50 protein-coding genes and 2 tRNA genes are annotated in these 55,193 nt (G+C 59.2%); 33 read left to right on the forward strand and 19 right to left on the reverse strand.

Annotated features, from left to right (window positions below):
- Nucleotides 1-1,801 (reverse strand): acetolactate synthase 3 large subunit (locus tag ACQKPC_RS24250; protein ID WP_427626819.1); only part of this gene is annotated, 1,801 nt, incomplete at its 3' end.
- A gap of 400 nt (nt 1,802-2,201) precedes the next feature.
- Between ACQKPC_RS24250 and ACQKPC_RS24255 the strand changes: the two genes are divergently transcribed.
- Entirely contained in the window at nt 2,202-2,624 is a 423-nt protein-coding gene (locus ACQKPC_RS24255) for a DUF4124 domain-containing protein (RefSeq protein ID WP_427626820.1), read from the forward strand.
- A gap of 121 nt (nt 2,625-2,745) precedes the next feature.
- Here the strand turns inward: ACQKPC_RS24255 and ACQKPC_RS24260 are convergent, their stop codons facing one another.
- From ACQKPC_RS24260 to mrcB, 3 genes are read right to left on the reverse strand one after another with little or no spacing between them, the layout of a single operon-like run.
- Nucleotides 2,746-3,081 carry a YqcC family protein gene (locus tag ACQKPC_RS24260; protein ID WP_123361256.1) on the reverse strand — a complete coding sequence of 112 codons (336 nt, stop codon included), beginning with the start codon at nt 3,079-3,081 and terminating at the stop codon, nt 2,746-2,748.
- Nucleotides 3,081-3,815 (reverse strand): tetratricopeptide repeat protein, encoded by a 735-nt coding sequence (locus ACQKPC_RS24265; protein WP_008068536.1) that lies wholly within the window; start codon nt 3,813-3,815, stop codon nt 3,081-3,083. Before ACQKPC_RS24265 ends, ACQKPC_RS24260 begins: the two co-directional genes overlap by 1 nt.
- A 16-nt stretch (nt 3,816-3,831) precedes the next feature.
- The gene (gene mrcB / locus ACQKPC_RS24270; RefSeq protein ID WP_427626821.1) at nt 3,832-6,150 is read right to left on the reverse strand and encodes a penicillin-binding protein 1B; all 2,319 of its coding nucleotides are present in this window, start codon (nt 6,148-6,150) and stop codon (nt 3,832-3,834) included.
- A 118-nt stretch (nt 6,151-6,268) separates the two neighbouring features.
- Here mrcB and ACQKPC_RS24275 point away from each other — a divergent pair, with 118 nt between their 5' ends.
- The 3 genes from ACQKPC_RS24275 (at nt 6,269) to ACQKPC_RS24285 (ending at nt 8,767) form a co-directional block, all read left to right on the forward strand.
- A complete protein-coding gene (locus tag ACQKPC_RS24275; RefSeq protein WP_427626823.1) occupies nt 6,269-7,825 on the forward strand; it encodes an AAA family ATPase in 1,557 nt (518 codons plus the stop codon).
- 91 nt (nt 7,826-7,916) lie between these two features.
- A complete protein-coding gene (locus ACQKPC_RS24280; protein WP_008015079.1) occupies nt 7,917-8,261 on the forward strand; it encodes a pentapeptide repeat-containing protein in 345 nt (114 codons plus the stop codon).
- 233 nt (nt 8,262-8,494) lie between these two features.
- On the forward strand, nt 8,495-8,767 hold the full coding sequence (locus ACQKPC_RS24285) for a TfoX/Sxy family protein (RefSeq protein WP_007902045.1): 273 nt from the start codon (nt 8,495-8,497) through the stop codon (nt 8,765-8,767).
- Between the two features lie 268 nt (nt 8,768-9,035).
- Here ACQKPC_RS24285 and ACQKPC_RS24290 read toward each other — a convergent pair whose 3' ends face one another.
- The 4 genes from ACQKPC_RS24290 to ACQKPC_RS24305 are packed head-to-tail and all read right to left on the reverse strand — an operon-like array spanning nt 9,036 to nt 12,597.
- A complete protein-coding gene (locus ACQKPC_RS24290) occupies nt 9,036-9,902 on the reverse strand; it encodes a ChaN family lipoprotein (RefSeq protein ID WP_427626824.1) in 867 nt (288 codons plus the stop codon).
- A gap of 21 nt (nt 9,903-9,923) precedes the next feature.
- On the reverse strand, nt 9,924-10,691 hold the full coding sequence (locus ACQKPC_RS24295) for a heme ABC transporter ATP-binding protein (protein ID WP_427626826.1): 768 nt from the start codon (nt 10,689-10,691) through the stop codon (nt 9,924-9,926).
- Nucleotides 10,691-11,674: a FecCD family ABC transporter permease gene (locus tag ACQKPC_RS24300; RefSeq protein ID WP_427626878.1), complete on the reverse strand. Its 984-nt coding sequence runs from the start codon at nt 11,672-11,674 to the stop codon at nt 10,691-10,693. Before ACQKPC_RS24300 ends, ACQKPC_RS24295 begins: the two co-directional genes overlap by 1 nt.
- 50 nt (nt 11,675-11,724) lie before the next feature.
- A complete protein-coding gene (locus ACQKPC_RS24305) occupies nt 11,725-12,597 on the reverse strand; it encodes a heme/hemin ABC transporter substrate-binding protein (RefSeq protein WP_427626828.1) in 873 nt (290 codons plus the stop codon).
- 166 nt (nt 12,598-12,763) lie between these two features.
- Here ACQKPC_RS24305 and ACQKPC_RS24310 point away from each other — a divergent pair, with 166 nt between their 5' ends.
- Nucleotides 12,764-13,081, forward strand: a complete 318-nt coding sequence (locus ACQKPC_RS24310; RefSeq protein ID WP_427626830.1) for a Rieske (2Fe-2S) protein — start codon at nt 12,764-12,766, stop codon at nt 13,079-13,081.
- On the opposite strand, the gene sfsA is transcribed toward ACQKPC_RS24310, so the two are convergent.
- Nucleotides 13,070-13,783, reverse strand: coding sequence for a DNA/RNA nuclease SfsA (sfsA, locus tag ACQKPC_RS24315; RefSeq protein WP_008068517.1), 714 nt, complete (start codon nt 13,781-13,783; stop codon nt 13,070-13,072). The two genes, ACQKPC_RS24310 and sfsA, sit on opposite strands and share 12 nt — an antisense overlap.
- Complete coding sequence (locus ACQKPC_RS24320) at nt 13,783-14,955, reverse strand: pyridoxal phosphate-dependent aminotransferase (RefSeq protein WP_008015090.1); 1,173 nt, start codon at nt 14,953-14,955, stop codon at nt 13,783-13,785. The genes sfsA and ACQKPC_RS24320 overlap by 1 nt, the downstream gene beginning before the upstream one ends.
- Nucleotides 14,956-15,289: 334 nt before the next feature.
- On the opposite strand from ACQKPC_RS24320, the gene dksA reads away from it, so the two are divergent.
- From dksA to ACQKPC_RS24395, 15 genes are all read left to right on the forward strand, one after another.
- On the forward strand, nt 15,290-15,730 hold the full coding sequence (gene dksA / locus ACQKPC_RS24325; protein WP_007902025.1) for an RNA polymerase-binding protein DksA: 441 nt from the start codon (nt 15,290-15,292) through the stop codon (nt 15,728-15,730).
- Nucleotides 15,731-15,937: 207 nt separating this feature from the next.
- Nucleotides 15,938-16,834: a tRNA glutamyl-Q(34) synthetase GluQRS gene (gene gluQRS / locus ACQKPC_RS24330; RefSeq protein WP_427626833.1), complete on the forward strand. Its 897-nt coding sequence runs from the start codon at nt 15,938-15,940 to the stop codon at nt 16,832-16,834.
- 77 nt (nt 16,835-16,911) lie between these two features.
- Nucleotides 16,912-17,088, forward strand: a complete 177-nt coding sequence (locus ACQKPC_RS24335; RefSeq protein ID WP_003176118.1) for a hypothetical protein — start codon at nt 16,912-16,914, stop codon at nt 17,086-17,088.
- Nucleotides 17,072-20,026 carry a sensor histidine kinase gene (locus ACQKPC_RS24340; RefSeq protein WP_427626835.1) on the forward strand — a complete coding sequence of 985 codons (2,955 nt, stop codon included), beginning with the start codon at nt 17,072-17,074 and terminating at the stop codon, nt 20,024-20,026. Before ACQKPC_RS24335 ends, ACQKPC_RS24340 begins: the two co-directional genes overlap by 17 nt.
- A 22-nt stretch (nt 20,027-20,048) precedes the next feature.
- Complete coding sequence (locus tag ACQKPC_RS24345) at nt 20,049-21,485, forward strand: sigma-54-dependent transcriptional regulator (protein ID WP_427626837.1); 1,437 nt, start codon at nt 20,049-20,051, stop codon at nt 21,483-21,485.
- Nucleotides 21,486-22,194: 709 nt separating this feature from the next.
- Nucleotides 22,195-23,595 (forward strand): polynucleotide adenylyltransferase PcnB, encoded by a 1,401-nt coding sequence (locus tag ACQKPC_RS24350; RefSeq protein ID WP_008068509.1) that lies wholly within the window; start codon nt 22,195-22,197, stop codon nt 23,593-23,595.
- A 3-nt stretch (nt 23,596-23,598) separates the two neighbouring features.
- The gene (gene folK, locus ACQKPC_RS24355) at nt 23,599-24,084 is read left to right on the forward strand and encodes a 2-amino-4-hydroxy-6-hydroxymethyldihydropteridine diphosphokinase (RefSeq protein WP_427626839.1); all 486 of its coding nucleotides are present in this window, start codon (nt 23,599-23,601) and stop codon (nt 24,082-24,084) included.
- A 377-nt stretch (nt 24,085-24,461) separates the two neighbouring features.
- Nucleotides 24,462-25,262, forward strand: a complete 801-nt coding sequence (gene panB, locus ACQKPC_RS24360; RefSeq protein ID WP_008068507.1) for a 3-methyl-2-oxobutanoate hydroxymethyltransferase — start codon at nt 24,462-24,464, stop codon at nt 25,260-25,262.
- Nucleotides 25,259-26,119, forward strand: coding sequence for a pantoate--beta-alanine ligase (gene panC / locus ACQKPC_RS24365; RefSeq protein WP_427626842.1), 861 nt, complete (start codon nt 25,259-25,261; stop codon nt 26,117-26,119). The genes panB and panC overlap by 4 nt, the downstream gene beginning before the upstream one ends.
- A gap of 245 nt (nt 26,120-26,364) precedes the next feature.
- Nucleotides 26,365-26,745 (forward strand): aspartate 1-decarboxylase, encoded by a 381-nt coding sequence (gene panD / locus ACQKPC_RS24370; RefSeq protein ID WP_427626843.1) that lies wholly within the window; start codon nt 26,365-26,367, stop codon nt 26,743-26,745.
- 231 nt (nt 26,746-26,976) lie between these two features.
- Nucleotides 26,977-28,641 carry a glucose-6-phosphate isomerase gene (gene pgi, locus ACQKPC_RS24375; protein ID WP_427626845.1) on the forward strand — a complete coding sequence of 555 codons (1,665 nt, stop codon included), beginning with the start codon at nt 26,977-26,979 and terminating at the stop codon, nt 28,639-28,641.
- A gap of 202 nt (nt 28,642-28,843) precedes the next feature.
- A complete protein-coding gene (gene acs / locus ACQKPC_RS24380) occupies nt 28,844-30,781 on the forward strand; it encodes an acetate--CoA ligase (protein ID WP_427626847.1) in 1,938 nt (645 codons plus the stop codon).
- Nucleotides 30,782-31,019: 238 nt separating this feature from the next.
- Complete coding sequence (locus ACQKPC_RS24385; RefSeq protein ID WP_427626849.1) at nt 31,020-32,036, forward strand: class I SAM-dependent rRNA methyltransferase; 1,017 nt, start codon at nt 31,020-31,022, stop codon at nt 32,034-32,036.
- Nucleotides 32,037-32,097: 61 nt separating this feature from the next.
- Nucleotides 32,098-35,088, forward strand: coding sequence for a DUF748 domain-containing protein (locus ACQKPC_RS24390; protein WP_427626851.1), 2,991 nt, complete (start codon nt 32,098-32,100; stop codon nt 35,086-35,088).
- A complete protein-coding gene (locus tag ACQKPC_RS24395) occupies nt 35,088-35,384 on the forward strand; it encodes a DUF2845 domain-containing protein (protein ID WP_427626880.1) in 297 nt (98 codons plus the stop codon). Before ACQKPC_RS24390 ends, ACQKPC_RS24395 begins: the two co-directional genes overlap by 1 nt.
- Before the next feature lie 339 nt (nt 35,385-35,723).
- On the opposite strand, the gene ACQKPC_RS24400 is transcribed toward ACQKPC_RS24395, so the two are convergent.
- The gene (locus ACQKPC_RS24400; RefSeq protein ID WP_007901973.1) at nt 35,724-36,080 is read right to left on the reverse strand and encodes a BON domain-containing protein; all 357 of its coding nucleotides are present in this window, start codon (nt 36,078-36,080) and stop codon (nt 35,724-35,726) included.
- A 316-nt stretch (nt 36,081-36,396) separates the two neighbouring features.
- Nucleotides 36,397-36,819 (reverse strand): pilin, encoded by a 423-nt coding sequence (locus ACQKPC_RS24405; protein WP_008068485.1) that lies wholly within the window; start codon nt 36,817-36,819, stop codon nt 36,397-36,399.
- 226 nt (nt 36,820-37,045) lie between these two features.
- Here ACQKPC_RS24405 and pilB point away from each other — a divergent pair, with 226 nt between their 5' ends.
- Genes pilB through yacG form a run of 5 tightly spaced genes read left to right on the forward strand, consistent with a single transcriptional unit; the run spans nt 37,046 to nt 41,657 of the window.
- Nucleotides 37,046-38,746: a type IV-A pilus assembly ATPase PilB gene (pilB, locus tag ACQKPC_RS24410; RefSeq protein WP_427626854.1), complete on the forward strand. Its 1,701-nt coding sequence runs from the start codon at nt 37,046-37,048 to the stop codon at nt 38,744-38,746.
- Between the two features lie 2 nt (nt 38,747-38,748).
- A complete protein-coding gene (locus ACQKPC_RS24415) occupies nt 38,749-39,966 on the forward strand; it encodes a type II secretion system F family protein (RefSeq protein WP_427626856.1) in 1,218 nt (405 codons plus the stop codon).
- Between the two features lies 1 nt (nt 39,967).
- Complete coding sequence (locus ACQKPC_RS24420) at nt 39,968-40,840, forward strand: prepilin peptidase (RefSeq protein WP_427626858.1); 873 nt, start codon at nt 39,968-39,970, stop codon at nt 40,838-40,840.
- Nucleotides 40,837-41,460 carry a dephospho-CoA kinase gene (gene coaE, locus ACQKPC_RS24425; RefSeq protein WP_123497164.1) on the forward strand — a complete coding sequence of 208 codons (624 nt, stop codon included), beginning with the start codon at nt 40,837-40,839 and terminating at the stop codon, nt 41,458-41,460. The genes ACQKPC_RS24420 and coaE overlap by 4 nt, the downstream gene beginning before the upstream one ends.
- Nucleotides 41,457-41,657: a DNA gyrase inhibitor YacG gene (gene yacG, locus ACQKPC_RS24430; protein ID WP_008015124.1), complete on the forward strand. Its 201-nt coding sequence runs from the start codon at nt 41,457-41,459 to the stop codon at nt 41,655-41,657. Before coaE ends, yacG begins: the two co-directional genes overlap by 4 nt.
- A 9-nt stretch (nt 41,658-41,666) precedes the next feature.
- Here yacG and ACQKPC_RS24435 read toward each other — a convergent pair whose 3' ends face one another.
- On the reverse strand, nt 41,667-41,882 hold the full coding sequence (locus tag ACQKPC_RS24435; protein ID WP_237886718.1) for a hypothetical protein: 216 nt from the start codon (nt 41,880-41,882) through the stop codon (nt 41,667-41,669).
- Between the two features lie 63 nt (nt 41,883-41,945).
- Nucleotides 41,946-42,635 carry an energy-coupling factor ABC transporter permease gene (locus ACQKPC_RS24440; RefSeq protein WP_427626861.1) on the reverse strand — a complete coding sequence of 230 codons (690 nt, stop codon included), beginning with the start codon at nt 42,633-42,635 and terminating at the stop codon, nt 41,946-41,948.
- Between the two features lie 323 nt (nt 42,636-42,958).
- Here ACQKPC_RS24440 and ACQKPC_RS24445 point away from each other — a divergent pair, with 323 nt between their 5' ends.
- Nucleotides 42,959-43,201: a DUF2790 domain-containing protein gene (locus ACQKPC_RS24445; RefSeq protein ID WP_427626863.1), complete on the forward strand. Its 243-nt coding sequence runs from the start codon at nt 42,959-42,961 to the stop codon at nt 43,199-43,201.
- Between the two features lie 8 nt (nt 43,202-43,209).
- Here ACQKPC_RS24445 and ACQKPC_RS24450 read toward each other — a convergent pair whose 3' ends face one another.
- The 3 genes from ACQKPC_RS24450 to ACQKPC_RS24460 all read right to left on the reverse strand — a co-directional run bounded on the left by ACQKPC_RS24450 (nt 43,210) and on the right by ACQKPC_RS24460 (nt 47,267).
- Complete coding sequence (locus tag ACQKPC_RS24450; protein WP_427626865.1) at nt 43,210-44,478, reverse strand: OprD family porin; 1,269 nt, start codon at nt 44,476-44,478, stop codon at nt 43,210-43,212.
- A 111-nt stretch (nt 44,479-44,589) separates the two neighbouring features.
- Entirely contained in the window at nt 44,590-45,801 is a 1,212-nt protein-coding gene (locus ACQKPC_RS24455) for a benzoate/H(+) symporter BenE family transporter (RefSeq protein WP_427626867.1), read from the reverse strand.
- Between the two features lie 122 nt (nt 45,802-45,923).
- Nucleotides 45,924-47,267, reverse strand: coding sequence for an aromatic acid/H+ symport family MFS transporter (locus ACQKPC_RS24460; protein WP_063342493.1), 1,344 nt, complete (start codon nt 47,265-47,267; stop codon nt 45,924-45,926).
- 431 nt (nt 47,268-47,698) lie between these two features.
- Between ACQKPC_RS24460 and ppk2 the strand changes: the two genes are divergently transcribed.
- From ppk2 to ACQKPC_RS24495, 7 genes are all read left to right on the forward strand, one after another.
- Nucleotides 47,699-48,523, forward strand: coding sequence for a polyphosphate kinase 2 (gene ppk2 / locus ACQKPC_RS24465; RefSeq protein ID WP_427626869.1), 825 nt, complete (start codon nt 47,699-47,701; stop codon nt 48,521-48,523).
- Nucleotides 48,524-48,572: 49 nt separating this feature from the next.
- Nucleotides 48,573-50,360 carry a SulP family inorganic anion transporter gene (locus ACQKPC_RS24470; protein ID WP_427626871.1) on the forward strand — a complete coding sequence of 596 codons (1,788 nt, stop codon included), beginning with the start codon at nt 48,573-48,575 and terminating at the stop codon, nt 50,358-50,360.
- 82 nt (nt 50,361-50,442) lie between these two features.
- A complete protein-coding gene (locus ACQKPC_RS24475) occupies nt 50,443-51,543 on the forward strand; it encodes an AI-2E family transporter (protein ID WP_427626873.1) in 1,101 nt (366 codons plus the stop codon).
- A gap of 135 nt (nt 51,544-51,678) precedes the next feature.
- Complete coding sequence (locus ACQKPC_RS24480; protein ID WP_008008717.1) at nt 51,679-52,305, forward strand: DUF1780 domain-containing protein; 627 nt, start codon at nt 51,679-51,681, stop codon at nt 52,303-52,305.
- Nucleotides 52,306-52,458: 153 nt separating this feature from the next.
- Nucleotides 52,459-52,632 (forward strand): DUF3094 domain-containing protein, encoded by a 174-nt coding sequence (locus ACQKPC_RS24485; RefSeq protein ID WP_007901951.1) that lies wholly within the window; start codon nt 52,459-52,461, stop codon nt 52,630-52,632.
- Nucleotides 52,633-52,692: 60 nt separating this feature from the next.
- Nucleotides 52,693-53,991 (forward strand): NAD(P)/FAD-dependent oxidoreductase, encoded by a 1,299-nt coding sequence (locus tag ACQKPC_RS24490; protein ID WP_427626876.1) that lies wholly within the window; start codon nt 52,693-52,695, stop codon nt 53,989-53,991.
- Nucleotides 53,992-54,328: 337 nt separating this feature from the next.
- Nucleotides 54,329-54,730 (forward strand): HvfA family oxazolone/thioamide-modified RiPP metallophore, encoded by a 402-nt coding sequence (locus ACQKPC_RS24495; RefSeq protein WP_008068435.1) that lies wholly within the window; start codon nt 54,329-54,331, stop codon nt 54,728-54,730.
- A gap of 106 nt (nt 54,731-54,836) precedes the next feature.
- Here the strand turns inward: ACQKPC_RS24495 and ACQKPC_RS24500 are convergent.
- Together ACQKPC_RS24500 and ACQKPC_RS24505 are read right to left on the reverse strand one after the other, a co-directional pair.
- A tRNA-Pro gene (locus ACQKPC_RS24500) sits at nt 54,837-54,913 on the reverse strand.
- Nucleotides 54,914-55,008: 95 nt separating this feature from the next.
- Nucleotides 55,009-55,084, reverse strand: a tRNA-Lys gene (locus ACQKPC_RS24505).
- Nucleotides 55,085-55,193: the final 109 nt, after the last annotated feature.

The raw sequence follows: 55,193 nt of genomic DNA on the forward strand, positions 1-55,193 counted from the left end.
GAAACTGCGCAAGCAACTGGAAGCGCTGCTGGCGGCCCCCGGCTTCAGCCGCGACAAGGTCATGGCCACGGTGATTACCTTGCTCGATGCGACGCCTCAGCCACATATCGCGCATGGAGCCGTCTTTGATCTGCATCGGGTAGACGTGCTCGCTGGTGTCGACCGAAATATCGATAACCACCAGGCGATCTTTCATGGCGAACGCCTCTTCCATCTTCGACTTCAAATCTTTCGATTCGGTAATGCGCACGCCAACATGGCCATAGGCCTCGGCCAGCTTGACGAAGTCAGGCAACGATTCCATGTAGGAGTGCGAGTGGCGGCTGCCATAACTCATGTCCTGCCACTGGCGAACCATACCCAGTACACCGTTATTCAGAATGACGATCTTCACCGGCAAACCGTATTGCAGGCAGGTCGACAGTTCCTGAATGTTCATCTGGATGCTGCCCTCGCCCGTTACGCAGGCGACGTCATCATCCGGGAAGCTCAGCTTGATGCCCATGGCCGCCGGAAAACCGAAGCCCATGGTGCCCAGGCCACCGGAGTTGATCCAGCGGTTTGGTTTGTTGAACGTGTAGTACTGCGCAGCGAACATTTGGTGCTGACCCACGTCGGAGGTCACAAAGGCGTCGCCCTTGGTCACTTCGCACAGGGTTTCGATCACGGTCTGCGGCTTGATCACGCTGCCGTCGCCCTTGTCATAAGGGAACAGGCCGCGATCACCGCGCCACTCATCGACTTGCTTCCACCAGCTGGCAACGGACTCTTTGTTCGGGGTCTCGCCGATTTCCTTGAGGATCGCGACCATTTCGGTCAGGACACTTTCGACCGGACCGACGATAGGCACGTCTGCCTTGATGGTCTTGGAGATCGAAGCCGGGTCGATGTCGATGTGAATGATCTTGGCATTCGGACAGAACTTGGCCGGGCCGTTGATCACGCGATCGTCGAAACGCGCGCCGACTGCAAGGATGACATCGGCATGGTGCATCGCCAGGTTGGCGGTGTAGCTGCCGTGCATGCCGAGCATGCCAATGAACTGACGGTCGGTGCCAGGGTAGGCCCCCAAACCCATCAGGGTATTGGTCACTGGCAGGTTGAGCATCTTCGCCAGTTCGGTCAGCGGCGCGGAGCCACCACCGAGAATCACCCCGCCGCCTGAATAAAGCACAGGACGCTTGGCCGCCAGGAGCATTTCGGCTGCCTTGCGGATTTGCCCGGAGTGACCGCGAACGGCCGGGCTATAGGAACGCAGCTTGGCTTTTTTCGGGAAGATGTATTCGAACTTCTCGGCCGGGTTGGTCATGTCTTTCGGGATATCGACAACGACCGGACCAGGACGACCGGATTGCGCCAGGTAGAACGCTTTCTTCATGACTTCCGGGATTTCCGACGCATGCTTGATCATGAAGCTGTGCTTAACGATCGGCCGGGAGATACCGATCATGTCGGTTTCCTGGAATGCATCAGTGCCTACCATGGTGCTAGGCACCTGGCCGGAAATGATCACCATCGGAATGGAGTCCATGTAGGCCGTGGCAATACCGGTGATGGCGTTGGTTGCGCCCGGGCCGGAGGTTACCAGTACCACACCGGCTTTACCGGTGGCACGGGCATAGCCGTCAGCCATATGGGTCGCAGCCTGCTCGTGACGAACCAGGATGTGGGTCACTTCCGGTTCTTTGAACAGGGCATCATAGACATGAAGAAGAGCACCGCCCGGGTACCCGTAGATATATTTGACGCCTTCGTCACGCAAAAAGCGGACGAGCATCTCACCGCCAGATAAAAGCTCCACGTTGTTCACCTCTAAAACGCCAGAATACCGCCCACATACAAGAGGACGGGTCTTAATAGGTTTACTTCTCGGCAGAGCATGAGCGACGGTGGTCGCCGACTACGTCAGCACTGACTGAGCAAGTATTGGGATCGTCCCAAGTGTTGCGGGCCTTTCCCACCCAGCGCGAGGTAACGCGTTGCGGGTGTAACAGGTCGGCGCGGATGTGCGCCTCATGATCTACCGAGTGGGTCTGCTTCTGGCAGTCCCTCTACAGCGGACTTTGGATTCTTCTGTTTCGCCCATCGCAAGTCAAGCCGTCAATGTGCTTTATTCGAACTAAGCGCATGAGAACGCAAGAAAAAACCTTTAAACCGCAACTGTGTTAGCTTCGATTGCGCACCCATGACAAGGAAATGGCATGCGAACGTTCTTCTTCACCGCCGGCTTGCTGATCAGCCTGAGCCCTTTGTGCATGGCGGGTCAGATCTATAAATGGGTCGATGCCCAGGGCGTTACCCATTTCGATGCGCAACCGCCCCCAGGCCAGGAGCCCACCCTCGTGGTGACGCCCGCCCCGCCCGTCGGCAAACCGAGCGTGCCGCCGCGCAGCAACGTCATAGGCGATCAACGGGCCATCGACAACAAAGTGAAAAAGCAGGTCGCAGAGCAGCAAGACCAGCTAAAAGTATTCTGCGAACAGGCCCGAACGAACCTGGCTCAACTGCAGAATAATCCGCGACTACGGGAGGATGTCGACGGTGAGATGCGCCGCCTGACCGACCAACAACGTCAGGAGCGCATCACCGAAGCACAGAAACAGATCGCGAAAAACTGCATGTAGGAGCTGTCGAGTGAAACGAGGCTGCGATCTTTTGATCTTGGCATTTTAAAAGATCAAAAGATCGCAGCCTCGTTTCACTCGACAGCTCCTACGACTCCCACGGCGCCTACAACGGCTGGAGTTAGCGAGAGGCGGTGATCAACAGGTCGAACTCTTTGAGCAAGACCTGAAGCTGTCGATCCTTGCCCTGGACGTTGCGGGCGGCGAAGACCATTTCGGCCATCTCCTGAATACCCGACGCGTTCGGCAAGGGCAGGTCCTGCTCCAAAATCGTTTTCATGCGCGGCAGGAAGATCCATTGCAGCCATTGCTCGAAATCCAGCGTATCCACCGAAAATGGTTCGACACTGGATAGCGCTTCAGCAGACGGCGCGACTTCGTCCCACCAGCCCTGGACACGCAGTTCGCGCTCGATCAACAGCAACTGCTCGGCAATCTTCGGGAAGCGTGCATCCATCACAGCGAGACCTTGGCCTTCTGACGAGCCAACGCTGCACCGGCGGAGTCACCCTGCTTCTCACGAGCCTGGGCGATCAATTCCCACAGGCTGGCCTGAAGGGCCGGACGACCACTGGCGAACGTCAAACCACGACGAGCGAATTGTTCGGCCTGTGCCGCATCGCCTTGAGCCATACGTACCTGGGCCAGACGATAAAGCACTTGTGGCTCACGCGGCGCGACACGCTGGGCGCGCTCGAGACTGGAAGACGCACCATTAAGGTCGCCGCTGGCCTGTTGCTGCTGGGCAGTGGTCAACAACGCCAGGACCGGACCGTCCAGTTGCTCATCGGCAGACAGGCCGCCGGAGCTCGCCGAAGGAATCCCGCTCGGCGTCGATGGCATGCTGTAGCTGCCCTGATTGATCGGTGCCGACTGAACCGGCGAGGTATCGATCGGCCCCGGAGTGATCGGGCCTGGGGTAATCGGCGAAGTGCTGATCGGGGCCGAGGAAACAGCGCCACCACCCGGCACCATCACAACAACGCCAGTGTCACCTTGCGGGATCGCCTGAGTCTGGGCTTGCGCAGGACGTTTTACCGTCGACTGCCGGAAACCGCCATTCGCCGAAATCCGTTCGCTGTTGGAGACGGCGGTGCCGGAATCCACAACCGGGATCGAACCACGCTGTACGGTGGAGCAGCCGCTGAGCAAAGCCACGGCGGTCACTGCTGGAATCAACCACTTGTTCACTTGAAACCCTCTTTGCTTAATTCATCCAGCCCTTGACCCAATCCATCACCGATTCAGCAGGGCTTTCACCACCGCAAGCGGGACCGGGAGGCGGTTCGCTGCCGCGAATATACGGCATCTGCACTGCGCCTGGGCAGCTGCCTTCAGAACCTTGTCCGGTGCGCGAATCGACCCAGGCCTGAACAATGTTGTCCGGCTGCGGCATGTCCAGCGGCAGCGGATCGGCTTTGCGCATGAAACTGGTCCAGACCTGCAGCGCACCGGTGGCACCGGTGAACGGCGTCTTGCCGTTATCATCGCGCCCCAGCCAGACCACCGCCAGCAGATCCTGACTGAAACCGGCGAACCAGCTGTCCCGCGAATCGTTACTGGTACCGGTTTTGCCGGCCAGGGTCAGGGTTTTCGGCAACACGTTATAAACCGAACTACCGGTGCCTTCACGCATGACTCGTTGCATGGCGCTCTGAACCAGGTAAATGGACGCCGGATCGAACTGCTGCTGAATCTGGAATGGATAACGCTTGAGCGGCTCGCCCTCGGCAGTCAGCACGCTGCGAATCCCGCGCATCGGCGTATTGAATCCGCCGTTGGCCAGTGTCTGGTACATGGTCGCCACTTCGATCGGGGTCAAGCCACCGGCCCCCAGCAACATCGACGGGAACGCCGGGAACTCGCGACTCACCCCCAGACGTGCCAGGGTCTTCAAGACATTCGGTACGCCCACCGCCAAGCCGAGACGTGCGGTCGACAGGTTGTAGGAATGCGCCAGCCCTTGATAAAGGAACACCGTACCGTGGGAACGGCGATCATAGTTCTGCGGTTTCCAGACCTGACCGTCCGCACCTTTGACCGAAAAGGATTCGTCCGACAGCCAACTGGTCAGCGTGTACTGGCTCGGCTTCTCGAGGGCTGTGAGATAAACCGCCGGTTTGATCAACGAGCCGATCGGTCGTACTGCGTCCAGCGCCCGGTTGAAACCGGCAAAACCCGCCTGACGGCTGCCGATCATCGCCTGGACTTCTCCGGTTTCCGGGTTGGTCACGACCATGGCCGCCTCAACCTCATCGGAACCCTTGCGCCCGGCCAGACGCTTGAACGTGTCGTTGACCGAGGCTTCGGCTTTCATCTGCAGGATCGGGTCGAAACTGGTGAAAATCCGCAACCCTTCTTCGGTCAAGTCTTCGTCGCGGTAGTCTTCGCGCAACTGACGTTTAACCAGGTCGAGGAAGCCCGGGAACGAGCTGTCAGCCAACTTGCCGCGAGTGGTCACACCCAGTGGCATTTTCTTCGCCGCCTCAACCTGTTCGGCGGTGGCAACGCCTTGTTCCCCCAGAACATCGAGCACCAGATTGCGCCGCTCCAGCGCCCGCTCAGGGTTGCGACGCGGGTTGTAATAGGACGGCCCCTTGACCATGCCCACCAACAAAGCAACTTGATGCAGTTTCAGCTCAGACAATGGCTGCCCGAAGAAGAACTGACTGGCCAGGCCGAAACCGTGCACCGCGCGCTGACCATCCTGGCCGACGAACACTTCATTGAGGTAAGCCTCAAGAATTTCGCGCTTGTCGTAATGCAGCTCAAGCAACAACGCCATCATGGCTTCGGTGAGCTTACGGGTCAGGCTGCGTTCGCTGGTGAGGTAAAAGTTCTTGACCAACTGTTGCGTCAGCGTACTGCCGCCCTGGGTCATTTTGCCGCCCGAGGTGTTGACGTAGATGGCTCGGACAATCGACTTCGGCGACACGCCCCAGTGACTGTAGAAATCCCGGTCTTCTACGGCAATCAGGGTTTCGAGCAGATACGGCGGAACCTGATCGATTTTGATCAGGATGCGGTCTTCAAGGTTTTTCGGGTAAATCCCGCCAATCAGCAGCGGCTCCAGGCGAACCACAGAAAGCTTCGAACCGTTGGTCGCCGAGAGCTCGGCCACGTAATCGCCGGAGAAGCGCACGCGCACAGGCTGAGCCGTCTCCATGCCTTCATAGAACTGGAAGCCTCGGGTATTCAAGTCGATGGTATTGCCATTGACCGCCGCCGCGCCAGGGCCGTTGCTGACGGCTTCGCGTCGGTAGCCCAAGGCATCGAGCTCGGTGAGGAAGTCTTCCTTGCTCAGCTTTTGGCCAGTGAACAGCTCAAGCGGGCGCGCGTACACCTTGGCCGGGATGGTCCAGCGCTTGCCGGAGAACTTCTCCTGGACCACTGCGTCGAGGTAAACCGCGAACCCGGCAAGCACCACAAGGCCGACCAGGCTGAGTTTAAGGGCCCAGCCCAGCCAGGGGCGCATGCCCTTGGAAGGTGGTTTTTTGGGGGTGCGGGGGGATCGAGTACGAGTCATGGCGGCGGATTATACGCACTTTATTCATCCTCAACAGAAGCCCGCTGAGGTTTGCGTCGGGCAGACTTGCGGCCATAATGGCGGCCTTGAATTTTTCCCAGACTCTGAAGGATCGCCTGTGAGCCAGTCCCTGATCGCTGCCCTGCAAAACCCGGCCCTCTACCCGCATCCCGTAGAAGGGTTTCAGGTCATCGAAACCCATATTTCGTGGGTGCTGCTCACCGGCCCCTACGCTTATAAAGTGAAGAAGCCAGTGAACTTTGGCTTCCTCGACTTCACCAGCCTCGAGGCTCGCGAGCATTTCTGTGCTGAAGAGCTGCGCCTGAACCAGCGCCTGACCCAAGATTTGTATCTTGAAGTGTTGCCTATCACTGGCAGCGCCGAGGCGCCACAACTGGGTGGCGATGGCCCGATTGTCGATTACGCCCTGAAAATGCGTCAGTTCCCACAAAGCCAATTGCTCAGCACCTTGCAAGCCAACGGCGAATTGACCACCACGCACATCGACGAGATGGCGGCGCAGATCGCTCAATTCCACCTCAGCGCGCCAAAAGTGCCTGCCGAACACGAAGCCGGCACGCCGGACAGCGTGATGGCGCCGGTGCGGCAGAACTTCGAACAGATCCGCCCGTTCCTCAGCGACAAGGCCGATCTGCTGCAACTCGAGGCGCTGCAAGCCTGGGCCGAAAGCAGCTTCGAACGCCTCAAGCCACTATTCGCCCAGCGTAAGGCCGACGGTTTCATTCGTGAATGCCACGGTGACATTCATTTGGGCAACGCCACCGTGATCGACGGCAAAGTGGTGATCTTCGACTGCATCGAATTCAACGAACCGTTCCGCTTCACCGACGTTTACGCCGACACCGGCTTCCTGGCCATGGACCTGGAAGACCGCGGCCTGAAAAGCCTGGCGCGCCGTTTCATCAGCCAATACCTGGAACTGACTGGCGACTATCAGGGCCTGGAGCTGCTGAACTTCTATAAAGCCTACCGCGCACTGGTTCGCGCCAAGGTCAGCCTGTTCAGCATGCCGGCCGAGGCCGATCCGGTGCAGCGCGCTACCACGCTGCGTCAGTACCGCAACTACGCCAACCTGGCGGAAAGCTACAGCACCATTCCTTCGCGCTTCCTGGCGATCACCCACGGCGTTTCCGCCGTCGGCAAGAGTCACGTGGCCATGCGCCTGGTGGAAGCGCTGGGCGCCATCCGCTTGCGTTCCGATGTCGAGCGCAAGCGTATGTTCGGCGAGCAAGCCGTACCGAACGACCTGCAGGCCGGTATTTATAGCGCCGACGCCAGCGCCGCTACTTACAGCCGTCTGCATGAAATTGCCGGTGTAATTTTGCATGCCGGTTTCCCGGTGGTGGTCGATGCCACGTACCTCAAGCGCGACCAACGCGACGGCGCGGCAAAAATCGCCGAAGCCACGGGTGCGCCGTTCCTGATCCTCGATTGCGACGCACCGCAAGCGGTGATCGAAAGCTGGCTGAAGCAACGTCAGGCAGACAGTAAGGATCCGTCTGACGCCAACCTGGCCGTTATCGCCGCCCAGCAAGCCAGCCGCGAGGCCCTGACGCCAGCAGAAATTCTCTGCAGCAAACGCGTCCAGACCAATGAAAGTGGCACGCTCGATACCGTCGTTGCGCAGATTCGCCAACGTCTGCCAGGCCTGTAAGAAACTATTTCAACCGTGAAGCCTTCACCGGCTTCACGGCTGCCAAATAGTGGCACTATACTGGCGCCATAAAACCATCAGGTGATGTGACATGAGCCAGCCGAAACTTCTCGACACCCCGCTTTATGCCTTGCTGCACAAAGACGACATCACAGGCTTTAACAACGAACGCCCGAAAGATGGACCTATCGACATGGTCGGCGGCGACTTCCGTGGTCTCGATCTGCGTGAACTGAACGCCGACGGCGTCGACTTCACAGATGCCTATTTCCGCTCTGCCGACTTGCGCGGCATCGACTTTCGCAACGCTTCCCTGGAAGGCGCGAGCCTGGCCCACGCACAGATCTCCGGCGCCTACTTCCCGCCAGAGCTGAGCGCCGATGAGATTCTGATGTCGATGAATTTCGGTACGCGACTGCGTTATCGCACTCGCTAAAAGCGAGGCTCTACCAAGTCCGGCGCCCCTGCCTAGCGCTGGACTTGTACTTTTTTACCCCTCCCGAAACTCACATCTTCCGACCGCACTCGCAGCCTTTTCCCGCCACTTCTAGAGCCCGCGTCTTAGAAGCTTTTGCGTCGAAACCGACCAAACAATCACGCTTTTCCTACTGATGGCTACACTGCTGAGAGGCTCGCCCACGCACCGTTCGGCTGTCGCAAGGAGGCTTGATGAATGATGAACTGCAACACCTGAAGAATCTTGGCAAGACGTCGGCACAATGGCTGCATGCCGTGGGCATCCACAGTGCATCGGACTTGCGTCGGCTGGGAGCTGTGGATGCTTATCGGGCCGTGCGCACGCGCGGTTTTCGGGCCTCCAAGGTGTTGTTGTATGCGATCGAAGGCGCACTGATGGATGTTCACTGGAACGACATTCCCGCCGAACGCAAGGAAGCCCTGAACAAACAGCTGGACGCTATCTCGTCACGCCACAAGATTTGAACGGGTAATTACGCTTACGCACACAGCCTGAAGAGCAATGATTGCAAGGCCTTCACCAAGGGAACTGGTGAGATCCACAGAAATTGAAAATCAGCGGTTGACTTGGTAATGAGAATCGCTATGATTATCACAACTGGTCGCGAGACTGGTCGATATTCTGAAAAGCCCTTGGTTCGGACTCTCAGATTATCTCCTCATCAGGCTAATCACGGTTATTTGACCCGGCTCTTGCCGGGTCTTTTTTTGCCTGTGGAAAACTCGCCAGGTTTTACTGCCCTGACTGCTTGCCGAACTGTTTACGCATTTGCGCGCAGTAATCCTGCGGTGGCGTGGCGGGCGTATACCAAACGTAATCGGCCATGGCCGGCGTGACCTCTGCACCCCGCTCCGCCAGCATCAATACCATCGGCGCTTCAGACTCACCCAAGTCCTGAACATGGATCGGCACCCCGACATCCTTGCGTGCGTGGTACGCGCCAGCAAACAACAGAGAAGGCGTCGGTGCGGCCAGTAATCGCCCGGCCATCCGCCGGTCACGTTGCTGCTGGACGGCAAGCATCGCGGGCATTTGCGATGTGGGCAGCAAGCCGCAGTGGGAATCGCTGATTTGTGCCAGCAACTCATCCTTGACCACCGGCGCGTTAGAGAGCGAACCGCTCAATGCCGGGGGTTTGGCGTAGACATTACGGACTTCAAGCGTATCCAGATTGGCCGCCAGCAACGGGTACGGCTGAGTCAGGGCAAAACCAACGATCGGCCCATACAGATTCCAGTCCCAACCCGGTTGCCAGGCCAATGCATTGGGCAAGTCAGCGGGTAGCGGTGAAGAGCGCTTAACATGATCGACGCGCCCTTGTTGATCCGGCGTGAGCATTTCCAGCAGTAGACTGCCTTGGGGTCGCTGCTCATTCAGCGTCTGTAACAACCACAATTGCAGTTGATGGTGATCACGATTGTCATGCTGCTCGCCGACGATCAACCGCGAAGGCTTGGCCAACCGTGCAAGCAGTTCCTGCGCGGTCAGTGTTTGCCCGCTACGCAGGTCCCGGATCTCGCCGCTGACGGGTGGCGATACCGCCGGCACATGCTGACAGGCACTCAGTAACAGCACAGCCAGGATCACCATCACACGCATGTTCTCACCTCGATGAAATGCTTAGCGGGCGATGATCAGCGGATGCCCACGCTCCGGGTGCAGCTGCACCAGTACTTCCAGCCCGAACACGGCCTTGAGCGGTTCCGGGCGCAGCACCTGCTCCGGTGTATCCAGCGCCACGGGACGCCCACCTTCGAGCAGTAATAGTCGATCACAATAGCGTGCCGCCAGGTTCAGATCATGCAGGATCACCAGCACCGCGGCACCGCGATTGGCGAACTCGCGCACCGCTTGCAGAGTGGTGTGTTGGTGCAGCGGGTCGAGCATCGACGTCGGTTCGTCGAGCAACAACGTTTGCCCCGCCTCCCCCGGCCACAGCTGCGCCAGCACCCGCGCCAGGTGCACCCGCTGACGTTCACCGCCAGACAGCGCCAGATAACTGCGTCCACTCAGGTGCCGCGCATCGGCCGCGTGCAGCGCGGCGGCGACGATTTCGTCATCCCTGACCCGGCCGCTTTGATAAGGCAAACGCCCCATGCCGACCACTTCTTCGACGAGAAAGGCAAAGTCCAGGGTCGACACCTGCGGCAACACTGCCAAACGCTGGGCTCGCTGCGCCCCGGCCCAATGATTCAGCTCGCGCTCATCGAGCCAGACACTGCCGTGGTCCGCCTGCAATTCGCCGCAGAGGGCGCCGAGCAATGTGCTTTTACCGGCACCGTTGGGGCCCAGCACGCCGAGGACTTCGCCCGGCTTGAGTTCAAGGGTGATGTCGGTGAGAACAATCTTTCGACCGCGCCGGATTTGCAGGTTCTGCGCTCGCAACATCAGGCACGCCCTCTGAGCAGTAGATACAGAAAGAACGGTGCGCCGATGAAGGCCGTGACGATCCCGATCGGCAATTCGGCCGGTGCCAGGGCCAGCCGCGCCACCAGATCGGCAAACAACAACAGACTGGCACCCGCCAGCACTGAAGCCGGCAGCAGCACTCGATGATCGGGACCGGCCAACAGACGCACCAGATGCGGCACCACCAGACCGACGAACCCGATCATCCCCGCTGCCGCGACCGCCGCACCGACACCCAGCGCCGTGCAGAACACCAACTCGCGCTTGAGCCCTTCGACATCGATGCCCAGGTGACCGGCCTCCGACTCCCCCAAAAGCAACGCATTCAAGGCTTTGGCCCGGCGCGGCAGCCACAACGCCACGCCGGCAGTGACCAGCAACAACGGCCAGAGTCGCGAATAGCTGGCGCCATTAAGGCTGCCCAGATTCCAGAACGTCAGGGTGCGCAGCGTTGCGTCGTCCGCCAGATAGGTGAACAGACCCACGGCGGATCCGGCCAGTGCGGTCAACGCAATACCGGCCAACAGCATGGTCGCGACATGGGTCTGCCCGTTGCGCCGGCCCAGCCGATACACCAGCGCCGTCACGCCGAGCCCACCAAGAAACGCGCACAGCGATAATAGGTAAGGCCCGAAGGATTCAGGTAGACCGCCGAACGCAGAACCACCGACAATCGCGATCGCCGCACCCAACGCCGCGCCGCTCGAGACGCCCACCAGCCCCGGATCGGCCAGAGGATTACGAAACAACCCCTGCATCGCCACGCCAGACAACGCCAACACCCCCCCCACCGCCAACCCCAACAAGGTTCGCGGCAGACGAATCTGCCCGAGGATCAGCTCGGCCTGCTCCAGCCCGTCGGGCGCGATCGGTACACCCACCAACCGCAGGGCTGCACGCAAGGTGTCGAACAACGGCAAGCTCACCGGTCCAAGCGCCAATGACAACCAGATGGCCAACACACACAGCAGGATCAGACCAATGAACAAAGCACGGGGTTTAACCAGGATGGTCATTGGCCGGCCGAATCGGGGTAAAAGGCGTCAGACAGTTTTTTCAACGCAGGGGGTAGCCGCGGTCCCAATCCCCCGACCAACAAAGTCGGATCAAGCTCCATGACTCGCCCGTCCTTGGCCGCGCGGGTCGAGGACAGGATCGGGTTCTCCTTGAACAATGCCGCACGGGCCGCATCGCCGATCAGTGCGCGATCGGCAAACACCAGCACCTCAGGATCCAGACTGACCAGGGATTCGACAGAAAAGGGTTTGTAGCCGGTATGCGTGGCCAGATTGTGCCCTCCGGCCTGTTGCAGCAACCAATCAGCGGCGGTGTCCTTGCCGGCGATGAGCGGTTTGCCGCCCGCGTGACCAAGCAACAACAGCACGCCCGGCGATTTTTGCGTCAGTTGTGACTGAGTGACCCGCCCCCTTTCATGATCGAGCATCTGTTGATAACTCTTGAACAACTGCGTCGCCCAGTCTTCAGCGCCGAGCAACGAGCCCAAATGCTTCAAGTTGTTCTGCAAAGTCATCAGATCCGGCTTAGCGGAAAACAGTTCGATTTGCACACCGGCACTGCGAATCTGCGACAGCACCGGCGGCGGCCCCATTTCTTCGGTGCCGATCAAAATCTGCGGGCGTAAGCTCAAGATGCCCTCCGCCGACAGTTGCCGCTGATACCCGATTCTTGGCAGCGTCTTGAGGGAGTCAGGATACTGACTGGTGGTATCGACACCGACCAGTTTTGACGCTCCGCCCAGCGCGATGACCCACTCCGTCAGCGCTCCACCGGCACTGACCCAACGTTGTGGCAACTCGGCCGTTGCGCCGTGGTGGCTGACGAGGAGTCCGACACAGAGCGCAACAACACGGGTACTCAGGCGCATAAACAGCTTCCTTTAAGGGTTTTCCCGGGCATCGAAATGACAGGCCACGTATCCTTGGCGTCTGGCACCCATGCCTGAAGGGCAAGACGGCCATTTGATAATTGCTTGCATTTGAACGTCAAGCTCGGACATATCTGGTCACGAGCCGCGGAACTTGAGGATAGACATGAAGTTTCTTTGCGCAGGCGCCGAATTGGTTGACGCCAGCAGTCGCGGTTTCGACATCGACGGCCAGAAACTCCTGGCCGTGCGCCGGGGCGGCCGGGTGTATGTGTATGAAAATCGCTGCCCGCACCGGGGCGTCGGACTGGAATGGAAGCCCGACCAGTTTCTCGACCCCAGCAACAGCATGATCCAGTGCGCCACCCATGGCGCACTGTTCCTGATTGAAGACGGCGAATGCGTCGCCGGCCCATGCGCCGGGCAATCCCTGACTACCATCCCCAGCCGCGAAGACGAGCAAGGAATCTGGCTAACCGTTTAACAGCACCTCCAGGCGCCGATCGACCACCATCTCTTCGTGGGTCAAGTGCACGCCATACGCCAGCACTTCGACCCCGCACGCCACCGCTTCGCGTAACGCCGCGGCGTAGGCCGAATCGATTTCTTCAGCAGGACGCACGGAGTCGATGCCGGTCAGGTTCACGCAATACAACTGCACGGCACGAATCCCGTCCCGGGCCAAATGCGCCAACTCTCGCAAATGCTTGGCTCCGCGCTGGGTCACTGCGTCTGGAAATGCCGCCACCAACGAGCCATCGAAGCCCAGGGTCACGCTTTTGACTTCCACATAAGCCGGCCCGCTCGGGTAGTCGAGACGGAAATCGATGCGGCTGCTCTCCTGACCATAGGCCACTTCGCGCTTCAGTTCGGTAAAGCCGTTCAGCTCGGTGATGACATTGGCCCGCAACGCCTCCTCGATCAAACCGTTGGCGCGCCCGGTGTTTACGCAAAACAACCGCCCCTGTGGGGTTTCCCCGACTTCCCAGGTGCCGGGCAATTTGCGCTTGGGGTCGTTGGAACGGCTGAACCAGACCTGCCCGCCTTCAACCTGGCAATTAAGCATCGAACCGGTGTTTGGGCAGTGAATGGTCAGCAACTCGCCGCTAACGGTTTCGATATCGGCGAGAAAACGTTTGTAGCGACGAATCAAGCGACCTTCTTCGAGGGGAGGATGAAAGCGCATCAGCCTTGCCAGCTCTTCAAACCGCGAGCGATCCGTTCGACCGCTTCTTGCAAGCGTGGAAGACTCTGGGTATAGGCAAACCGCACATGATGCCCGGCCTGATAACGACCGAAGTCCAGGCCCGGCGTAATCGCGACGTGCTCGGTTTCGAGGAAATGTCGGCAAAACGCGAAGGCATCGCCGCCGAACTTGCTGATATCGGCGTACAAATAGAACGCACCTTCCGGCTCTACGGCAATACCGAAGCCCAATTCACGCAGGGCTGGCAACAGGAAATCACGACGTCGTCCGAACTCGGCGCGGCGCTCCTCGAAAATTTGAATAGTGGCGGGTTCGAAGCAAGCCAATGCGGCGTGCTGGGCCATGCTCGGCGCACTGATGTAGAGGTTTTGGGCGAGCTTCTCCAGCTCACCAACCGCCGCTTCTGGTGCTACCAGCCAACCGAGACGCCAGCCGGTCATGCCGAAATACTTGGAAAAACTATTGAGGACGAAGGCGCTGTCATCGACTTCCAGCACGCTGGCCGCATCCGTGCCGTAAGTCAGGCCATGGTAGATCTCGTCGACCACCAAATGGCCGTGGCGGGCCTTGATCGCTGCAGACAGCCCGGCCAACTCGTCGCGGGTCAGGATGGTCCCGGTCGGGTTGGCCGGCGACGCTACCAGCGCGCCGACGCTGTCGTGATCCCAGTGACGCGCAACCAAGTCCGGGGTCAGCTGATAACGCACGTCCGGGCCGACCGGCACCAGTTGCGCCGCGCCTTCCACCAACCGCAGGAAATGCCGGTTGCACGGGTAACCCGGGTCTGCCAGCAGCCAGTGTTTACCTGGGTCCACCAGCAAGGCGCTGGCCAACAGCAATGCGCCTGAACCGCCGGGCGTGATGAGAATTCGTTGCGGATCGATGTTCAGCCCGTAACGTTGCTGATAAAAGCCCGAAATGGCTTCACGCAGCTCAGGAATGCCGCGAGCGGCGGTGTAACGAGTCTTTCCCGCCGTCAGCGCGGCCTGGCCGGCCTGGATGATCGGCTCGGCGGTGGTGAAGTCCGGCTCGCCGATTTCCAGGTGAATCACGTCGTGGCCGGCTGCTTGCAGCTCGTTGGCCCGCGCCAGCAGGGCCATAACGTGAAACGGTTCGATAGCGCGACTGCGCGCACTGTAGGACAGAGCCATTAGCCTTCCTTACAACGGGGAAAAGAATCGATTCTACCCAAGCGCAGGAACGAGCGAGAACCTAAAGCGGTCAGAGCCCATATAACGCTGGTCTCAAACGGTTCAAGCGTATGCTCCAGGTTTGACTAAAATCAATAATTGATCAGGTCTCCAGAGCCACCAGGCAAGGCTTTGCAATCTTTTGCAAGCGCCACGGGCCGCGGGCTCGACATCCGGGAGTAGCGCGGTCCGATTTGATCTGGTAAGTTCGCCCGCTTGCAGCCGCAGGGCCGGCAGGTGTCGGTGATGGAGCAATCCTGCGCAATGGATTACAAGAGTAGAGGCGGTCCATTTCATGCCCACCCAAGCAAAGCAGCAAAATCAGTCGATCAGCGGCTTCGAACCCTACAAAGAAGTGAAGGGCGAAGAGTACATGGGCAAGCCCATGCGCGCTCACTTCACCAAGATCCTGAACAAGTGGAAACAGGACTTGATGCAGGAAGTCGACCGTACTGTTGATCACATGAAAGACGAAGCGGCCAACTTTCCTGACCCGGCAGACCGTGCCAGCCAGGAAGAGGAATTCAGCCTCGAATTGCGCGCCCGCGATCGCGAGCGCAAGTTGATCAAGAAAATCGACAAAACACTGCAATTGATCGAAGACGAAGAATACGGCTGGTGCGAATCCTGTGGCGTCGAAATCGGCGTCAAGCGACTGGAAGCCCGCCCTACCGCCGACATGTGCGTTGACTGCAAGACCCTGGCGGAAATCAAGGAAAAGCAAGTCGGCAAGTAATCTTTGCGACTTGAACGAAGAACGGAGCGTGCGAACGCTCCGTTTTTTTGTTTCTGACATTTTCCCTGGCAGCAAACCTGTGGGAGCGGGCTTGCTCGCGAAAGCAGTGTGTCAGGCAACATTAATGTTGAAGCTGATGACCCCTTCGCGAGCAAGCCCGCTCCCACAGGTGGCTGGTGCACGCCCGGACAACGTAATATCGACCTTATGACCGCCATCGCCTCCCCCGCCTACATTGGGCGTTTCGCCCCTACACCCAGTGGCCACTTACATTTCGGTTCGCTGGTCGCAGCGCTGGCCTCGTACCTCGACGCCCGTTCGGTCGGCGGCCGCTGGTTGGTGCGCATGGAAGATCTCGATCCGCCGCGCGAAGAACCCGGCGCTCAGGCGGCGATTCTCAAGGCCCTGGAAAGCTACGGGTTCGAGTGGGATGGCGACATGGTCCGACAGAGCGAGCGACACGCTGCCTATGACGAAGTCATCAATCGCCTGTTCAATCAGGGCCTGGCCTACGCTTGCACCTGTTCGCGCAAGCAATTGGAGCCGTATCACGGCATCTATCCCGGGTTCTGCCGCAACGCGGGGCACGGCACCGAGAACGCCGCGATCCGCCTGCGTGTACCGGAACTGGAATACCACTTCATCGACCGGGTGCAGGGCGAATTCCGTCAACACCTGGGCCAGGAAGTCGGTGATTTCGTGATCCGCCGTCGCGACGGGCTCTACGCCTATCAATTGGCGGTGGTGCTGGACGACGCCTGGCAAGGCATCACCGATATCGTGCGCGGTGCCGATCTGCTGGATTCCACGCCGCGCCAGCTCTATCTGCAAGAACTGCTGGGCCTGCCGCAACCGCGCTACCTGCACATCCCGCTGATTACCCAGCCGGACGGCCACAAACTCGGCAAATCCTATCGCTCGCCGCCGTTGACCGAAGATCAGGCCACGCCGCTGTTGCTGCGCGCATTAAGGGCGCTGGGGCACAAGCCTGTCACCGAACTGAATGACGCCACGCCACGGCAAGTGCTGAACTGGGGGATTACCCACTGGGATGCATCGCTGATCCCGCGCACACTGACGTTGCCTGAAGCGCAACTGCAGTGATGCCACTTGCAGTGGCGCGCCCATCCGTTACCATCGCCGCACGTTTTCGGGCACGCGCATAAAAAAGAGAGGCCGGGATGTACATCTATCGCTTGGTCCTGCTCCTGGTAGTGGGGATTTATCTGTTCTCCCCGGCCATCATGGATTGGTGGATCGACGCCACGGGCGCCTGGTATCGCCCTTATTTGCTCTGGCTGATTCTGATTGTCGTGACCTTCATCCTGCAGAGCCAAAAAGATGCCGATGAGCTTTAGCCTGACCCAGATGATCCTGATCAGCGCCGCGTACCTGGCGGTGCTGTTCGGCGTGGCCTGGATCAGCGAACGGGGCATGATCCCCCGGGCGATCATTCGCCACCCGCTGACGTACACCTTGTCGCTGGGCGTCTACGCCAGTGCCTGGGCGTTTTACGGCACGGTGGGCCTGGCCTATCAGTACGGCTACGGTTTTCTGTCCAGCTACCTCGGGGTTTCCGGGGCCTTTCTGCTGGCACCGGTGCTTTTGTACCCGATCTTGAAAATCACCCGCACTTATCAGCTCTCGTCCCTGGCCGACTTGTTCGCGTTTCGTTTCCGCAGCACCTGGGCCGGCGCACTGACGACAATTTTCATGCTGATCGGCGTGCTGCCGTTGCTGGCGTTGCAGATTCAGGCAGTGGCCGACTCCATCAGCATCCTCACCCGCGAGCCGGTGCAGCATCGCGTGGCCCTGAGCTTCTGCGCACTGATTACGCTGTTCACGATTTTCTTCGGCTCCCGCCACATCGCCACTCGCGAGAAACACGAAGGCCTGGTGTTTGCGATTGCTTTCGAGTCGGTGATCAAGCTGATCGCCATCGGCGGCGTTGGCCTGTATGCGCTGTACGGCGTATTCGACGGCCCGCAGCAGCTGGAACTGTGGCTGCTGCAAAACCAGACCGCCCTCGCCGCCCTGCACACGCCATTGCAGGAAGGCCCGTGGCGCACGCTGCTGCTGGTGTTCTTCGCCTCGGCGATCGTGATGCCGCACATGTACCACATGACCTTTACCGAAAACCTCAACCCGCGCTCACTGGTCAGTGCGAGCTGGGGTTTACCGCTGTTTCTGCTGTTGATGAGCCTCGCGGTGCCGCTGATTCTATGGGCCGGGCTGAAACTCGGTGCCACGACCAATCCGGAATACTTCACCCTGGGCATCGGCATCGCCGCCAACAGCAAAGCCCTGGCGCTATTGGCCTATGTCGGCGGATTGTCAGCGGCCAGCGGTTTGATCATCGTCACCACGCTGGCGCTCTCCGGGATGGCGCTGAACCATCTGGTGTTGCCGCTCTATCAGCCGCCGGCCGAAGGCAATATTTACCGTTGGCTGAAATGGACCCGCCGGGCGCTGATCGTCGCGATCATCATGGCCGGTTACGGTTTCTACCTGATGCTGGGTGCCGAGCAGGACCTGGCCAACCTCGGCATCGTCGCCTTCGTCGCCACGTTGCAGTTCCTGCCGGGGGTGTTGTCGGTGCTGTACTGGCCGACCGCCAACCGTCGCGGCTTCATCGCCGGCCTGCTGGCGGGGATTCTGGTGTGGCTGGTGACCATGCTGCTGCCGCTGGTCGGCAATCTGCAAGGCTTCTACATTCCGCTGTTGAACATGATTTACGTGCTGGACGACACCAGTTGGCACATGGCGGCAATCGCCTCGCTGGCTGCCAACGTGCTGATGTTCACGCTGATCTCGTTGTTCACCAACGCCAGCCCTGAAGAAGCCAGCGCCGCCGAAGCCTGTGCGGTGGACAACGTTCGCCGCCCGCAACGCCGCGAACTGCATGCCGCCTCGCCTCAGGAATTTGCCACGCAGCTTGCAAAACCATTGGGCGCCAAGGCAGCGCAGAAAGAAGTCGAACAGGCGCTGCGTGACCTCTATCTGCCGTTCGATGAGCGCCGGCCATACGCCTTGCGCCGTTTGCGTGACCGTATCGAAGCCAACCTTTCCGGCCTGATGGGGCCAAGCGTGGCGCAGGACATGGTCGAAACCTTCCTGCCCTACAAGGCTGGCGGCGAAAACTACGTCACCGAAGACATCCACTTCATCGAAAGCCGTCTTGAGGACTACCACTCGCGCCTCACCGGTCTTGCCGCCGAACTCGATGCCCTGCGCCGCTACCACCGCCAGACCTTGCAGGAATTGCCGATGGGCGTGTGCTCGCTGGCCAAGGATCAGGAAATCCTCATGTGGAACAAAGCCATGGAGGAACTGACCGGGATTGCCGCGCAGCGTGTGGTCGGTTCGCGCCTGAGCACCATTGGCGATCCGTGGAGAGAACTGCTGCAAGGCTTCATCAATCTGCCGGACGAGCATTTGCACAAACAGCACCTGGCCCTCGACGGTCAGACGCGCTGGCTGAACCTGCACAAAGCGGCGATCGATGAACCGCTGGCGCCGGGCAACAGTGGCCTGGTGCTACTAGTGGAAGATTTGACCGAAACCCAGATGCTCGAAGACAAACTGGTGCACTCCGAGCGCCTGGCCAGCATCGGTCGACTGGCGGCCGGCGTGGCCCATGAAATCGGCAACCCGATCACCGGCATTGCCTGTCTCGCGCAGAACTTGCGCGAAGAGCGTGAAGAAGACGCCGAACTCACGGAAATCAGCGGGCAGATCCTCGAGCAGACCAAACGCGTGTCACGCATCGTTCAGTCGCTGATGAGCTTCGCCCATGCAGGCAGTTATCAGCACAGTGACGAGCCCGTCTGTCTGGCGGAAGTGGCCCAGGATGCCATCGGCCTGCTGGCCTTGAACCGGCGCAATTTCGAAGTACAGTTCTACAACCTGTGCGACCCCGACCACTGGGTCGAAGGCGACCCGCAGCGGCTCGCCCAGGTATTGATCAACCTGCTCTCAAATGCCCGCGACGCCTCGCCTCCGGGCAGTGCGGTGCGAGTCAAAAGCGAAGCCGGCGAACACACGGTCGATCTGATCGTCGAAGACGAAGGCAGTGGTATTCCCTCGAGCATCATGGACCGACTGTTCGAACCTTTCTTCACCACCAAGGACCCTGGCGAAGGCACCGGTCTGGGCCTTGCACTGGTCTATTCCATCGTTGAAGAGCATTATGGACAAATCACCATCGACAGCCCGGCTGATGTTCAAAGCCAACGCGGCACCCGTATCCGGGTAACTTTGCCGCGTCATGTCGAAGCGACGTCCGCTGTGAACTGAGACCGTCGAGAGTATCGAATCAATGCCGCACATTTTGATCGTCGAAGACGAAACAATTATCCGCTCCGCCTTGCGCCGTCTGCTGGAACGTAACCAGTACCAGGTCAGCGAAGCCGGATCCGTGCAGGAAGCACAAGAGCGTTTCAGCATCCCCACATTTGACCTGATCGTCAGCGACCTGCGCCTGCCGGGCGCCCCCGGTACCGAGTTGATCAAACTTGGCCAGGGCACTCCGGTGCTGATCATGACCAGTTACGCCAGCCTGCGTTCGGCCGTCGACTCCATGAAGATGGGCGCGGTGGATTACATCGCCAAGCCTTTCGATCACGACGAAATGCTCCAGGCCGTCGCGCGAATCCTGCGTGACCGGCAATCGGCGCAAGCCAGCGGTGAACCGGTCGTCGGCAAGACGACCAATGGCGCCGCGAAAAACGGTGTCGACAACAGCAACGGCGAAATCGGCATTATCGGCTCCTGCCCGCCGATGCAGGACCTGTACAGCAAGATCCGCAAAGTCGCACCGACCGATTCCAATGTCCTGATCCAGGGCGAGTCCGGTACCGGTAAAGAACTGGTAGCACGCGCCCTGCACAACCTGTCCAAACGTGCCAAGGCGCCGATGATTTCGGTGAACTGTGCGGCCATTCCGGAAAGCCTGATCGAGTCCGAACTGTTCGGCCACGAAAAAGGCGCCTTTACCGGCGCCAGTGCCGGGCGTGCCGGGTTGGTGGAAGCGGCGGACGGCGGCACCTTGTTCCTCGATGAAATCGGCGAACTGCCACTGGAAGCCCAGGCCCGCCTGCTGCGTGTGTTGCAGGAAGGAGAAATCCGCCGGGTAGGCTCGGTGCAGTCGCAGAAGGTCGACGTACGCCTGATTGCCGCGACGCACCGGGACCTCAAGAGCCTGGCGAAGATCGGGCAGTTCCGTGAAGACTTGTATTACCGCCTTCACGTAATCGCCCTGAAACTGCCGGCCTTGCGCGAACGCGGCGCAGACGTCAATGAAATTGCCACTGCATTCCTCGCGCGGCAGAGCGCACGGGTCGGCCGTACCGATCTGAAGTTCGCCCTGGATGCCGAACAGGCCATTCGGCATTACTCCTGGCCGGGTAACGTTCGCGAGCTGGAAAATGCGGTCGAGCGCGCGGTGATCCTGTGCGAAAGCCCGGAAATTTCCGCCGAGCTGCTGGGCATCGACATCGAACTGAGCGATCTGGATGACGACGACTTCATCGGCCTGGCGCCGCAGCAGGGCAACGGCGCCGGTAACACCAGCCACGAACCGACCGAAGATTTGTCCCTGGAAGACTACTTCCAGCATTTCGTTCTCGAGCATCAGGACCACATGACCGAAACCGAACTGGCCCGCAAACTCGGGGTCAGCCGCAAATGCCTGTGGGAACGCCGTCAGCGCCTGGGCATTCCGCGGCGCAAGACCGGGGTGGCCAGCGAGAGCTGAACCGCACCTGTCGTATGTGCGGGTAACACATGACATTGTGAAAAAACTGTTACCTCAGCTTTTTCGCGTAACAGAAGCCGGGGCTTACGGTAACGAAGCCCCGGTTTTTTTTGGCCTCGAACAACACCATCAGCCCGCCTAACCCCTTGTTTTACTAGGCTTCACAAAAGTTGGCACGCACCCTGCTATATGTTCAGTACAAGAACAATAACAAGCACTGTACAAGACAATAAAAATAAGACGAATCGACTCACGCACAATAAAAACAAGACGGCGAGAGGCGTAGCTAACTGATTCTTTTGGAGAGGCGTTGCATTTGGGGCTTGCCCCACGACCAGGCCGAGAATAATAAAAAACTGTCCCGAGACAGTGCCTGAACTGGTTGGATCGAACGATCACAGCAACACAGCGACCAAAGCAATCCGTTTGCTCTTGGCTCCCGATTGGGAGGGTCATGAAGGAAAACTTCATGGCGAGGGCGCTCAACAAAAACAAGAAGCCCGAAACCAATAATAAAAATAGAGCATGCAACTACTTCTTGGGGAGCTTCGGCTCCCCTTGTGGTTTCTGCCGTTTGCCCCTGCTACCGACATCCCCTTCACACGCTTGCGCAGCTTCCTACACCATCCCCCGACTAAATGCTAGAATCCCCGCCCATCATGCGGTCATTCTTCGTTATGGCCGAACATTCCTTCAAACAGTGCATCCCATGCTGAAGAAGTTGTTCCAGTCATTCCGTTCTCCCAAGCGTCATACGCAACACATTCGCAGTACGCCTGAAGTGCTCAACAGCGGCCAACATTCGCTGCAAAAGGCACAGTTCAGCCGTTACGCGGTGAATATCGTCGAACGCCTGCAGAACGCCGGTTACCAGGCTTACCTGGTCGGCGGCTGTGTGCGTGACATGCTGCTCGGCATCACGCCGAAAGATTTCGACGTTGCCACCAGCGCCACGCCTGAACAGGTACGCGCCGAATTCCGCAACGCGCGGATCATCGGTCGGCGTTTCAAACTGGTGCATATCCACTTTGGCCGCGAAATCATTGAAGTCGCGACCTTCCGCGCCAATCACCCGCAAAACGACGAAGACGAAGACAGCAACCAGTCGTCTCGTAATGAAAGCGGGCGCATTTTGCGCGACAACGTCTACGGCACCCTGGAAGAAGACGCGCAACGTCGCGACTTCACCATCAACGCCTTGTATTACGATCCGGTCAGCGAGCGCATTCTCGACTACGCCAACGGCGTACACGACATCCGCAATCATCTGATCCGCCTGATCGGCGATCCGAAGCAACGCTACCAGGAAGACCCGGTGCGGATGCTGCGGGCCGTGCGTTTCGCCGCCAAGCTGAATTTCGGCATCGAAAAACACAGCGCCACGCCGATCCGCGAACTGGCGCCGTTGCTGCGCGAGATTCCGTCGGCTCGTCTGTTCGAAGAAGTGCTCAAGTTGTTCCTCTCCGGCTATGCCGCGGACACCTTCGAAATGCTGGTCGACCTGCAGTTGTTCGATCCGCTGTTCCCGGCCAGTGCGGCCGCGTTGGAGTACAACCCGACCTACACGCACACGCTGATCAGTGAAGCGCTGATCAACACGGACCTGCGAATCAAGCAGAACAAACCGGTCACCCCGGCATTCCTGTTTGCCGCCCTGCTCTGGCCTGCCCTGCCGGCCCGTGTGTTGCGCCTGCAAGAACGCGGCATGCCGCCGATTCCGGCGATGCAGGAAGCCGCTCACGAATTGATCGCAGAGCAGTGCCAGCGCATTGCTATTCCGAAACGCTTCACCATGCCGATCCGCGAGATCTGGGACATGCAGGAGCGCTTGCCACGGCGTAGCGGCAAACGCGCCGACCTGTTACTGGACAATCCGCGGTTCCGTGCCGGTTACGACTTCCTGCTGCTGCGTGAAAGCGCCGGTGAACAGACCGATGGCCTGGGCGAATGGTGGACCGACTATCAGGACGCCAACGACAGCGAACGCCGGGACATGATCCGCGACCTCAGCGGCAAGGACGACGGTACCGGTGCTCCGCGCAAACGTCGCCGTAGCGGCGGTGCCAAGCGCAAGCGCGCTGCCGGCGCACCGAGCGCTACAGGCGAGTAAGCCATGGAACGCATCTACATCGGCATGGGCAGCAATCTGGCTGACCCCGCCGAACAGTTGCGCAGCGCTGTCGCAGCGCTGGCGCAATTGCCGCAAACCGAACTGGTCGGGGTTTCCGGGTTTTATCAAAGCGACTCGCTGCTGCCCGGCCAACCGCGTTACACCAACGCGGTTGCCGCGCTCGACAGCAGCCTGGCACCGCTGGACCTGCTGGATGCGCTGCAAGCCATCGAGAACGGCCAAGGCCGTGAACGCCTTGAACGCTGGGGCCCACGTACGCTGGATCTGGACATCGTGCTGTTCGGCGATCGATTGATCGACGAACCTCGCCTCAAAGTTCCCCACTATCACCTGCAGGAACGGGCCTTTGTGCTCTATCCGTTGGCCGAGCTGGCACCAGCTGATCTGCGCTTGGCCGACGGCCGCCCCCTCACAGAATTACTCGCTGCCTGCCCGTTCGTCGGGTTGGAACGCCTCCCCCCTAATTGACAAAGAACCCTGTGGGAGCGGGCTTGCCCGCGATAGCGACTTTACATTCAACATCAATGTTGAATGATAGTCCGCCATCGCGGGCAAGCCCGCTCCCACAATGGTTCCTGTCGTATCAAAGATCTGCAGCCGCAAAAAAATCTGCTGAATCGCATCAGTAACGCCGGTAACACCCCACGCGTAACAACCCGGTAACACACGCAATTGACTTCCCGGGTTCTCCTCACGACTATAGGCGTCCCGCTGCCGCCAACGCGGCGCCAAAGGGCGCAATCCAGGCCTTACAAGCACCACGAAAGAAGGTGCGCCTGTATAAATGACGAATCACGCGCGTTACTCGCAGTAGTTTCCATAGCGCCTGTAATGAGGATTTTTTCATGCCAGCCATCACCCTGACCACGCTCCAGAGCCTCAAGCAGAAAGGTGAAAAGATCACCATGCTGACCTGCTATGACGCGACCTTCGCCCACGCCTGCAACGAGGCTGGGGTTGAAGTGCTGCTGGTGGGCGACTCACTCGGCATGGTCTTGCAAGGTCACGACAGCACCCTGCCGGTGACCACCGCCGAAATGGCCTACCACGTGGCAGCCGTCAAACGCGGCAACACCGATGCCCTGATCCTCGCCGACCTGCCCTTCATGGCCTACGCCACCCTCGAACAAACCATGACCAACAGCGCCCTGTTGATGCAGGCCGGTGCACACATGGTCAAGGTTGAAGGAGCATTGTGGCTCGCGGACTCGATCCGTCTGCTGGCCGAACGTGGCATCCCTGTGTGCGCGCACATGGGGCTGACGCCGCAATCGGTCAACATCCTGGGTGGCTATAAAGTCCAGGGCCGCAACGAGAACCAGGCGCGGCAAATGCGTGCCGACGCGATTTCCTTGGAACAGGCTGGTGCGGCCATGCTGCTGCTTGAATGCGTGCCCAGCGAACTGGCCGAAGAAATCTCCCAGGCGGTGAAGATCCCGGTGATCGGCATCGGCGCCGGCAGTGGCACCGACGGCCAGGTGCTGGTCCTGCACGACATGCTGGGCTTGTCCATTACAGGCCGCGTGCCGAAATTCGTGAAGAATTTCATGACTGGCCAAACCAGCGTCCAGGCAGCCTTGAGCGCTTACGTCACTGAAGTCAAAGCGGCGACTTTCCCTGGCATCGAACACGGATTCTCTGCATGAACACCGTAAAAACCGTACGCGAACTGCGGGCCGCCGTGGCCCGCGCCCGTAGCGAAGGCAAGCGCATCGGCTTCGTGCCGACCATGGGCAACCTGCACAGCGGGCATATCGCGCTGATTACCAAAGCCACCCAACGGGTGGATTTCGTGGTCGCGAGCATTTTCGTCAATCCGCTGCAATTTGGTGCCGGCGAAGACCTCGACAAGTACCCGCGGACCCTGGCCGCCGATCAGGAGAAACTGCTCCAGGCCGGTTGCCATCTGCTGTTCGCACCGACTGTCGAAGAAATGTACCCCGATGGCATGGCCGGTCAGACCCGCGTCAGTGTTCCGCAACTGTCCGAGGGCCTGTGCGGCGCCAGTCGTCCGGGGCATTTCGAAGGGGTGGCGACCGTAGTCAGCAAGCTATTCAATATGGTCCAGCCGGACTTGGCGATCTTCGGCCAGAAAGACTTCCAGCAACTGGCGGTGATTCGCGCCCTGGTGCATGACTTGAACATGCCGATCCAGATTATCGGTGAGCCTACCGTACGTGCAGCCGACGGTCTGGCGCTGTCGTCGCGCAATGGTTTCCTCAGCGAAGAACAGCGGGCCATCGCGCCGGTGGTCTATCGCACCCTGACCCATATTGCCGATGCAATTAAACAGGGAGAGCGGGATTACCCGACGTTGATCAACGAGCAGATCAAACAGCTTGAAGCCGCTGGCCTGCGTGCGGATTATCTGGAAATTCGCCATGCGCTGACCTTGCGTCCGGCGACGGCGGAAGATCGGGATCTGGTGATTCTGGTGGCGGCGTTCCTGGGCACGACGCGGTTGATCGACAACCTGCATCTGAACCTCGACGCACCAGCCTGAGCACCGCAAAACCAATGTGGGAGCGGGCCTGTGGCGAGGGGGCTTGCCCCCGTTTGAGTGCATAGCACTCACAAGATCTTTGGTACATCAGAGATTTTGGGGCTGCTTCGCAGCCCAACGGGGGCAAGCCCCCTCGCCACAGGCCCGCTCCCACATTAGATCTACGTCGTTTCCAGACTGTATTGCTGCCTCCAAAGCCTTCGGGCAAACTGCCCGCCGTTCGATTCCGACCTGGGGAAACACTCATGCACGCCATCATGCTCAAGGCCAAGCTGCATCGCGCCGAAGTTACCCACGCTGTACTCGATTACGAAGGCTCTTGCGCCATCGACGGTGAATGGCTGGATCTGTCCGGCATCCGTGAGTACGAACAGATCCAGATCTACAACATCGACAACGGCGAACGCTTCACCACCTACGCGATTCGTGGCGAAGAAGGTTCGCGCATGATTTCGGTCAACGGTGCCGCGGCGCACAAGGCCAAGGTCGGCGACCGAGTGATCATCTGCGCCTACGCCCACTACAGCGAAGCCGAACTGCTCAACTTCAAGCCGCGCATGCTCTACATGGCGCCGGGTAACGAGTTGAGCCACACCAGCAATGCCATTGCGGTTCAGGTCGCCTGATCGAGCCGACGCCCCTGTCAGCCTTCCGTTTGTCGGACCGCTCCCTGTTTAAATGTTAAAAAAGTACCGGGAGCAGGTCAGACAAAGTCAAGACAGATTGCAGCGCGAGGTTTACTGTATTCGCCCTGCGCCATGAAATCGTGTCGACGCAGTTGACCGGACGCCCACCCACAGCGCTCCGGGATTTATCGTGTTCAAAAGGCCGTTCAAGTAAAAAGGAAAACCGCAGCGATGGCGTATTACCGCACCCCTCACGACGTTACCGCTCTGCCCGCCTGGCAAGCGCTGAATGACCACCGCCAAGCCATGCAGGATTTCAGCATGCGCGAAGCCTTTAATGCCGATCCGCAGCGTTTTACTCAATTCACCCTCAGCAGCTGCGGCCTGTTTCTCGACTACTCGAAAAACCTGATCAACGCCGAGACCCGCAACCTGCTGGTGGGCCTGGCCAACGAAGTCGACCTCAAAGGCGCGATCAAAGCGCTGTTCAATGGCGAAATCGTCAACTCTTCCGAAGGCCGCCCCGCCCTGCACACCGCACTGCGCCGCCCGGTGGGCGACAAGCTGTCGGTCAACGGCGTCAACGTGATGCCCGACGTGCATAAAGTGCTGAACCAGATCACCGACCTCGTGGGCCGCATCCACGATGGTTTGTGGCGCGGTTACACCGAGAAGCCGATCACTGACGTGGTCAACATCGGCATCGGTGGCTCGTTCCTCGGCCCTGAACTGGTGTCCGAAGCGCTGCTGTCCTACGCCCAGAAAGGCGTGCGCTGCCATTACCTGGCGAACATCGATGGCAGTGAATTCCACGAACTGACCATGAAGCTGCGCGCCGAGACCACACTGTTCATCGTCTCGTCGAAATCCTTCAACACCCTCGAAACCCTGAAAAACGCCCAGGCCGCACGCGCCTGGTACCTGGCTCAGGGTGGTTCGGAAGCCGAGCTGTACCGTCACTTCATCGCCGTATCCAGCAACAACGCGGCAGCGGTAGCGTTCGGTATTCGCGAAGAAAACATCTTCCCGATGTGGGACTGGGTTGGCGGGCGTTACTCGCTGTGGTCGGCTATCGGTTTGCCGATTGCATTGGCCATCGGCATGTCGAACTTCAAAGAGCTGCTGTCCGGTGCCTACACCATGGACCAGCACTTCCAGAGCGCGCCATTCGAACAGAACATGCCGGTACTGCTGGCGTTGCTCGGCGTCTGGTACGGCAACTTCTGGGGCGCGCAAAGCCACGCGATCCTGCCGTACGACCACTACCTGCGCAACATCACCAAACACTTGCAACAGCTGGACATGGAATCCAACGGCAAGAGCGTACGCCAGGACGGCACGCCAGTGTCCACCGATACCGGCCCGGTGATCTGGGGCGGCGTCGGCTGCAACGGTCAGCACGCTTATCACCAGTTGCTGCACCAAGGCACCCAACTGATTCCGGCCGACTTTATCGTGCCAATCGTCAGCTTCAACCCGGTGTCCGACCACCACCAGTGGCTGTACGCCAACTGCCTGTCGCAAAGCCAGGCGCTGATGCTGGGCAAGACCCTGGGCGAGGCCGAAGCCGAACTGCGCGACAAGGGCTTGAGCGAAGAGGAAGTACAAAAAGTCGCGCCGCACAAGGTGATCCCGGGCAACCGTCCGAGCAACACCCTCGTGGTCGAACGTATCAGCCCGCGTCGTCTCGGCGCACTGGTGGCGATGTACGAACACAAAGTCTTCGTGCAAAGCGTGGTCTGGGGCATCAACGCCTTCGACCAGTGGGGCGTGGAGCTGGGCAAGGAACTGGGCAAAGGCGTCTACAACCGCCTGGTCGGCAGCGAAGAAACCCCGGCCGACGATGCCTCCACCCAAGGCTTGATCAACTACTTCCGCGGTCGTCACCGCGGGTGATTTGAGACTCTTTCCCACAGGTCATCACTGACCCTGTGGGAGCGGGCTTGCTCGCGAAAGCGGTGTATCAGTCGACACCAATGTTGAATGACACACCGCTTTCGCGAGCAAGCCCGCTCCCACATTGGTTCTATGTACACTTGAACTCAAAATTCACAGGGCGCATCTTTATTACTTGTTGCAACAAGAATAAGGAACCGTCATGTTCGATATCAGCACGTTCCCCAAAGCCGATGCCGTCCGCCGGGCTGCACAGTTAAGTCAAGACGACTACCAACGCCTGTACCGCCAATCCATCGAGCACCCCAGCACCTTCTGGGCAGAACAGGCCACACGCTTTCTCGACTGGAGCGCGCCGTGGCAAACCGTCCAGCGTTACGACCTGAAAACCGGTGAGGCGAGCTGGTTCGCTGGTGGACAGTTAAACGTCAGTTACAACTGCATCGACCGTCACCTGGAAAAACGCGGCGATCAAATCGCGATCATCTGGGAAGGCGATGACCCCGCCGAATCCGCCCAGATCACCTACAAAAAACTCCATCACAACGTCTGCCGACTGGCCAACGTGCTCAAAAGCCGTGGTGTGAAGAAAGGCGACCGCGTGTGCATCTACATGCCGATGATCCCCGAAGCCGCCTACGCCATGCTCGCTTGCGCGCGAATCGGCGCGATTCATTCGGTGGTGTTCGGCGGCTTCTCTCCGGACTCGTTGCGCGACCGGATTCTCGACGCCGATTGCCGCACCGTGATCACTGCCGACGAAGGCGTGCGCGGCGGTAAATTCGTGCCGCTCAAACAGAACGTCGACACGGCGCTGCAAAGCTGCCCCAACGTGAACACCGTGATCGTGGTCGAACGCACCCAAGGCCAGGTTAACTGGGTCGAGGATCGGGACATCTGGTACCACCAGGCTTTGCGCGACGTCAGCAACGACTGCCCGCCAGAGCCTATGGACGCCGAAGACCCGCTGTTCATCCTCTATACCTCCGGCAGCACCGGCAAACCCAAAGGCGTAATGCACACCACTGGCGGCTACTTGCTGCAAGCCGCCATGACCTTCAAGTACGTGTTCGACTATCGCGACGGTGAAATCTTTTGGTGTACCGCCGATGTCGGCTGGGTCACCGGCCATAGCTACATTGTCTACGGGCCGCTGGCTAACGGAGCGACCACGCTGATCTTCGAAGGTGTGCCGAGCTACCCCAGCACCTCGCGCTTCTGGCAGGTGATCGACAAGCACCACGTGAACATCTTCTACACCGCCCCGACTGCCCTGCGTGCACTGATGCGTGAAGGCCCCGAGCCGTTGAAGGAAACGTCCCGCGAGAGCCTGCGGTTACTCGGCACCGTCGGCGAGCCGATCAATCCGGAAGCCTGGGAGTGGTATTTCAATACAGTCGGCGAGCAGCGCTGCCCGATTGTCGATACCTGGTGGCAGACCGAAACCGGCGGCATCATGCTCAGCCCGCTGGTCAGCACCCAACGGATCAAACCCGGTTGCGCCCCCCAACCGATGTTCGGCGTGCAACCGGTATTGCTCGACGAACACGGCAAGGAAATCAAAGGCGCCGGCAGCGGCATACTGGCCATCAAGTCCAGCTGGCCGGCGCAGATCCGCAGCGTCTACGGCGACCCGAAACGGATGATCGAAACCTACTTCAAGCCCTACCCCGGCTATTACTTCACCGGCGACGGCGCACGTCGCGACGAGGACGGCGATTACTGGATCACCGGGCGCATCGACGACGTGATCAACGTCTCCGGGCACCGCATCGGCACGGCCGAAGTGGAAAGCGCCCTGGTGCTGCACGACAGCATCGCTGAGGCCGCCGTGGTCGGTTACCCCCACGACGTCAAAGGCCAGGGCATCTATGCCTTTGTCACACCCATGAATGGCACCGAACCCAACGACGAACTGAAGAAACAATTACTGGCGCATGTCAGCAAGGAAATCGGCAGCTTTGCCAAACCGGACTTGATCCAGTGGGCGCCGGCCCTGCCGAAAACCCGTTCGGGCAAGATCATGCGACGAATTCTGCGCAAGATCGCCTGCAACGAACTGGACAGCCTGGGTGACACCTCGACCCTCGCCGACCCGAGCGTGGTGCAAGGGCTGATCGATCAGCGGCTGAACCAATGAACTCGTGTTGTGCATCGGCTGAGGCCAAGGCGTAGCACTGCGAGCGAAAGAGCTTAAAAGCTTCGCGAGCAAGCCCGCTCCCACATTGGATTTTTGAACGTCATACATCCAGTGTGGGAGCGGGCTTGCCCGCGAAGACGGCCTCGCAGCCAGCACATCCCTCACATTTGCCCACAAAACTCAAAGCCCATAGCTGTTAAACTCCCGCGCCCCAATTCCCTCCTGCAAGGCGCCCAGCATGTCTTCCTTGAATCAGGCGCTGCGCGCCGCCCTCGATCATCGTCAGGACCTGCTTGCCGAGCTGCATCAGCAAGGCACCGATTGCTATCGCCTGTTCCACGGCAGCCAGGAAGGCGCCGGCGGCCTGACCATCGACCGCTACGGTCCGCAACTGTTGGTGCAGAGTTTTCATCAGGCGCTGGAGCGTGACGCTCTGCTGCAACTGCACGAGATCGTCAATCAGCAGTTGGGCCTCGACACCCTGCTGGTCTACAACGACCGTTCCCGTGGTAACTCGCGCATCGACCGCGAAGACACCGTCTACCGCGCCGACGAAGCCGCCCTGCAAGATTTGATCGGCCACGAATGGGGACTGAACTACCGGGTTCGCGGGCGCCACGCTGGCCAGGACCCGTTGCTGTTTCTCGATCTGCGCAACGCTCGCGGCTGGGTCAAGGCGCACAGCAAAAACAAAAGTGTGCTGAACCTGTTTGCCTACACCTGTGGCGTCGGCCTCAGCGCCGCGGCGGGTGGTGCGAGCGAGGTGTGTAACCTGGACTTTGCCGAAGGCAATCTGGCGGTCGGTCGTGAGAACGGTCTGCTCAACCCGCAATTGCCGACGATGGAATTCATCCAGTCCGATTATTTCCCGGCGATTCGTCAATTGGCCGGTCTGCCGATCAGCCAGCGTCGCGGCCAGAAACTGCCGAGCTATCAACGTCTGGACCCGCGTCAGTACGATTTGGTACTGCTTGATCCTCCGGCCTGGGCCAAGAGTGCTTTCGGCACGGTCGACCTGTTGCGCGACTACCAGAGCCTGCTCAAACCGGCGCTGCTGACCACCGCCGACGATGGCGTACTGATCTGCTGCAACAACCTGGCGAAGGTCAGCATGGACGATTGGCGCGAGCAGGTTTTGCGCTGCGCAGAGAAGGCTGGGCGCCCGGTGCGTGAGTGGACAGCGCTGACACCGGGCAGCGATTTCCCATCGTTGGATCAGCAGCCGCCACTGAAAACGCTGATTCTGCAGCTCTGAAAATTCGCACCGATAATCAGATAAATCCTATAAAGCCTGGTTGCTTCGGAACCGCAAACGCATGCCATACTCCAAGGCACTCCGATTCCGACAGATGAAGCCGCACATGCCCAAAGGATTGATTCGCGCTATCGGCGCCTTGTTGACTGCCCTGGCTCTTTATAGCCTGTTGGGATTTCTGATTTTGCCGGGCATCGCGTTGCGAATCGCCAACCAACAATTGGCCAACTACGCCACGACGCCCGCCACGATTCAGCGGATCGAACTCAATCCGTTCAGCCTTGAAGTCACCCTTTGGGGCCTGGTCATCGGCGAGCCGGGCAAAGAGCAAGTGGGCTTCGAACGTCTGTACGCCAACCTGCAGATCGATAGCCTCTGGACCAAGGCGCTGCACTTGTCCGATATCGAACTGGACAAACCCAAGACCGAAATCCTTTTCGGCAAAGACGGCAAACTCAACCTGCTCGGCCTGTTCAAAATCCCCGCCAGCGAACCGACCCCGGTCGATCCGGACGCCAAACCATTCCCTCTGCGCGTGGAGCGAATCAAACTGGCCGGCGGCTCCTTACATTTCGAGGATGCACGGCCCAGCGAACCCATCGAGTTCCTCTATGACAAACTCGATTTCGAACTGAAAAACCTCAGCACCCTGCCTGAAGACAGCGCCGACATGACGTTGGTCGCCATCGGCCCGGCAGGTGGACAGATCGACTGGACCGGTAATTTCAGCCTGATCCCGATCGCCTCCGAAGGTAAGCTGAAAATCACCGACGGCAAGATGAAATCCTTCTGGCCCTATGTGCGCGATGCTGTGCCACTTGCACTCGAAGATGGCGTCATCAGCCTCAGCACCGACTACAAACTCAACCTGGCCAAGGAAACCGAACTGCTGCTAAGTAACGTTGCCGTCAGTGTCGCGCCTTTCGCCATCAAGACGCCGGACGGTCGACCGATGGCGAAGCTCGAGCGGCTGGACATCAGCGAAACCACCGTAGACCTGGCCAAACAGCAAGTGGTGGTCGGCAAGATCCGTAGCAAAAAACTGGAAACCTGGGCCGCCCTCGAAGCCGACGGGCAACTCGACTGGCAAAAACTGTTCGCCAGTCAGCCGTCCAAAGCGGCCAACAAAGCCAATGCCGAGCCAGCCAGCGCGCCGGCAGTGGCCGATTCGCCGAAGCCTGAACCGACCGCGCCGAGCAAGCCTTGGCAGGTGCTGCTCAAAGACGTGCAGCTACGCGATTATCAGGTGCACCTGGCCGACCGCAAGGCACAACCGGCGGTGGCGCTGGAGCTGGGTCCGCTAAACCTGGACCTGCAAAATTTCGACAGCCTCAATGGCTCACCTTTCAACCTCAAGCTCGACTCCGGCGTGGGCAAGCAAGGCAAGATCACCGCGGACGGCGTGGTCAATCTGGCCCCGATCAGCGCCAAACTGAACGTGCAGACGAAGGACATCGACCTCCGTGTCGCCCAGTCCTACATCAACCCGTTCATTCGTCTCGAATTGCGCAGCGGAATGCTGGGCAGTGATCTGGCGGTCGACCTGAAAAGCACCGAACCGCTGGCGTTCAGCGTCACAGGCAAAGCCCAGGTCGATCAACTGCATACCCTCGACACTCTGAAAACCCGCGACTTCCTCAAGTGGCAACAGTTGGTGCTCGAAGGCCTTAACTATCAGCATGGCGACAGCCTGTCGATCGACAAGGTCAACTTGTTCCAGCCTTATGCACGCTTCATGATCAACGATGATCGCACCACCAACGTCGATGACCTGTTGATCCCGCAACCGGCCGACGCCGGCGCCACAACCACCGCTGCGGCCAAACCGGCAGCCGGAAAAGAAAAACCGCTGGGCATCCACATTGGCGGCATTGCCATCAATGACGGTTCGGCAAACTTCGCCGACTTCAGCCTGACCCCGAACTTCGCCACCGCCGTTCAACAGCTCAACGGGAAGATTGGCACCATCGACAGCCGCCAGGCAAAACCGGCCAGCGTCGACGTCAAGGGCAAGGTCGACCGCTATGCACCGGTGACCATCAAGGGTTCGGTCAATCCGTTCGACCCGATGGCCAGCCTGGACATCGCCACCAGTTTCAAACGGGTGGAATTGACCACTTTGACGCCCTACTCCGGCAAGTTCGCCGGTTACCGTATCCGCAAGGGCCGGCTCAATCTCGACCTGCATTACAAGATCACCAACGGCCAGCTCCTGGCCGAAAACAAAGTGGTGGTCGAGCAGTTGCAACTGGGTGAAAAGGTCGACAGCCCGGACGCGGTGAGCCTGCCACTGAAACTGGCGATTGCCTTGCTCAAGGATGTCGACGGCAAGATTTCCATCGAACTGCCGGTGAGCGGCGACCTGAACAACCCTCAGTTCAGTGTCATGCCTATTATCTGGCAGACCCTGCGCAACCTGATCGTGAAAGCCGCCGCAGCGCCATTCAAAATGATTGGCGGGCTGGTCAGCGGCGGTGGTTCGGAAGACTTGGGCAGCGTGGCATTTGCACCGGGTTCCAGTGACTTGAGCAAAGACGCCGAAGCGGCGCTGGTCAAACTGTCCCAAGCGCTCAAGGAGCGTCCGGCCCTGCGCCTGGAAATCGAAGGCACCGCCGCCAAGAGCAGCGACGGCCCGCTGATTGCCGAGCAACGCCTGGAGCGGGAATACCAGTACAACTACTACAAAATGCTCCAGCGTCGCGGTGACAAAGTACCGGCCCAAGCCTCGTTGCTGGACGTACCGGACAACGAGAAAGGCCCGCTGCTTGAAGGGATCTACCGCACACGCCTCAAGACCCAGCCGCCCGCCGAATGGAAGGATCTGGGCAAGGAAGAACGCAGCAAAAAAATGCGGGAAGACGTGATCGCGTTCTGGAGTTCCAGCGAGGTGCTGTTGCGTCAACTGGGGCAAGAACGGGCCAGCAGCATCAAGGATTATCTGGTGGACAAGGGGCAATTGGCCGATGACCGCGTGTACTTCATCGATGCCAGCCTCGGCGAGGCAGAAAGCGATGGCCGCGTTATCACGCCCATGCATCTGGATGCCGAATGATGGGCGCACATTGGCTTCTGAGCCTGTCTCTGTTGCTGGTTGCCGGCCAGGCAGCGGCGGCCGATACCTTGCGTTGCGGCAGTCAATTGATCAGCGTCGGGGACAGGTCCAGCGAAGTGCTGCAAAAATGCGGAGAGCCCGTTGCCCGCGACTTGCTGGGCTACAAGCGCAGCGCCAATCGACGGGAAGAATTTCAAGTCGAGGAATGGACCTACGGGCCCAACAGCGGGATGTACCAGTACCTGCGCTTTGAAGGAAACAGGTTGGTTCGAATCACCAGCAAGCGTGGTAATTGAATCCACCACAAACCAATGTGGGAGCGGGCTTGTGTGGCGAGGGGGCTTGCCCCCGTTGGGGTGCGGAGCGCCCCTGAAACCGGGCTCCGCGATCTTGAATGGGAATGCGGTGACCGGTTTACGATTGCTTCGCAATCGAACGGGGGCAATACCCCTCGCCACACAAGCCCGCTCCCACAGTTGTTTTACGTAGTCCGCAATAGAACAGGCCCCGACACGAATGCCGGGGCCTGTAATGGCCACGTCCTTGTAGCCTTCGCATGAACTCTCAAGTAGCGGCAGACGTATGACTCGGCCCGTCTACCGCACCTTCTCCCGGTCCAGGCGAGAAGCCTTGTCTTACTCGGATTTCAGGCCGTCAGCGGACACCGCTTTGACGCCTTTGATTTTCTTGGCGATAGCCACGGCGGTTGTTTTCTGAGCATCTGTCAGAACGGTCATGGAAGACAGGGAAACAACGCCTTTGTTGGTTTCGACTTTGATGTCGGTGCCTGGGATGCCTTTTTCGGTGACCAGGTCTGCTTTGACTTTGGTTGTGATCCAGGTATCGGAAACATCCTCTTTCGCTTCAGTGACTTCACCGGCGGCCAGCATCATGGGTGCCTGAGTCGCCTGGGTGGTCTGTGCGAATGCAGCGTTGGCCATGGTCAGGGTCAACGCGGTAGCAGTAGCGGCAGCGATAGCGAACTTCTTCATACGAGTAACTCCTGTATTTCTGGAAAGTCTGCTGCGTGTCTTGTCAGCAGGGTTACAGGAGATAGTGCGAACGCTGTGCCAACTGTCAGATAAAAAATAAATAGTTATAAATCAATAAGTTAGATAAAAAGACAATTTCCGAAATCATGCAAAATGCATGACTGATAAATTATCTACATGCAACTTGCGGGTTTTAACGCAGGCCTAAGGCCATGAATTGTCGGGGGTTTCTTGATAATTCGAACAACAGGGGAAAAGACGAACAAAAAAATGCCCCGCGTCGTGAGAAGCAGGGCATTGGCAGGATGACAATGGATCAGCCAGCAGCGGCAGCACCCGTGCAGCCTTTAGGAGCATATTCCTGTTCAGCCGTGGTGGCGCACGTCCAACCACCAGCGAGTGTGCGTGTTAGCGTAATGGTTTTGCTGAGTACCGGTCCTGGAGCATTGAGGATCGTGCAACCGATAGTACCTGCGCCGTCAGCGGCGGTACCCGATGCTGTAATTGTGCAATTACCTGTGGTCGCCGTACCGCCGATCAGAGCGAGGGTCGGATTAGTACCTTGGTTGATAATGTCTTCGAAAGGCACTTTCAGTGCCGAGATTTCTGCAAGAGCAGCGGTCACTTTCGCCCGCGCCTGGTACTTCGAATATTGCGGCAACGCAAACGTCGCCAGAATCCCGATGATCGCCACCACGATCAGCAGCTCGATCAGAGTAAAACCTTTTTGATTTTTCATAGACAGGCTCCATGCATGAGTCGAAATCTCATGATCTGAACAAGGCACAGCACAGGTCATGCCAAGTTGCGTGCGCCCCTGCCTGCTGGGCGCGAGATCGCGGCAAAGACCTTTCCTACTCCAAGGATCCGCACTATCTGACACTTTTTGTCACCTCACCCCGGCTGGTTTGGTTCCACTGCTTGACTAGGCTATAAGTCATTCACTGTCTGCGTCCGGTATCCCAATGAATGACATCGCCCTTAGCGGTCTGGCCAAGCAATTGGTACTGGCCGAACTGATCACTGACCAAAGTGCGCAACAGGCGTATCAACAAGCCCAACGCAATCGAATTTCGCTGGTCAGCTATCTGGTGCAAAACAAACTGCTGAAAAGCTGGCAGGTCGCCGAGGTGGCCTCGGAGCATTTCGGCATGGCCCTGCTGGACCTCAACTGCCTGGACAAGGACACTCAACCCCGAGGGCTGGTCAGTGAGAAGCTGATCCGCCAGCACCACGCCCTGCCCCTCTGGCGGCGTGGTAACAAGCTGTTCGTGGGGATTTCCGATCCGACCAATCACCAGGCCATCAACGACATCCAGTTCAGCACCGGGCTGAGCACCGAAGCCATTCTGGTGGAGGAAGACAAGCTCAGCGACGCCATCGAAAAATTCTTCGACAACCACTCCACCGGCCTGGAAGACATGGCCGATGTCGACCTCGACGGGGTGGACATCGAGTCGGTCGATGACCAGAAACAGGACTCTATTGTAGGGCAAGATGCCGATGATGCGCCGGTGGTGCGCTTCGTCCACAAGATGTTGCTCGACGCGATCAAGAGCGGTTCTTCCGACCTGCATTTCGAGCCCTATGAAAAAATCTACCGCGTGCGCATGCGCACCGATGGCATGCTGCGGGAGGTCGCCAGGCCGCCGACGCAACTGGCCAACCGCATTGCCTCGCGGCTGAAGGTCATGGCCAGTCTCGACATCTCCGAGCGGCGCAAACCCCAGGACGGGCGAATCAAGATGCGGCTGTCCAAAAGCAAGTCCATCGACTTCCGGGTCAACACACTGCCGACCTTGTGGGGCGAGAAAGTGGTAATCCGGATCCTCGACCCGTCCAGTGCCCAAATGGGCATCGATGCCCTCGGCTACGAGCCCGACCAGAAAGCCCTGTACATGGCCGCGCTCAAGCAGCCACAGGGAATGATCCTGGTGACCGGCCCCACAGGCTCGGGCAAGACCGTGTCGCTCTATACCGGGCTGAACATCCTCAACACCGTCGACATCAATATTTCCACTGCCGAAGACCCGGTAGAAATCAACATCGAAGGCATCAACCAGGTCAACGTCAATCCCAGGCAGGGACTGGATTTCGCCCAGGCGCTGCGCTCGTTTCTGCGTCAGGACCCGGACGTGATCATGGTCGGCGAAATCCGCGACCTCGAAACCGCTGAAATCGCCATCAAGGCTGCCCAGACCGGGCACATGGTGCTTTCCACTCTGCACACCAACAGCGCCGCGCAAACCCTGACCCGCCTGCACAACATGGGAATTCAGGGGTTCAACATCGCGACCTCGGTCAGCCTGATCATCGCCCAGCGCCTGGCGCGCAAATTGTGCAGTCATTGCAAAAAACCCATCGAGATTCCCCGCGAGGCGTTGCTCAAAGAAGGCTTTCCCGAGGAACGCATCGGCTCATTCACGATCTATGAACCGGTCGGTTGCGATCAGTGCAACAGCGGTTACAAAGGGCGGGTAGGGATTTATGAAGTGGTAAAGAACACCCCAGAACTGCAACGGCTGATCATGGCCGAAGGCAATTCACTGGAAATCGACATCCAGATGCGTAAGGACGGCTTCAACGACCTGCGTACTTCGGGCCTGCTCAAGGCCATGCAAGGCATCACCAGCCTTGAAGAAATCAACCGGGTCACCAAGGACTGAACATGGCGGTCAAAACAGCGAAAATCAGCGTATATGCCTGGGAAGGCACAGACAAAAAAGGCACAAAAATGACCGGCGAATTGACCGGCCAGAATCCCGCGCTGATCAAGGCCCAGTTACGCAAGCAAGGGATCAACCCGGGCAAGGTGCGGAAAAAAACCGCGTCCATTTTCAGTGCCGGCAAACGCATCAAGGCCCTGGACATTGCCCTGTTTACCCGGCAGATGGCGACCATGATGAAAGCCGGCGTACCGTTGCTGCAATCGTTCGACATTATCGGCGAGGGCTTCGATAACCCGAACATGCGCAAACTGGTGGACGAGGTAAAACAGGAAGTCGCGGCCGGTAACAGCTTCGCCGCGGCCCTGCGCAAAAAGCCCCAGTATTTCGATGAGCTGTACTGCAATCTGGTGGATGCCGGCGAGCAGGCCGGTGCTCTGGATACCCTGCTGGAACGGGTGGCGACCTACAAGGAAAAGAGCGAAAGCCTCAAGGCCAAGATCAAGAAAGCCATGACCTACCCGCTGGCGGTGGTGTTCGTCGCGATCATTGTGACCGGGATTCTGCTGGTCAAGGTTGTGCCGCAGTTCGAGTCGGTGTTCTCGGGGTTCGGCGCCGAACTGCCAGCGTTCACCGTGATGGTCATCGGCTTATCAGAGTTCCTGCAGGCCTGGTGGTGGATGGTGCTCGGCATGTTGGGTGCGCTGATTTTCGGCGTCCACCATGCCTTTAAAAAGTCCCCGGGCTTTCGGGACCGAATGGACACCTGGCTGCTGAAACTGCCGTTGGTTGGCGCGCTCATGTACAAGTCCGCCGTGGCCCGTTACGCCCGCACCTTGTCGACGACGTTCGCCGCCGGCGTGCCACTGGTCGAAGCCCTGGATTCAGTGGCAGGCGCAACCGGCAACATCGTGTTCAAGCGAGCGGTATTACGCATCAGGCAGGATGTTTCCACCGGCATGCAGCTGAATTTTGCGATGCGCACCTCCGGTATATTTCCGAACATGGCGATCCAGATGACGGCCATTGGCGAAGAGTCTGGCGCACTGGATGACATGCTCGACAAGGTCGCGAGCTTCTATGAGGACGAGGTGGATAACATGGTCGATAACCTGACCAGTCTGATGGAGCCTTTCATCATGGTGGTGCTGGGGGTTATCGTCGGCGGCCTGGTGGTTGCAATGTACCTGCCCATCTTCCAACTTGGCTCAGCGATCTGATATGTCCTTGAACGAATTTCTGAGTCACAACTCACTGGCCTTCGTGATCACCACATGGGTGATCGGTTTGCTGATCGGCAGTTTTCTCAACGTGGTGGTCTGGCGCCTGCCGAAAATGCTTGAGCGTGAATGGCGCTTGCAAGCCCATGACGTCCTGGATTTGCCACCCGAAGCCCCCGGCCCGGCTTACAACCTGATATTGCCTCACTCCGAGTGCCCCGACTGTGGCCATCGGATTCGAGCGTGGGAAAACATTCCCGTGCTCAGTTATCTGTTTTTACGCGGGCGATGCTCGAACTGCGCGACGCCGATCAGCAAACGTTACCCGCTGACCGAACTGGCCTGCGGCGTGCTGTCAGCGTTCGTCGCCTGGCATTTCGGTTTCGGCTGGCAGGCCTGCATGGTGCTGGTCCTGAGCTGGGGCCTGTTGGCGATGAGCCTGATCGACGCCGAACACCAGCTGTTGCCGGATGTGCTGGTGCTGCCGTTGATATGGCTGGGATTGATCGTCAACAGTTTCGGGCTCTTCGTGTCACTGCATGACGCGCTCTGGGGTGCGGTGGCCGGCTACATGGCGTTGTGGACGGTGTTCTGGCTATTCAAGCTGATCACCGGCAAGGACGGCATCGGCTACGGTGACTTCAAGCTCTTGGCGATGCTCGGCGCCTGGGGCGGCTGGCAGACCCTGCCACTGACCATCCTGCTGTCATCGCTGCTGGGCGCCATCATCGGGGTGATTTTGCTGCGCCTGCGGGATGCGCAAACCTCGACTCCGCTGCCCTTTGGCCCCTATCTGGCGATTGCCGGCTGGATTGCCTTGCTCTGGGGTGGTCAAATAACCGGCTTCTATTGGCAGTTTGTCGGTTTGAAATGAATACCCCTGTGGAAAAACCCTGGATTCTCGGCCTGACCGGCGGCATCGGCAGCGGCAAAAGCGCGGCCGCCCAGCACTTCATCGATCTGGGCGTGCACGTGGTGGACGCCGATCATGCGGCTCGCTGGGTGGTAGAACCCGGTCGCCCGGCACTGGCGAAGATCGCCGAGCACTTTGGCCCCGGCGTGCTGCAAGCCGACGGCCAACTGGATCGCGCGGCGCTGCGCAAGCTGATCTTCGAAGTGCCGGATGAACGCCGCTGGCTCGAAGCGCTGCTGCATCCGCTGATCGCCGAAGAAATCACCCACCATCTGGCCAAGGCACAATCGCCTTACGCGATTCTGGTTTCGCCGCTGCTGATCGAGTCCGGGCAGTACGCCATGACCCAACGGGTTTTGGTGATCGATGCCCCGGAACAGTTACAGATCGAACGCACCCTGCAGCGTGACCAGACCAGCGAACAGCAGGTCCAGGCGATCCTCAAGGCCCAGTCCAGCCGACAGGACCGCGTGAGCCATGCCGACGATGTGGTGGTCAACGACCGCGACCTCGCCTGGCTGCACAGCGAGGTCGAACGCCTGCATCACTTTTACCTTACTTTGCGTGGAGGCCAGTCATGAGCCAAACCCCAACCGTCGATTGCCCAACCTGCGGCGCCCCTGTCGAATGGAGCCCCGAAAGCAAGTTCCGGCCATTCTGTTCGGACCGTTGCAAACTGATCGACCTGGGCGCCTGGGCGTCGGAAGAACACAAGATCCCGGTGCCTCCCGATGCCGAGGACGAGATGTTCAGCGGCGACTTCGACCCGCGCCACTGATCCCGCCCCTCAGGGCCGCATAAAGCCATAGTCCTGGCCCTCGTCGAGGTTCTCGGCGAGAAACCGCAACTCATCGGCCAGGTCTTCCATATTGCGTACCGCCTTGCTCTGCTGCACCACCGCACTGAGCAAGGCGCGCAGGCTCAATCCCGGATCGAAGCCCACCTCTTGCGCCACATCCAGACTCTGACGCAACTCCTGCCGGGCCCACTCATACACACTCATGCCATTGCTCCTGAAGGTTTTCCAGAGCATGGATTCGGCAACGCTTTTTGGATTTGATGTGGATCAAGATTTGGGATCGTCGTCCTTCCAGGGCGCTGAAAGGTAGCGCGTGCGATTGAACGTCTCCAGCCATTCGGGACAGAACACCACCAATGCGCTGACCACCATGCCGTTGATAAACGCTTCCGGGAAAATCAGTAGCCACAGGTAGCCGACAAAATCTGTCAGCCAGTACGGCATGGCGAAACGTTCGTCATACCACAGCAGCGTGAGCGCCAGAGTCAGGCACAACAGGGCCGACAACGCAGCGGCAAAAAAACCCGAACAGAAGATGTACACAAAGGGGTTACGCGGCTGCGCGCGTTCGACCAGGATGGCGCAGCACTCGGTGACCAGCACCGGCAGCAGAATCAGCAGCGCGCCATTGACCCCCATGGCCGCCATGTCCTGCCGCCCCAGCAGGACCAATCCCGCTTGCGCGACCAACCCGCCGACAATCGCCAACGGCCAATCCAGCAGTAACGTCACCGCCGTCATGCCGATGAAGTGATAGGACACGCCGGTATCAAAGTCTCGTCGCACCAGCCAGAGCATGAACAGCGCGAACACCGTGCCGAACAATAGATGCTGGCGGCGACTGTCGCTGAACAGTTCGACCCAGGGTGCTCGCGCAATGGCCCAGATCAGCACCGGTGCATAGATCAACCACCCCACCGTCAGGGTTTCGGAGGACAGTAACTCGGCACCGATCATGGCTGGGCACACTCCCTTGTCTTGCCGAAAGAGAACAGGCCCTCAGTCTACCGCCCTTCGACTTTGCTCTGGAGGGGTGTTTTAGGATTGGGGGGCGTATCCGTTTCTGCGGTAATGGCGGCTCTTTTCTGATCGTGTACATATCCGTTGCTGCGGTAATGGCTGCTTATGGTCGCCATTACCGCAGAAACGGATATGTACCCGATAAAAAAGAACCAGCGATTGTTACGTTTCCTGTAAAGCTGAATCAGACCCAGCCCCCTTTATCACCCACGGACAAAGCCTAGAATTGAGCCATCGGAATCAACACGGAGTAAGGAAAAATGAAAACCTTGATCAGCCTGTTTTTGACCCTCGCCGCCACCTCGGCCCTGGCCGCCGGCAACGAGCCAGCCGCCACCTCGTACAACCCGGTGCAGCCGTTGGACATCGCCAAGGTGGTTTCAGTGACGAATACTGCAACCGCCTGCGGGGTTGTGCCTGCGACCATGGAGTACGTCGATCATCAGGGCCAGGCCCATCGCGTGACGTACGAAGTCATGGGTGACTGCACCACAGATCTGTGACCGCGGGCTCATAACAGCTTCCACGTGTAGCTGAGGATCAGGCGGTTTTCGTCGATATCACTGCGGTAGTTGGAACGCGCCATCACATTGCGAACACGGATGCCGAGGCCTTTGAGGCTGCCACTCTGCAGCACATAACCGATGTCCAGATCGCGCTCGCGGTCCTTGCCTTCAAAGCCCTTGCCGGTGTCGACGTTATTGCCGGTGATGTAACGCACGGTGCTGGTCAGCCCGGGCAAGCCGAGGGCCGCGAAGTCGTAGTCGTAACGCGCTTGCCAGGAGCGTTCATCGGTGTAGGCGAACTCGTAGGTCGGTACCTCGTTGCCCAGCGGTGAAATGTTGGCAAACACCCGCGGGAAGGCGCTGTCGCCGAACATGCCCTGATAGCCGACATAAAACGTGTGGCCGCCGCGCTTGGCCGACAGCAAGGAGAAGAACGCCTGGTTGTCGATATTGCCCAGCAACTTTTTGCCGTCTTCACGCGAATCGTAATAGCCAAGGTTGGCGCCCAGGGTCCAGCCTCCCAACGGCTCGCTGTGCTTGAAGCCGAGAAAGCGCTGGTTGTAGATATCTTCCAGTTGCCCGAACCAGGCACTGACCGAACTGCGCTTGTCATTGAAGGCGTAGTCGGCGCCAGCAAAGTTGAAACCATCGCTGCTGACCTGACGCTGCGGAACATGACCGAGCATGGCTTGCATCTTTTCGTCGCCGGCCTCGTTGCGCAGGCTGGTTGAATTCAAGTGGCCGCCTTGCAAGGTCAGACCATCGATTTCATTGGAGCTGATGCTTGCGCCCTGATAGCTGGGCGGCAGCAGCCGGATATCGCTGAAGGCCAGCACCGGCACGTTGGGTTGCAACTCACCCACTTTCAGCTCGGTCTTGGAGTAACGCATCTTCAGCGCACCTTCCAGACGGCTGTAATCATCTGCCGCGCGACCATCATCGTGCACCGGCAGCAAACCGGTATTGACCCGGTCCGGGCTGCTATCGAGTTTGAGGCCGAGCAGGCCGATGACATCCACACCAAAACCGACCGGGCCCTGGGTATAACCGGATTTGACATTGAGGATGAAGCCCTGCGCCCACTCTTCGGCCTTCGACTGTTGATTGGCCCCAACGATGTCGGAAAAGTCCCGGCTGAAGTAATAGTTACGCGCCTGCAAGGTGGCCGTGGTGTCTTCGATAAAGCCCCCCTCGGCGGCCATTACGCCACTGGAAAAACCCGAGACGACCGCCAGGGACAACACTGAACCGGTTGCTGGAAAGATCTGTTTCATCGCTGTTCTCTTATTGTTATTGATCGACAGGTTGAAGTGCTCCACCCGTGGCGGATTCGCCGCGAGGGATGGTGAAAACGGATAAGGATCGGGTTTCGATTAACTACTCGATCAGCGCGCCACCTCCTGCGCAGGGGCCGCTTGAGTCGCCGGCGCGGGACGCCGGGCACTCAACAGCACGTGCGTGACCATGCCGAAAATCAGCCCCCAAAAAGCGGCGGACAAACCAAACAACGACATGCCCGAAGCGGTGGTGAGAAAGGTCACCAGCGCGGCTTCGCGATCACTCGGCACGGCCATTGCGCCGGCCAGCGCCCCGGCTATCGCGGCGAACAGCGCCAGCCCGGCCAGGGCCGCGATCAGTTCCTTGGGGAACGCCGAAAACAACGAAACCAGCGTGGCACCGAAGATCCCCAGCACCAGGTAACACAGCCCGCCCACGACCCCGGCCACATAGCGTTTTCGCGGATCTTCATGGGCCTCGCGACCGGTACAAATGGCCGCGGTAATCGCCGCCAGATTCAACCCGTGACAACCGAACGGCGCCAACAGCGCAGTGCCCAACGCGCTGCTGGCGATGATCGGGCCGGCTGGCGTTGGGTAGCCGCTGGCACGCAGCACCGCCATGCCGGGAACAAACTGGCCGGTCAGCGCCACCATCACCAGCGGCAAGGCGACATTCAGGGTCGCACTCAGGCTGAACGCGGGGGTGATCCATACCGGTGTGGCCAAGCCGATCACCAGTGCTTCGCGGTGCAAATCACCGGCGAGAAACGCAATCGAACAACCCACCAGCAGCACCATCAACACCGCATAGCGCGGCATCACCCGCTTGCAGATCAGGTACGTGGCAAACATCGCCAGCACCAGCAGCGGCTTGCCTTGCAACGAGACGAACAACCCGGTGCCGAAGCTGAACAGAATCCCCGCCAGCATCGCCGCCGCAATCGCCGCGGGCAGTTTGCCGATGATCCGGTCAAACGCCCCCGACACGCCGACCAGGAAAATGATCAGGCTGCTGACCAGGTAAGCGCCCACCGCCTCCGGCATGGAGATTCCCGGCAACAGTGCCACCAGCAACGCCGAGCCCGGTGCCGACCACGCGATGATCACCGGGACGCGGTAACGCAGGCTCAAACCGATGCCGAGCACGGCGCTGCCGATGGAAATCGCCCAGACCCAGGACGACAACATTTCCCGCGAGAGGTGTGCGGTCTCGGCGGCCTGAAAGATGATCACCAAGGGGCCTGCGTAGGAAATCACCGTGGCGATAAATCCGGCGACGGCAGCAGACAGGGAAAAGTCCTGAAATAACGCTTTCATGAAACCTCGCCGCAAGACTCGTCAGGCGATCCGTGGCACAGGCCCGGTCGCTCTTGTTCGGAAAAATGTGTGGGGGACCCAGGCCGGCGACACGGCATGACGCCGTGCCGCCACTACCGGGTTCAGGCACTGGTCGGCGCAAGCGTCTGGGTGGCACCTTTGGCGCTGCGTTGGCTGCTGATGGCGAACACGGTCATGGCGAGAGCGGCCACCGCACCGGGCAAGGCAAACGCCATGAAGTTCAGTTGCAGCGGCAGGCTGATCCCCAGCAAGGCACCGCCCAGCAGTGGGCCGACGATCGCGCCGTTGCGGCCGATGCCTGACGCCCAGCCCAAACCGGTGGAGCGAATGGTCATGGAGTAGAACTGCGCGGCGCAGGCGTACAGCAGAATCTGTGAGCCGATGGTGGTGGCGCCGGCAAGGGCGATCAGCAGGTACAACACCGGCATCGGACTGTTGAAGCCCAGCAAGGTGATCGATACCGCAGCCACAACGAAGAACACCGCCAACACACGCGGCAGATTGAGCTTGTCGCCGAGTACGCCACCGCCGACCGCGCCGAAAATGGCACCGAAGTTGAGTACCAACAGGAACGACAGACTCGAGCCCAGGCTGTAACCGGCGTTGGCCATCAGTTTCGGCAGCCAGGAACTCAAGGCGTAGACCATCAGCAAGCAGCAGAAAAACGCCAGCCACAGCATCAGCGTGCGCAACGCACGGCCCTCGCGGAACAGTTGCAACACCGGGGTGCCAGTGCCCTTCACTTCGCTCATGTGCAACTGATCGCTGGCGAGTGCAACGTAAGCCGGGTCAACCCGCTCCAGAACGTTGCGCGCCTCTTGATTGCGCCCCTGACGCAGCATGAAACCCACCGATTCAGGCAGGAAGTACATGATCAACGGCAACAACAGCAACGGCAGCACCGCCACGTAAAACACCGACTGCCAGCCGAAACTGGGGATCAGCACGATGCCGAGCCCCGCCGAGAGCATGCCGCCCACCGAGTAACCGCTGAACATGATCGCCACCAGCGTGCTGCGGATTTTCTTCGGCGCGTACTCGTTCATCAGCGCCACGACATTGGGCATCACCCCGCCAATGCCCAGCCCGGCAATGAACCGGCAGAGGCCAAACTCGGTAGGGTTACGAGCAAAACCATTGAGCACGGTAAAACCGCTGAAGAGCATCACGCACAGGGTGATGGCTTTCTTGCGGCCAATCTTGTCCGACAGCGGGCCGAAAAACAGCGCCCCGAACATCATCCCGAACAGTGCATAACTTCCCAGTGCGCCAGCTTGCAAGGGACTGAGCCCCCACTCTTTCATCAGCATCGGCAACACCACGCCGTAGATCACCAAATCGTATCCGTCGAAGATGATGATCAGGGCGCACCAGAACAGCACCATCCAGTGAAAGCGGTTGAATCGAGCGTTGTCGATAACCTCATGTACGTCGATCTTGCGCATGGCATCTATCTCTTGTTGTTTTTTTTTTAAGAGTCGGTAACGCGGCTAACGTCCGTACAGCCGAGGGTAGAGACGCCGGGCACGGGGCAATAGCCGCTTTGCGCAGATCGCTATCCGTTTTGTGCAATGCCCTGAATCGGGCGTGGGATGAGGAATGCTGCGGGCATGCCACCCCTGCAGACGGGTCGGGCAATACGCGTATCGAACCTGATGGGACCTGGCGTGTTCCAGGAACCTGTGGCAACCCTGTAGAGGGTTGATTCATGGACTAGACTCACGCGGTTGGTGATGGAGTTGAACGTCAAGAGCAGAGGGCCGTCCACGACTGACGCCAGGTTTGCTCGAAGCAATGCGCGATCTGCAAGCTGATAGCTGCACCTGCAGGGTCCATCTATCGGCAGTCAGCGACTGGCATAGGTGAGGCTTGGGTCATGGCAAAGGACAAGAAGAAAACCCCTGTTAAAAGCAACTCCGCTGAACCCTTGAAACTGAAGAACAAAGACTATCTTGAGCAGTTACGCCGACTGCATGTCGAACTGGTCAAGTTGCAGGAATGGGTGAAACAAAAGGGCATCAAGATCTGTATCGTCTTCGAAGGGCGGGATGGCGCCGGCAAGGGTGGGACGATCAAGGCGCTCACTGAGAGGGTGAGCCCGCGTGTCTTTCGGGTGGTGGCGCTACCTGCACCGACCGATCGCGAGAAGAGCCAGATGTATATACAGCGCTACCTGGCGCACATGCCCGCGGCTGGCGAAGTGGTGATCTTCGATCGCAGTTGGTACAACCGCGCAGGGGTCGAGCGCGTGATGGGATTTTGTACCGATGAGCAGGTGACCCGTTTCCTGGCCCTGGCCCCCCTCATGGAACGCATGATGGTCGACTCGGGCGTCATGCTGTTCAAGTATTGGCTGGAAGTCAGCGAAGAGGAGCAGACTCGCCGGCTCGAGGCGCGGATCAAGGATGGCCGCAAAACCTGGAAACTGACGCCCATGGATCTCAAGTCATACAGCCGCTGGTATGACTACTCGCGCGCACGTGACGACATGTTCAAGTCGACCGACACCGATCATGCTCCGTGGCTTGTGGCCAACTCGAACGACAAGAAGCGGGCCCGCCTCAACATCATCTCTGATTTGCTCAGCCGTATTCCGTACAAGAATGTACCGCGCGAGAAGGTGGTTTTGCCCAAACGGCAGAAATCAGGCGGCTATCGTGAACCGGATTATCCGTTGCGGCGAATTCCGGAAAAGTTCTGACCGGCACGTTCAAGCGGATCTGCGCTGTACACCAAAGGGCCACAGTCCTATGAGCCATTCGGATGCTTCGCCTCCCGTCCCGGAACCGGGCCGCATTGCCCATCGCAACACCGGCGGCGACACCGGTTGGAGTCGTTGGCTGCCCGGACTACGCACGCTGCGCGGTTACAAAATAACCTGGTTGCGGCACGACCTCGTGGCCGGACTGGTGCTGACCACGATGTTGGTGCCTGTCGGCATCGCCTACGCGGTGGCATCGGGCGTACCCGGCATCTATGGCCTTTACGCGACCATCGTTCCGCTGCTCGCTTATGCGCTGTTCGGACCCAGCCGGATTCTGGTGCTGGGGCCGGATTCCTCGCTGGCTGCCGTCATTCTCGCCGTCGTCCTGCCACTGTCCGGCGGTGATCCGCATCGTGCCATCGCCCTTGCGAGCATGATGGCGATCGTATCGGGGGTGGTGTGCATCCTGGCCGGCATAGCGCGCTTGGGCTTTGTCACGGAGCTTCTTTCCAAACCGATCCGCTACGGGTACATGAACGGGATCGCGCTGACGGTATTGATCAGCCAACTGCCCAAGTTTTTCGGTTTTTCGATTGAATCCGACGGCCCGCTGAGAAACCTGTGGGCGATCGCTACAGCTGTAATGGAGGGGAAAACCAACTGGACCGCCTTCATGGTCGGCGCAGCCACCTTGGCCGTGATTCTGCTGCTCAAGGGCAACAAACGCGTGCCGGGCATTCTGATCGCCGTGGCAGGGGCGACCGTCGCCGTGGGTGTGCTGGACCTTGCAGCGCGTGCGGGAGTGTCAGTCCTCGGCTCTCTTCCGCAAGGCTTGCCTGCGTTCGCCATCCCCTGGATCACTAGCGCCGATATCGTCCCCGTCCTGATCGGCGGCTGCGCCGTTGCCCTGGTTTCGTTCGCCGATACCAGCGTGCTCTCACGTGTCTATGCGGCGCGGACCCGCACCTATGTGGACCCGAACCAGGAAATGGTGGGTCTCGGCGTCGCCAACCTGGCCGCCGGATTTTTTCAGGGTTTTGCGATCAGCAGCAGTTCGTCACGTACGCCCGTGGCCGAGGCTGCAGGCGCCAAAACCCAGTTGACCGGAGTCATCGGCGCGCTTGCTGTTGCCTTACTGCTGGTGGTGGCACCAGACTTGTTGAAGGATTTACCTACCAGCGCACTGGCGGCGGTGGTGATCGCCTCCGCCATCGGCCTGATTGAGGTCACCGACCTGCGACGCATTTATCGAATCCAGCGTTGGGAGTTCTGGCTGTCAATCGTCTGCACCATCGGCGTGGCCGTGCTGGGTGCGATCGAGGGGATCGGCCTGGCCATCGTGATCGCCGTCATCGAATTTCTGTGGGATGGCTGGCGTCCTTACTCTGCCGTCCTGGGACGCGCGGACGGCGTGAAGGGTTATCACGACATCAAGCGCTATCCCGACGCGCGCCTTGTACCCGGCCTGGTCCTGTTTCGCTGGGATGCGCCGTTGTTTTTCGCCAACGCCGAGTTGTTCCATGACCGAGTGCTGGACGCCGTGGCTGCATCGCCTACGCCAGTGCGCTGGCTGGTTGTTGCGGCGGAACCCGTCACCAGCGTGGACGTGACCTCTGCCGACATGTTGGCGGAACTGGACGAAACGTTGCACGCGGCGGGTATCAAGTTGTGTGTGGCCGAGATGAAGGACCCGGTCAAGGACAAGCTGAAGCGATTCGGGCTTTTTGCGCGGCTTGGCGAAACAGCGTTCTTTCCAACAATAGGCTCTGCAGTCGACAGCTATCTCGCGATACATCCGGTGGATTGGATGGGTCGGGAGGACAAGAGTCGCTGAGCGGCATGTTCACCGGCTCACTTGCGACCAGGGCTGGACTTACCAAATGCAGGCCCTTGCCACTCTCTACAGGAGGTAATCCATGGTTCCCATACCCATGCTCGAAAAGGTTTTTTCCCGAGACCTGCTCGATGTGCTGATTCGTGCCGGAGTGATTGCCGTTCTGGTGATGTTCTGCTTTCAGATATTCAGCCCGTTCCTCGATCTGATGCTGTGGTCGGTGATCCTGGCAATCACCCTCTACCCCTTGCAAGTCAGGTTCAAAAGCAAGATGGGGAATAAAGACGGGATCACCGCGACGCTGATCGTATTGGTCGTCATCAGTATTCTTATGGTGCCTATTTATTTGTTGGGAGCCTCGCTTGCGGATTCCGTGGAGAAGGTCATGACCATGGTCAAAACCGACAGTTTCCATATTCCGCCACCCTCCGATGCGATAGCCGGCTGGCCACTGGTGGGCGAACCTCTTTATAACTTGTGGGCGCAAGCCACCACTGACCTGCCCGATCTGGCACACAAGTTCATGCCGCAGATCAAAGGTGTCAGCCTCTCCCTCCTGAGCAAGCTTGCGGGTGTCGGCATGGGGCTCCTTTTATTCATCGTTGCCCTGATTATTGCCGGTATTTTTTTAGCGTATGGCGAGAGCGGCCACCGCAGCGCGGTGCAAATCGTTTCGCGCTTCAGCGGTCCGATCAAGGGGCCGAAAATCGCCGATCTGTGCACCGCCACCATCCGGGCAGTGGCATTGGGGGTGGTCGGCATCGCGTTCATCCAGATGCTGTTGGTGGGCATCGGCTTTGTATTCATGGGTGTTCCCGGTGCCGGCCTTCTCGCCTTGGCGGTGCTGCTTCTTGGCATCATGCAATTACCGGCCACCCTGATTACCCTTCCGGTCATCGTTTTTGTTTTCATGAGCGAAGGTGCCAGTACGGCGACCATTGTGTTTGCCATTTATGTCTTCATCGCGGGATTGGTCGATAACGTCCTCAAACCGCTGCTGCTGGGTCGTGGTGTCGATGTGCCGATGCCCGTGGTGCTGATCGGCGCCTTGGGCGGCATGGTCACGGGCGGTATCCTCGGCCTGTTTATCGGCCCTGTGATACTCGCGGTCGGCTATCAGCTGTTCTGGGAATGGGTGGATCAAGCGCAAGAACCCGGGCCAGATAATCAGGGACAGACCTGACACGGCGGTAGAGGATATTCGGTGATGAACACCCATAGGCATGCCAGAAAAAACGGCTGAAGAAATCCCGACAGACTTTTTTCTTTTGCGACAGACTTATTATTCAGATCACATTTGAACGCTAAGCTTGGGCCTATGGATGATTCAGATTATTTACGCCTGCTGACCATTGCGGCCGAGCAAGCCAACACGTTCCTCTCCAATGCCCGCAAATGGGAGCGTGAGCGTTGGGTTTGCCAGCGCCTGCTGCAAGGCCTGAACATTCCCTATCGCGCCGACGAATTTGCCCCCGCCGGGGAGCCACCGGACGTGTTGTTCCGCGACGCGAACTTCGAAGTGTTCTTCGTGCTCGACGAGGGTCGGCGCCTCAACGATGAATGGCGCGACGAGCTGCAACGTCGACGCAGCGCGTTTTCCCTGAGCCAGCTAGTGCGCCGTGAGGCCAAGCCCCGGCGCATCCCGGCCAATGAGTTTCTGCTGAGACTGGCGCCGACCTTGCGCAAAAAAGCCCACAACTACAAAGAGCGCGGCATGGACCTGGGGGAGCTGGACATCATCGCCTTCGCCAGCCTCAAGCGCGAAGTGCTGGACCTCAACAGCCACTTTCCGCCGCCCACCGAATACTTGCGTCAGGGCTGGCGCTCGTTGTCGCTGGTCGGCCCGACCTTCGCCCGAGTGTTGTTCGCCCACCCGGAAGCCCCGGATTTCCTGCGCAGCAACCTGGGGCGCAGCATCGTTTTCGACGTCGGGATCAGCCTGTGAGTCCGTTGCAGGAGTTGGTCGCCGAGTGTTACAAAGTGGAATCATTCGCCATTCCCGCCAGCAACTATGCTCCGTTCCATACCGGATAGGTCGCGACATCGCTGCGCGCTGTAGCGTCTACACATTCAGCAACGTCTACCTGACGAGGCCTTTATGACCAGCCGCCTGAACCCCGACGACCAGAAGCATGTCGAAGAGTACCTGAACCTGTCCCAGCACCAAGTCGAGCGCCGGCCTTTCCGGCCGTGGATGCTCCTGGTGCTGGTGTTGGCAGTGACCATGGGTTTAGGCCTGTTGAGCCGACTTATCAGTTACCTGACGCTATGAGCTGCATCGCGCTCGCTCGGGTAATTGCACCGATTTCTTTTAGCCTTGCGAGATATCCCCATGACTCATCGTATTGTCATCGTTGGCGGCGGCGCCGGCGGTCTGGAGTTGGCTACCCGTCTGGGTAAGACTCTGGGCAAGCGCGGCACGGCCAGTGTGATGCTGGTCGACGCGAACCTGACCCACATCTGGAAACCGCTGTTGCACGAAGTGGCGGCAGGTTCCCTGAACTCTTCCGAAGACGAACTCAACTATGTTGCCCAGGCAAAATGGAACCACTTCGAGTTCCAGCTGGGGCGCATGAGCGGGCTCGATCGCACACAGAAGAAAATCCAGCTGGCCGCCACCTACGACGAGGCCGGTCTGGAGCTGGTGCCGGCGCGCGAAGTGCCTTACGACTCGCTGGTGATTGCCGTCGGCAGCACCACCAACGACTTCGGCACGCAGGGCGCGGCGCAGCACTGTCTGTTCCTCGACACCCGCAAACAGGCTGAGCGCTTCCATCAGCAACTGCTCAATCACTACCTGCGCGCCCACGCTGGGCAAACCGACGCGGTGCAACAGATCAGCGTGGCCATCGTCGGCGCCGGTGCCACCGGAGTCGAACTGGCAGCGGAACTGCACAACGCCGCCCATGAACTCGCGGCCTATGGCCTGGACCGGATCAAACCGGAAAACATGCACATCACCCTGATCGAAGCCGGGCCACGGGTGTTGCCAGCCCTGCCGGAACGAATCGGTGGGCCTGTGCATAAAACCCTGGAGAAACTCGGGGTCAACGTCATGACCAATGCCGCGGTCAGCGAAGTGACGGCAGACAGCCTGATTACCGCCGATGGCCAAGTGATCAACGCCAGCCTCAAAGTCTGGGCCGCCGGGATTCGTGCGCCGGGTTTCCTCAAGGACATCGATGGCCTGGAAACCAACCGCATCAATCAGCTGCAAGTATTGCCGACCCTGCAAACCACCCGCGACGAGAACATCTTCGCCTTCGGTGACTGCGCGGCCTGCCCACAACCAGGCACCGACCGCAATGTGCCGCCGCGCGCCCAGGCTGCGCACCAGCAAGCTTCGTTGCTGGCCAAATCGCTGAAACTGCGGATCGAAGGCAAAGCCCTGCCGGAGTACAAGTACACCGACTATGGTTCGCTGATTTCGCTGTCGCGTTTTTCGGCTGTGGGTAACTTGATGGGCAACCTGACCGGCAGCGTCATGCTCGAGGGCTGGCTGGCGCGGATGTTTTACGTGTCGCTGTATCGCATGCACCAGATGGCGCTATATGGCGCGTTCCGCACGGCGATGCTGATGCTGGGTAGCAAGATTGGGCGCGGGACTGAGCCGCGGTTGAAGCTGCACTAAATACTCGGCGTCTGTCAGGGCCTCATCGCGGGCAAGCCACGCTCCCACAGGTTATGTGTTGGACCCAGCCCCATGGTCGATGCATAACCTGTGGGAGCGTGGCTTGCCCGCGATGCAGGCGCCTCGGTCCAACCTGCGGACAGTTGTGTGTCTCACTGTATCTTCCCCACTAATTCCATCCCTTCGCTTACAAAGCCCCCCTTGCGCGACACAGTAGCGATACACCACGCCCGCTAAATGGCCACACCCGAGCAAGGCACTGCCTGCTTCGGTCATCGCCGCACTCACGTGGCGTCCTTTATCGAGCGGTTGTGTTGTGCAACCCAGGAGATTTGTAATGTCCCGTACCACTACTCTCAGCAAAAACACCGTTGGCCTGCTCGGCGCTGTCCTGGCCGGCGGCGTGATGTTGTCCGGTTCTGTCTTCGCTTCGCAGCCGCTGACTCAAGGCTACCTGCTGGCCTCGGCGGAACAGGTCGTGAAGACGCCTGAAGGCAAATGTGGCGAAGGCAAGTGCGGCGATGCTTCGATGGCCCGGACCGATACCGATGATGATGGCCAGGTATCCCGCGCGGAATTTTTGAAAGTGGCGCCCAAGGCCGATTTCGACAAGATCGACACCAACCATGATGGTCAAATCTCGGAACAAGAGGCTTTTGATAACGTGAAAGCCAACTACGAAGCCAATGGTAAAAAGATGCCAAAGGGCTTGTTCGAGCACCTGAAAGACAATAGTTAAGCCTCTGAAGGCCCAAGCCCTGCCTCTGCGTCGAGAAGCAGGGCTTTTTTGCATTTGCAGCAGACAAAAAAAATCCCCGTATCTTTCGATACGAGGATTTTTAATATGGTCGGGGTAAGGGGATTCGAACTCCTGACATCCTGCTCCCAAAGCAGGCGCGCTACCGGACTGCGCTATACCCCGGTAAAAAAAAGGCACCTTTGAAAGGCGCCTTCTGCGAACAGAGCTTTTGGCGTCTGATCTTAAGATTCGATTCCAGCGTTAACTGGTTTCAAAAATGGTGGGTCGTGTGGGATTCGAACCTACGACCAATTGGTTAAAAGCCAACTGCTCTACCAACTGAGCTAACGACCCAAAAATGGTCGGGGTGCAGCACGTGATCAACGCTGTGCAGATTGTGGTGCGCACCGATACGTCTTTTTCCGGCGATCTGTCCGTTTATGGATTCAAGGATCCCAGCGGC

Origin of the sequence: Pseudomonas sp. NPDC089918, from assembly GCF_050280605.1 — a bacterium.
Lineage (GTDB): Bacteria > Pseudomonadota > Gammaproteobacteria > Pseudomonadales > Pseudomonadaceae > Aquipseudomonas.

Excerpts from the sequence above, each read along its gene's own strand:
- ACQKPC_RS24255 (WP_427626820.1), top strand. The coding sequence starts at position 2,202 with ATGCGAACGTTCTTCTTCACCGCCGGCTTGCTGATCAGCCTGAGCCCT.
- ACQKPC_RS24260 (WP_123361256.1), bottom strand. The coding sequence starts at position 3,081 with ATGGATGCACGCTTCCCGAAGATTGCCGAGCAGTTGCTGTTGATCGAG.
- mrcB (WP_427626821.1), bottom strand. The coding sequence starts at position 6,150 with ATGACTCGTACTCGATCCCCCCGCACCCCCAAAAAACCACCTTCCAAG.
- ACQKPC_RS24280 (WP_008015079.1), top strand. The coding sequence starts at position 7,917 with ATGAGCCAGCCGAAACTTCTCGACACCCCGCTTTATGCCTTGCTGCAC.
- ACQKPC_RS24285 (WP_007902045.1), top strand. The coding sequence starts at position 8,495 with ATGAATGATGAACTGCAACACCTGAAGAATCTTGGCAAGACGTCGGCA.
- ACQKPC_RS24290 (WP_427626824.1), bottom strand. The coding sequence starts at position 9,902 with ATGCGTGTGATGGTGATCCTGGCTGTGCTGTTACTGAGTGCCTGTCAG.
- ACQKPC_RS24295 (WP_427626826.1), bottom strand. The coding sequence starts at position 10,691 with ATGTTGCGAGCGCAGAACCTGCAAATCCGGCGCGGTCGAAAGATTGTT.
- ACQKPC_RS24305 (WP_427626828.1), bottom strand. The coding sequence starts at position 12,597 with ATGCGCCTGAGTACCCGTGTTGTTGCGCTCTGTGTCGGACTCCTCGTC.
- ACQKPC_RS24310 (WP_427626830.1), top strand. The coding sequence starts at position 12,764 with ATGAAGTTTCTTTGCGCAGGCGCCGAATTGGTTGACGCCAGCAGTCGC.
- sfsA (WP_008068517.1), bottom strand. The coding sequence starts at position 13,783 with ATGCGCTTTCATCCTCCCCTCGAAGAAGGTCGCTTGATTCGTCGCTAC.
- ACQKPC_RS24320 (WP_008015090.1), bottom strand. The coding sequence starts at position 14,955 with ATGGCTCTGTCCTACAGTGCGCGCAGTCGCGCTATCGAACCGTTTCAC.
- dksA (WP_007902025.1), top strand. The coding sequence starts at position 15,290 with ATGCCCACCCAAGCAAAGCAGCAAAATCAGTCGATCAGCGGCTTCGAA.
- gluQRS (WP_427626833.1), top strand. The coding sequence starts at position 15,938 with ATGACCGCCATCGCCTCCCCCGCCTACATTGGGCGTTTCGCCCCTACA.
- ACQKPC_RS24335 (WP_003176118.1), top strand. The coding sequence starts at position 16,912 with ATGTACATCTATCGCTTGGTCCTGCTCCTGGTAGTGGGGATTTATCTG.
- ACQKPC_RS24340 (WP_427626835.1), top strand. The coding sequence starts at position 17,072 with ATGCCGATGAGCTTTAGCCTGACCCAGATGATCCTGATCAGCGCCGCG.
- ACQKPC_RS24345 (WP_427626837.1), top strand. The coding sequence starts at position 20,049 with ATGCCGCACATTTTGATCGTCGAAGACGAAACAATTATCCGCTCCGCC.
- ACQKPC_RS24350 (WP_008068509.1), top strand. The coding sequence starts at position 22,195 with ATGCTGAAGAAGTTGTTCCAGTCATTCCGTTCTCCCAAGCGTCATACG.
- folK (WP_427626839.1), top strand. The coding sequence starts at position 23,599 with ATGGAACGCATCTACATCGGCATGGGCAGCAATCTGGCTGACCCCGCC.
- panB (WP_008068507.1), top strand. The coding sequence starts at position 24,462 with ATGCCAGCCATCACCCTGACCACGCTCCAGAGCCTCAAGCAGAAAGGT.
- panC (WP_427626842.1), top strand. The coding sequence starts at position 25,259 with ATGAACACCGTAAAAACCGTACGCGAACTGCGGGCCGCCGTGGCCCGC.
- panD (WP_427626843.1), top strand. The coding sequence starts at position 26,365 with ATGCACGCCATCATGCTCAAGGCCAAGCTGCATCGCGCCGAAGTTACC.
- pgi (WP_427626845.1), top strand. The coding sequence starts at position 26,977 with ATGGCGTATTACCGCACCCCTCACGACGTTACCGCTCTGCCCGCCTGG.
- acs (WP_427626847.1), top strand. The coding sequence starts at position 28,844 with ATGTTCGATATCAGCACGTTCCCCAAAGCCGATGCCGTCCGCCGGGCT.
- ACQKPC_RS24385 (WP_427626849.1), top strand. The coding sequence starts at position 31,020 with ATGTCTTCCTTGAATCAGGCGCTGCGCGCCGCCCTCGATCATCGTCAG.
- ACQKPC_RS24390 (WP_427626851.1), top strand. The coding sequence starts at position 32,098 with ATGCCATACTCCAAGGCACTCCGATTCCGACAGATGAAGCCGCACATG.
- ACQKPC_RS24395 (WP_427626880.1), top strand. The coding sequence starts at position 35,088 with ATGGGCGCACATTGGCTTCTGAGCCTGTCTCTGTTGCTGGTTGCCGGC.
- ACQKPC_RS24400 (WP_007901973.1), bottom strand. The coding sequence starts at position 36,080 with ATGAAGAAGTTCGCTATCGCTGCCGCTACTGCTACCGCGTTGACCCTG.
- ACQKPC_RS24405 (WP_008068485.1), bottom strand. The coding sequence starts at position 36,819 with ATGAAAAATCAAAAAGGTTTTACTCTGATCGAGCTGCTGATCGTGGTG.
- pilB (WP_427626854.1), top strand. The coding sequence starts at position 37,046 with ATGAATGACATCGCCCTTAGCGGTCTGGCCAAGCAATTGGTACTGGCC.
- ACQKPC_RS24415 (WP_427626856.1), top strand. The coding sequence starts at position 38,749 with ATGGCGGTCAAAACAGCGAAAATCAGCGTATATGCCTGGGAAGGCACA.
- ACQKPC_RS24420 (WP_427626858.1), top strand. The coding sequence starts at position 39,968 with ATGTCCTTGAACGAATTTCTGAGTCACAACTCACTGGCCTTCGTGATC.
- coaE (WP_123497164.1), top strand. The coding sequence starts at position 40,837 with ATGAATACCCCTGTGGAAAAACCCTGGATTCTCGGCCTGACCGGCGGC.
- yacG (WP_008015124.1), top strand. The coding sequence starts at position 41,457 with ATGAGCCAAACCCCAACCGTCGATTGCCCAACCTGCGGCGCCCCTGTC.
- ACQKPC_RS24435 (WP_237886718.1), bottom strand. The coding sequence starts at position 41,882 with ATGAGTGTGTATGAGTGGGCCCGGCAGGAGTTGCGTCAGAGTCTGGAT.
- ACQKPC_RS24440 (WP_427626861.1), bottom strand. The coding sequence starts at position 42,635 with ATGATCGGTGCCGAGTTACTGTCCTCCGAAACCCTGACGGTGGGGTGG.
- ACQKPC_RS24445 (WP_427626863.1), top strand. The coding sequence starts at position 42,959 with ATGAAAACCTTGATCAGCCTGTTTTTGACCCTCGCCGCCACCTCGGCC.
- ACQKPC_RS24450 (WP_427626865.1), bottom strand. The coding sequence starts at position 44,478 with ATGAAACAGATCTTTCCAGCAACCGGTTCAGTGTTGTCCCTGGCGGTC.
- ACQKPC_RS24455 (WP_427626867.1), bottom strand. The coding sequence starts at position 45,801 with ATGAAAGCGTTATTTCAGGACTTTTCCCTGTCTGCTGCCGTCGCCGGA.
- ACQKPC_RS24460 (WP_063342493.1), bottom strand. The coding sequence starts at position 47,267 with ATGCGCAAGATCGACGTACATGAGGTTATCGACAACGCTCGATTCAAC.
- ppk2 (WP_427626869.1), top strand. The coding sequence starts at position 47,699 with ATGGCAAAGGACAAGAAGAAAACCCCTGTTAAAAGCAACTCCGCTGAA.
- ACQKPC_RS24470 (WP_427626871.1), top strand. The coding sequence starts at position 48,573 with ATGAGCCATTCGGATGCTTCGCCTCCCGTCCCGGAACCGGGCCGCATT.
- ACQKPC_RS24475 (WP_427626873.1), top strand. The coding sequence starts at position 50,443 with ATGGTTCCCATACCCATGCTCGAAAAGGTTTTTTCCCGAGACCTGCTC.
- ACQKPC_RS24480 (WP_008008717.1), top strand. The coding sequence starts at position 51,679 with ATGGATGATTCAGATTATTTACGCCTGCTGACCATTGCGGCCGAGCAA.
- ACQKPC_RS24485 (WP_007901951.1), top strand. The coding sequence starts at position 52,459 with ATGACCAGCCGCCTGAACCCCGACGACCAGAAGCATGTCGAAGAGTAC.
- ACQKPC_RS24490 (WP_427626876.1), top strand. The coding sequence starts at position 52,693 with ATGACTCATCGTATTGTCATCGTTGGCGGCGGCGCCGGCGGTCTGGAG.
- ACQKPC_RS24495 (WP_008068435.1), top strand. The coding sequence starts at position 54,329 with ATGTCCCGTACCACTACTCTCAGCAAAAACACCGTTGGCCTGCTCGGC.